Annotated in this window: 50 protein-coding genes, 2 tRNA genes, 1 other RNA gene and 1 pseudogene (1 of these 54 only partly in view); 24 read left to right on the top strand and 30 right to left on the bottom strand. The window is 58.5% G+C overall.

Annotated elements, in window-relative coordinates:
• The 3 genes from ACVWXE_RS01780 to ACVWXE_RS01770 form a co-directional block, all read right to left on the bottom strand.
• Positions 1-136, bottom strand: the start of a protein-coding gene (locus tag ACVWXE_RS01780) for a hypothetical protein (RefSeq protein ID WP_457489434.1). Its footprint begins 452 nt before the window's first position; 136 of the gene's 588 nt are visible here — the first part of the coding sequence; the start codon lies at positions 134-136; its stop codon lies off the left edge, out of view.
• A gap of 93 nt (positions 137-229) precedes the next feature.
• Complete coding sequence (locus ACVWXE_RS01775; protein WP_414350202.1) at positions 230-844, bottom strand: Uma2 family endonuclease; 615 nt, start codon at positions 842-844, stop codon at positions 230-232.
• Positions 845-956: 112 nt separating this feature from the next.
• Positions 957-2,267, bottom strand: a complete 1,311-nt coding sequence (locus ACVWXE_RS01770; protein ID WP_457489433.1) for a serpin family protein — start codon at positions 2,265-2,267, stop codon at positions 957-959.
• A 21-nt stretch (positions 2,268-2,288) separates the two neighbouring features.
• On the opposite strand from ACVWXE_RS01770, the gene ACVWXE_RS01765 reads away from it, so the two are divergent.
• The 9 genes from ACVWXE_RS01765 to ACVWXE_RS01725 all read left to right on the top strand — a co-directional run bounded on the left by ACVWXE_RS01765 (position 2,289) and on the right by ACVWXE_RS01725 (position 11,546).
• Positions 2,289-2,465, top strand: coding sequence for a hypothetical protein (locus ACVWXE_RS01765; protein ID WP_457489432.1), 177 nt, complete (start codon positions 2,289-2,291; stop codon positions 2,463-2,465).
• Positions 2,466-2,492: 27 nt separating this feature from the next.
• Entirely contained in the window at positions 2,493-3,062 is a 570-nt protein-coding gene (locus ACVWXE_RS01760) for a DUF192 domain-containing protein (protein ID WP_457404395.1), read from the top strand.
• Positions 3,063-3,207: 145 nt separating this feature from the next.
• On the top strand, positions 3,208-4,527 hold the full coding sequence (locus ACVWXE_RS01755; protein ID WP_457489453.1) for a bifunctional sterol desaturase/short chain dehydrogenase: 1,320 nt from the start codon (positions 3,208-3,210) through the stop codon (positions 4,525-4,527).
• A 209-nt stretch (positions 4,528-4,736) separates the two neighbouring features.
• A complete protein-coding gene (locus tag ACVWXE_RS01750; RefSeq protein WP_457385229.1) occupies positions 4,737-5,495 on the top strand; it encodes a DUF4397 domain-containing protein in 759 nt (252 codons plus the stop codon).
• Positions 5,496-5,710: 215 nt separating this feature from the next.
• Positions 5,711-6,553, top strand: a complete 843-nt coding sequence (locus tag ACVWXE_RS01745) for an FAD-dependent thymidylate synthase (protein WP_457404393.1) — start codon at positions 5,711-5,713, stop codon at positions 6,551-6,553.
• Positions 6,554-6,630: 77 nt separating this feature from the next.
• The gene (locus ACVWXE_RS01740; RefSeq protein WP_457385233.1) at positions 6,631-7,368 is read left to right on the top strand and encodes a class I SAM-dependent methyltransferase; all 738 of its coding nucleotides are present in this window, start codon (positions 6,631-6,633) and stop codon (positions 7,366-7,368) included.
• A 353-nt stretch (positions 7,369-7,721) separates the two neighbouring features.
• Entirely contained in the window at positions 7,722-9,281 is a 1,560-nt protein-coding gene (locus ACVWXE_RS01735) for a sugar transferase (protein ID WP_457394055.1), read from the top strand.
• Between the two features lie 10 nt (positions 9,282-9,291).
• A complete protein-coding gene (gene purC, locus ACVWXE_RS01730) occupies positions 9,292-10,038 on the top strand; it encodes a phosphoribosylaminoimidazolesuccinocarboxamide synthase (RefSeq protein ID WP_457489431.1) in 747 nt (248 codons plus the stop codon).
• A gap of 17 nt (positions 10,039-10,055) precedes the next feature.
• Positions 10,056-11,546, top strand: coding sequence for a DUF2157 domain-containing protein (locus ACVWXE_RS01725; RefSeq protein WP_457489430.1), 1,491 nt, complete (start codon positions 10,056-10,058; stop codon positions 11,544-11,546).
• A 165-nt stretch (positions 11,547-11,711) separates the two neighbouring features.
• On the opposite strand, the gene hemC is transcribed toward ACVWXE_RS01725, so the two are convergent.
• Positions 11,712-12,698, bottom strand: coding sequence for a hydroxymethylbilane synthase (hemC, locus tag ACVWXE_RS01720; protein ID WP_457489429.1), 987 nt, complete (start codon positions 12,696-12,698; stop codon positions 11,712-11,714).
• A 278-nt stretch (positions 12,699-12,976) separates the two neighbouring features.
• Between hemC and ACVWXE_RS01715 the strand changes: the two genes are divergently transcribed.
• From ACVWXE_RS01715 to serS, 4 genes are all read left to right on the top strand, one after another.
• Entirely contained in the window at positions 12,977-13,438 is a 462-nt protein-coding gene (locus tag ACVWXE_RS01715; RefSeq protein ID WP_011433386.1) for a YlqD family protein, read from the top strand.
• A gap of 187 nt (positions 13,439-13,625) precedes the next feature.
• On the top strand, positions 13,626-15,107 hold the full coding sequence (locus ACVWXE_RS01710; protein WP_457489428.1) for a glycosyltransferase: 1,482 nt from the start codon (positions 13,626-13,628) through the stop codon (positions 15,105-15,107).
• Positions 15,108-15,170: 63 nt separating this feature from the next.
• Positions 15,171-16,163 (top strand): ketol-acid reductoisomerase, encoded by a 993-nt coding sequence (gene ilvC, locus ACVWXE_RS01705; RefSeq protein ID WP_414419087.1) that lies wholly within the window; start codon positions 15,171-15,173, stop codon positions 16,161-16,163.
• Positions 16,164-16,197: 34 nt separating this feature from the next.
• Entirely contained in the window at positions 16,198-17,505 is a 1,308-nt protein-coding gene (serS, locus tag ACVWXE_RS01700; RefSeq protein WP_457489427.1) for a serine--tRNA ligase, read from the top strand.
• Between the two features lie 202 nt (positions 17,506-17,707).
• Here the strand turns inward: serS and ACVWXE_RS01695 are convergent, their stop codons facing one another.
• The 12 genes from ACVWXE_RS01695 to ACVWXE_RS01640 form a co-directional block, all read right to left on the bottom strand.
• A complete protein-coding gene (locus ACVWXE_RS01695) occupies positions 17,708-18,124 on the bottom strand; it encodes a hypothetical protein (protein ID WP_457489426.1) in 417 nt (138 codons plus the stop codon).
• Between the two features lie 62 nt (positions 18,125-18,186).
• Positions 18,187-18,284: signal recognition particle sRNA small type (ffs, locus tag ACVWXE_RS01690), an RNA gene on the bottom strand.
• A 72-nt stretch (positions 18,285-18,356) separates the two neighbouring features.
• Positions 18,357-19,073 carry a carbon dioxide-concentrating mechanism protein CcmK gene (locus tag ACVWXE_RS01685; protein WP_457489425.1) on the bottom strand — a complete coding sequence of 239 codons (717 nt, stop codon included), beginning with the start codon at positions 19,071-19,073 and terminating at the stop codon, positions 18,357-18,359.
• Between the two features lie 32 nt (positions 19,074-19,105).
• Positions 19,106-19,789: a hypothetical protein gene (locus ACVWXE_RS01680; protein ID WP_457489424.1), complete on the bottom strand. Its 684-nt coding sequence runs from the start codon at positions 19,787-19,789 to the stop codon at positions 19,106-19,108.
• A gap of 66 nt (positions 19,790-19,855) precedes the next feature.
• Positions 19,856-21,817, bottom strand: a complete 1,962-nt coding sequence (locus tag ACVWXE_RS01675) for a ribulose bisphosphate carboxylase small subunit (RefSeq protein WP_457489423.1) — start codon at positions 21,815-21,817, stop codon at positions 19,856-19,858.
• A 71-nt stretch (positions 21,818-21,888) separates the two neighbouring features.
• The gene (locus ACVWXE_RS01670) at positions 21,889-22,188 is read right to left on the bottom strand and encodes a EutN/CcmL family microcompartment protein (protein ID WP_011433394.1); all 300 of its coding nucleotides are present in this window, start codon (positions 22,186-22,188) and stop codon (positions 21,889-21,891) included.
• Positions 22,188-22,529, bottom strand: a complete 342-nt coding sequence (locus ACVWXE_RS01665; protein ID WP_011433395.1) for a carbon dioxide-concentrating mechanism protein CcmK — start codon at positions 22,527-22,529, stop codon at positions 22,188-22,190. Before ACVWXE_RS01665 ends, ACVWXE_RS01670 begins: the two co-directional genes overlap by 1 nt.
• 71 nt (positions 22,530-22,600) lie before the next feature.
• Positions 22,601-22,909, bottom strand: coding sequence for a carbon dioxide-concentrating mechanism protein CcmK (locus ACVWXE_RS01660; protein WP_011430450.1), 309 nt, complete (start codon positions 22,907-22,909; stop codon positions 22,601-22,603).
• A gap of 526 nt (positions 22,910-23,435) precedes the next feature.
• Positions 23,436-24,161, bottom strand: coding sequence for an energy-coupling factor ABC transporter ATP-binding protein (locus ACVWXE_RS01655; protein WP_414373739.1), 726 nt, complete (start codon positions 24,159-24,161; stop codon positions 23,436-23,438).
• Positions 24,162-24,168: 7 nt separating this feature from the next.
• A complete protein-coding gene (locus tag ACVWXE_RS01650) occupies positions 24,169-24,996 on the bottom strand; it encodes a cell division protein FtsQ/DivIB (protein WP_457489422.1) in 828 nt (275 codons plus the stop codon).
• Positions 24,997-25,053: 57 nt separating this feature from the next.
• Positions 25,054-25,272 (bottom strand): NAD(P)H-quinone oxidoreductase subunit O, encoded by a 219-nt coding sequence (gene ndhO, locus ACVWXE_RS01645; RefSeq protein WP_414352011.1) that lies wholly within the window; start codon positions 25,270-25,272, stop codon positions 25,054-25,056.
• Positions 25,273-25,403: 131 nt separating this feature from the next.
• Complete coding sequence (locus ACVWXE_RS01640; RefSeq protein ID WP_457489421.1) at positions 25,404-25,808, bottom strand: hypothetical protein; 405 nt, start codon at positions 25,806-25,808, stop codon at positions 25,404-25,406.
• Between the two features lie 1,297 nt (positions 25,809-27,105).
• Here ACVWXE_RS01640 and petE point away from each other — a divergent pair.
• Both petE and ACVWXE_RS01630 read left to right on the top strand, forming a co-directional pair.
• A complete protein-coding gene (gene petE / locus ACVWXE_RS01635) occupies positions 27,106-27,516 on the top strand; it encodes a plastocyanin (RefSeq protein WP_414373743.1) in 411 nt (136 codons plus the stop codon).
• 183 nt (positions 27,517-27,699) lie between these two features.
• Positions 27,700-27,930, top strand: a complete 231-nt coding sequence (locus tag ACVWXE_RS01630; protein WP_011433402.1) for a hypothetical protein — start codon at positions 27,700-27,702, stop codon at positions 27,928-27,930.
• Between the two features lie 36 nt (positions 27,931-27,966).
• Here the strand turns inward: ACVWXE_RS01630 and ACVWXE_RS01625 are convergent, their stop codons facing one another.
• Positions 27,967-28,179, bottom strand: coding sequence for a DUF2997 domain-containing protein (locus ACVWXE_RS01625; RefSeq protein WP_414421570.1), 213 nt, complete (start codon positions 28,177-28,179; stop codon positions 27,967-27,969).
• A gap of 88 nt (positions 28,180-28,267) precedes the next feature.
• On the opposite strand from ACVWXE_RS01625, the gene ACVWXE_RS01620 reads away from it, so the two are divergent.
• Positions 28,268-29,317: a potassium channel family protein gene (locus tag ACVWXE_RS01620; RefSeq protein WP_457489420.1), complete on the top strand. Its 1,050-nt coding sequence runs from the start codon at positions 28,268-28,270 to the stop codon at positions 29,315-29,317.
• Positions 29,318-29,346: 29 nt separating this feature from the next.
• On the opposite strand, the gene ACVWXE_RS01615 is transcribed toward ACVWXE_RS01620, so the two are convergent.
• The 7 genes from ACVWXE_RS01615 to ACVWXE_RS01585 all read right to left on the bottom strand — a co-directional run bounded on the left by ACVWXE_RS01615 (position 29,347) and on the right by ACVWXE_RS01585 (position 37,375).
• Entirely contained in the window at positions 29,347-30,015 is a 669-nt protein-coding gene (locus tag ACVWXE_RS01615; protein WP_414522131.1) for a PHP domain-containing protein, read from the bottom strand.
• 98 nt (positions 30,016-30,113) lie between these two features.
• Positions 30,114-31,277 carry a pyridoxal-phosphate-dependent aminotransferase family protein gene (locus ACVWXE_RS01610; RefSeq protein ID WP_414380850.1) on the bottom strand — a complete coding sequence of 388 codons (1,164 nt, stop codon included), beginning with the start codon at positions 31,275-31,277 and terminating at the stop codon, positions 30,114-30,116.
• 34 nt (positions 31,278-31,311) lie between these two features.
• A tRNA-Cys gene (locus tag ACVWXE_RS01605) sits at positions 31,312-31,383 on the bottom strand.
• An 82-nt stretch (positions 31,384-31,465) separates the two neighbouring features.
• On the bottom strand, positions 31,466-32,647 hold the full coding sequence (locus ACVWXE_RS01600; RefSeq protein ID WP_457444184.1) for a CO2 hydration protein: 1,182 nt from the start codon (positions 32,645-32,647) through the stop codon (positions 31,466-31,468).
• Positions 32,648-32,683: 36 nt separating this feature from the next.
• A complete protein-coding gene (locus ACVWXE_RS01595) occupies positions 32,684-34,192 on the bottom strand; it encodes an NADH-quinone oxidoreductase subunit M (RefSeq protein WP_414407993.1) in 1,509 nt (502 codons plus the stop codon).
• Positions 34,193-34,204: 12 nt separating this feature from the next.
• The gene (locus ACVWXE_RS01590) at positions 34,205-36,052 is read right to left on the bottom strand and encodes an NAD(P)H-quinone oxidoreductase subunit F (RefSeq protein ID WP_457489419.1); all 1,848 of its coding nucleotides are present in this window, start codon (positions 36,050-36,052) and stop codon (positions 34,205-34,207) included.
• 75 nt (positions 36,053-36,127) lie between these two features.
• Entirely contained in the window at positions 36,128-37,375 is a 1,248-nt protein-coding gene (locus ACVWXE_RS01585; RefSeq protein WP_457489452.1) for a lipid-A-disaccharide synthase-related protein, read from the bottom strand.
• 71 nt (positions 37,376-37,446) lie between these two features.
• Between ACVWXE_RS01585 and ACVWXE_RS01580 the strand changes: the two genes are divergently transcribed.
• Both ACVWXE_RS01580 and ACVWXE_RS01575 read left to right on the top strand, forming a co-directional pair.
• Positions 37,447-37,782, top strand: coding sequence for a hypothetical protein (locus ACVWXE_RS01580; protein WP_457385737.1), 336 nt, complete (start codon positions 37,447-37,449; stop codon positions 37,780-37,782).
• 109 nt (positions 37,783-37,891) lie between these two features.
• Positions 37,892-38,938, top strand: a complete 1,047-nt coding sequence (locus ACVWXE_RS01575) for a thiamine phosphate synthase (RefSeq protein ID WP_457489418.1) — start codon at positions 37,892-37,894, stop codon at positions 38,936-38,938.
• A gap of 88 nt (positions 38,939-39,026) precedes the next feature.
• On the opposite strand, the gene ACVWXE_RS01570 is transcribed toward ACVWXE_RS01575, so the two are convergent.
• The gene (locus ACVWXE_RS01570; RefSeq protein WP_457489451.1) at positions 39,027-40,220 is read right to left on the bottom strand and encodes an RNA-guided endonuclease InsQ/TnpB family protein; all 1,194 of its coding nucleotides are present in this window, start codon (positions 40,218-40,220) and stop codon (positions 39,027-39,029) included.
• Between the two features lie 233 nt (positions 40,221-40,453).
• Between ACVWXE_RS01570 and ACVWXE_RS01565 the strand changes: the two genes are divergently transcribed.
• Positions 40,454-41,977 carry an AAA family ATPase gene (locus ACVWXE_RS01565; protein ID WP_457489450.1) on the top strand — a complete coding sequence of 508 codons (1,524 nt, stop codon included), beginning with the start codon at positions 40,454-40,456 and terminating at the stop codon, positions 41,975-41,977.
• Between the two features lie 103 nt (positions 41,978-42,080).
• On the opposite strand, the gene ACVWXE_RS01560 is transcribed toward ACVWXE_RS01565, so the two are convergent.
• The 5 genes and pseudogenes from ACVWXE_RS01560 to ACVWXE_RS01540 all read right to left on the bottom strand — a co-directional run bounded on the left by ACVWXE_RS01560 (position 42,081) and on the right by ACVWXE_RS01540 (position 47,875).
• Positions 42,081-42,740 (bottom strand): J domain-containing protein, encoded by a 660-nt coding sequence (locus tag ACVWXE_RS01560; protein ID WP_457489417.1) that lies wholly within the window; start codon positions 42,738-42,740, stop codon positions 42,081-42,083.
• Positions 42,741-42,779: 39 nt separating this feature from the next.
• Positions 42,780-42,878, bottom strand: a pseudogene (locus ACVWXE_RS01555) (J domain-containing protein); the annotation flags it as partial.
• 282 nt (positions 42,879-43,160) lie between these two features.
• The gene (locus ACVWXE_RS01550; protein WP_457404016.1) at positions 43,161-44,693 is read right to left on the bottom strand and encodes a leucyl aminopeptidase; all 1,533 of its coding nucleotides are present in this window, start codon (positions 44,691-44,693) and stop codon (positions 43,161-43,163) included.
• A gap of 81 nt (positions 44,694-44,774) precedes the next feature.
• On the bottom strand, positions 44,775-46,100 hold the full coding sequence (locus ACVWXE_RS01545; RefSeq protein WP_457489416.1) for an FIST signal transduction protein: 1,326 nt from the start codon (positions 46,098-46,100) through the stop codon (positions 44,775-44,777).
• A gap of 92 nt (positions 46,101-46,192) precedes the next feature.
• Complete coding sequence (locus tag ACVWXE_RS01540) at positions 46,193-47,875, bottom strand: LysM peptidoglycan-binding domain-containing protein (RefSeq protein WP_457489415.1); 1,683 nt, start codon at positions 47,873-47,875, stop codon at positions 46,193-46,195.
• Positions 47,876-48,215: 340 nt separating this feature from the next.
• Between ACVWXE_RS01540 and cysS the strand changes: the two genes are divergently transcribed.
• From cysS to ACVWXE_RS01515, 5 genes are all read left to right on the top strand, one after another.
• On the top strand, positions 48,216-49,799 hold the full coding sequence (gene cysS, locus ACVWXE_RS01535; protein ID WP_457489414.1) for a cysteine--tRNA ligase: 1,584 nt from the start codon (positions 48,216-48,218) through the stop codon (positions 49,797-49,799).
• 152 nt (positions 49,800-49,951) lie between these two features.
• Positions 49,952-52,609, top strand: a complete 2,658-nt coding sequence (locus tag ACVWXE_RS01530) for a TIGR03960 family B12-binding radical SAM protein (RefSeq protein WP_457489413.1) — start codon at positions 49,952-49,954, stop codon at positions 52,607-52,609.
• Between the two features lie 1,075 nt (positions 52,610-53,684).
• The gene (locus ACVWXE_RS01525; RefSeq protein ID WP_457489412.1) at positions 53,685-55,856 is read left to right on the top strand and encodes an Rne/Rng family ribonuclease; all 2,172 of its coding nucleotides are present in this window, start codon (positions 53,685-53,687) and stop codon (positions 55,854-55,856) included.
• Between the two features lie 35 nt (positions 55,857-55,891).
• On the top strand, positions 55,892-56,533 hold the full coding sequence (locus ACVWXE_RS01520; protein WP_457445392.1) for a ribonuclease HII: 642 nt from the start codon (positions 55,892-55,894) through the stop codon (positions 56,531-56,533).
• Between the two features lie 12 nt (positions 56,534-56,545).
• Positions 56,546-56,619, top strand: a tRNA-Arg gene (locus tag ACVWXE_RS01515).
• Positions 56,620-56,715: the final 96 nt, after the last annotated feature.

Genomic DNA, 56,715 nt, shown 5'->3' with positions numbered 1-56,715 from the left:
ACAGTTGGGATCCCAAAATTAGCAGCACCAAGCCCCCTGCCGCCCGCCAAGCCAGTTGCTGGGAAGTGAACCGTTGTAGGACAATGCGCAGCCGTTTGGGATTGCGCTCCAGAACCTGCAGATAAACCAATGCCATGAAATGGGATCCCACTGCTTAGGCTAGCTTAACAGGGGTTGCTCTTCCCTAGGTGCTGAAGGCGTCTTATCCGTACATTGCGTTGGTGAAAAACTACAACTCCGGCTCGGCAAAAAACTCTGATAAATCCAGCGCAAATCCAGGGATCACCTCTCCACCTTCCAGGATGTCGCCGGGTTTCTTCAATGCTTCAGGCTCAGGCCGGCGATAGACCAGAACGTATTTCTCTTCAGGATGAATGATCCAGACCAGCCGGGATCCATTCTCAAAATACTCAACGAGCCTATCATGGATCTCTCCAACGGTGTTGGCATCGGAGAGAACTTCTACAGCCAAGTCTGGGGATCCCTCAATATAACCCCTTGGGATCCCGCCCAGAGATTGCAGCCGTTCTTTGGAAAAAAAAGAACAATCCGGAGAGCGGCGATTACCGGATTTCATTTTGAAGGAAGTATCGGAATCGAAGGTAAATCCAATCCTTTGACTGCGAACGTACGAGCCTAGAATGATATGAATCAAACTTACGTAGTACCCATGCTTTGCGCCTGCCGAGCCCACAGTAACCAGTTCTCCGTTCACAACCTCATAGCGATTGCCATCCTCCGGTAAAGCCATAAACTCTTCGTCAGTCCAAATTTTTCGAGAAGCTGCCGGAGAACTATCAGCAGGTGCCTCGGCCAATTTTTCTCTTTCCAAAACCTCGACCATCATGACCTCTGCAATGAAAAACAGCTAAGGGAGCCGGTCTGGGGTCAACACATCACTGAAGAGCGATCTGCACGCCCGGTAAGAAGTCAGCAAGCTGCCCTGAGGGATCCCCTTATTTAGGATCCACTAGGGATCCCATGAACAACACGGTTTGGGCCGCTGGGTTGCCGCCGGATCCGGAGGCCACAATGGCAAACCAGAAGGGCCGATCTGCCACAAATTGAAAGGGCTCTTGCCGGTCGACAGCAGTCCGGGAGACGATCACCCCAGTAGCGGCTGCCGCCTCGGATCCCTCTTCGTTCACTTCAATTGCTGCTTTGTGCAGGACTCTGCTGATCCGCGCTGGCTCTGGGGTCATCTGGCTGAAATCGGCTCGGTTGGAAAAGGCAACTCCCAGGCCCAACCGCTGCAGAACGGAAGTGAGATCCGTTTCATAAGCCAGTTCAAATCTCGGGATCCGCACCGAACCTGCACGGGGGCGCAGGGATCCCGTCCATTCTTGCCAAGTTTCCGGGCTCAGCTCTGCCCGCAGCGATTCCAGCTTCACTCCCTTCTTGGGCAGCAGGATCAGCATTTCCAGTTCTCCTTCCCCGTAGGGCAGGCTCACCACCTGCAACTGCTCGGTTTCCAGGTAGTCGTAACGACCGGATTGAACCATCATGGGTACTCGGACGCGGCGGCCATCCAACCGAGTAAAGGGCTGAGTTTGGGTGCGCTCCGGATCGAAGGGCTGAGTCCACTCGCCTTTGAAGTAGATGGCATTGAGCAAAACCATCAAATCCTCGCGGCTGAGGCGATCCACAATGCGGTTGATCTTGCCCTGGGTGTGCTCTGCCACCCAGCCGTTGATCTGGTTCACCGTTTGCCGGGATCCCAAATTCACCCGATTCACCACCGCTTGGTAGTAGGTGGCCAAAGCCTGCAAAAACTGGGGCTGTAAGGTGAGGGTTTGATCCACCCAGAGGCCGTTGGCCATTTGCACCTGGACTGGCCCTCCTGCCGGGGATCCCTCCGCCAGCCAGCCCACCATTTGGGCATTGCTCCAGTTCAACTCATTGAGGGAAAGGTCCTGTGCCTCCAGCACCTCGGCCATTGCCGTTTGGGTCTCCCCAGAGGCGCCGTTGTAGAGCATGCTCAGGGCCAGGCGGATGCTCAAGGGGGAGAAAAAGAGGTTCTCTTGGGGCTGCTGACGGAGCAGGTGATCAAACAGTTTCAGCGCAAAGCGGCTTTGGGCTTGTTGGGCCACGGTCTTTTCCCCATACCCTTCCCCATAGGTCACCGTTGGCTCAAAGGGAATCCGCACCGGGGTTTCCTGTGAACGGGATCCCATCCCGTGAGTGGGCCAGAGGCCCAGGCTCAGTAAACCCAGCAGAGCCAGAAGAGGGATCCGGCTCACCAAGGATCGATTGAACAGGTCTTTCATAGGGCTCTCCTGGCAGAGTCTATGGCTATGCTATCGGGTCGGTTGCGGGCTGCTCTTGCCCAGGGCCGCCATTCCGGCTGCGCTCAAGGGGGAAAAGCACAGGCCGCTTCCGGCAAGCAAGAATTGGCAAGGCCCTCCCAGAGGGGAACTTTCTGCATCCGGTTGGCCAAGTCGCGGCAGCAGCGTCTGGCGCGATAGGATGAAGCCTGCACAGGAGAGTGCCACATGGTTCTGTTCACGATACACGTTCCAAAAGGGTGCAGAGTCGCCTTGGGCCTGGCTCTACTGCTCCTGGGATCCGGCTTGGGATGTACTGCTGCCACGGAGAGATCTCCCGCCTCACAAACTCAGGTAACCGAAGCCATCTCTCCATCCCCCCCAGCCATAGGGCAGCCCCAGCAACTGCCGGTTGAAGCCGAAGTCACCCTTGCCGGCCAACGCTTTGAGCTAGAGGTGGCCCGCACCCCTGAGCAACAGCGCTTGGGCCTGATGTTTCGCACCGATTTGCCGCCGGATCGGGGCATGTGGTTTCCCTTTGATCCGCCCCAGCCAGCTTCTTTTTGGATGTTCAACACCCTGATCAACCTGGACATCATTTTCCTTCACCAAGGCAAGGTGGTGTACATTGCCGCCGATGTGCCCGGCTGCCCCGCCCAACCCTGCCCCACCTATGGGCCGCCTCCTTCCCAGTTGGTGGACGGTGTGCTGGAGTTCCGCGGCGGGACGGCTGCTGCTTTGGGTTTGGCCGTTGGAGATCCGGTCGAGATCCGAGAGCTTCAGCCCGTAGCCCCTTGATTTCTACCTCCCTTGGGGACAAAGAAGACGGGCTCGAAGATGATCTTTTGAAGAATTTTTGCGATGATTTTTGAGAGTCGCCAACTGAGTCCATAAAAGAGGCGACCGCGAGCTCAGGATTGGTTTGGCTACTGCGAGCGAGCCTATGGATGTCGGCAGCGCGAGTCATTGGATAGGGGTGGGGGCTGTCGCCCTAGCCTCCATCCTTTGGGCTGAGATCGTGCGGGATGTGCGCCATTGGCTGGCCCACCGGTGGCCCTGGCTGATGCCCAAACACATCCTGCACCACCGCCTGTTCCGCCCCGACCTTAGCGTGGTGGATGCACAGCTGTACCGAGAATCCCAGTGGCACCACGACGTTCCCGAAGCGGCGACGATGATCCTGGCCGGGATCCCTTGGGTGGTGGTATTGGGCCAGGGATCCCTGCTGTACGGCCTGGCGGCAGCGGTGGGGGTGGTCTACTCGGCCAGTTTCTGGGTGGCAGGCATGCTGCGCGGCTACGGGCTGGCCCTGGAGACCGATATCACCCACCGACCGGGGCCTTTCCCCGTTCCTCCCAGCCAATGGCATGTCAACCGCGCCTACCACTGGCGGCACCACTTCGACGATACCAACGCCTATTTTTGCGGCACCCTGACTCTCGTAGATCGGCTCATGGGCACCAGTCTCTCCTTGAAAGGCAAGCGAGTAGCCGTCACCGGCGCCTCCGGCACCCTGGGCCGGGCCTTGCTCAAGCATTTTCACCAGCAGGGGGCCAAAGTCATCGCCCTCAGCTCCCAGTCGGATTCGGTTCACATCGAAGTGGACGGCCAGATCCAGCCGGTGGAGACCGTTCGCTGGCAGGTGGGGCAAGAGGGATCCCTGGCAGAGCTGCTGGAGCGGGTGGATATCTTGGTGCTCAACCACGGCCTGAACGTCCACAGGCAACGGGATCCCGAGTCTGTCCGCCAGTCCTATGCCGTCAACACTTTCTCCAGTTGGCGCCTAATGGAGCTGTTCTTCCAGACGGTGCGCGGCAACCCTGAGATGGCCACCAAAGAGGTGTGGGTGAACACCTCAGAGGCTGAGGCTAGCCCTGCTTTCAGTCCCCTCTACGAGCTCTCCAAGCGGGCCCTAGGCGATCTGGTTACTCTGCGCCGCCTCGATGCTCCCTGCACAGTGCGCAAGCTCATCCTCGGCCCCTTCAAGAGCCAGCTCAATCCCATTGGGGTTATGTCGGGAGATTGGGTGGCCGCTCAGATCTTGGCCCAGGCCAAACGAGACTGCCGCAACATCATCGTCACCATCAACCCCCTGACCTACTTGCTTTTCCCGCTCAAAGAGCTGGCTGTGAGCACTTATTTCCGCTTGTTTAGCCGTCGGTCTCCAAGGACTCCGTCCCGCGAGCGCGAACAGCCAGGGATCCCTGCCCCCAACCCAGATGCTGCAGGTGAGGCGAAGTCCCGCGAGTTCCCTTTGGTTTAGAAGGGATCGGATCCCAACCCGTCCCATAGCTCTATGGCATTGGGCGCAAAAGTGGAGTAAGACAAGAGCAGGTTCCTTGGCGTCAGCAGGGTGGGATCCCTTGCGCCAATACGAACTCTTGGGGAGCGAGAGCGCCCCTTAGCTTGGCGGAACACAGCAGCTCGATCCCCGGTGAGCGTTGGGTGTGAGGAGTAGGAGTGAGCGTGAACATGGTGCGACGGTGGGTGGGCGCAGTGCTCTGCGTGGTGAGTGGGTCGTTGATGCCGGGGCTGTTGTCCGGCTGTGCCATCCCGATGCCTTCGGCATCTGCGGGAGTTTCTGAAGTCCAAGTGCGCTTGGTGCATGTGGCCCCCAATGCCCCTCGGATCGACTTGGAGGTGGGAGGGGTGAGAGCTGCTCGGGGCATAGCCTATGGCTCGGTGAGCGAGTACGTGCGCATACCGGCGGGCGAGTACGACATTGTTTTGTTTTCAACGCCTGAGAACCCTGGCCAGCCTGCGAGTTCTGCGGTTGCGGCCAGAACCGTAGCCAATCTCAGGGGCGGGGGAGTGTTCTCGGTGGTGGCCGCCAATGAGCCGAATCGCATGACAGCCCTGGTCTTAGAGGACAACATCCATCCGCCGTTTGATCAGGCCCTGGTGCGGTTTGTCCACGCTGCCCCTGATGCGCCGGCCCTGCAATGGCAAGGGGAGCAAGGGCGGGTACTGCTGCCCCAGTTGGCGTTTGGACAAGTATCCACCTTTCAAGCTATGCGCCCCGGCTTTACCCAAATTCAAGTGGCCATAGCCCCTTCAGCCTCCGCGCCAAGTGTGCAGTCGGCTCCCAGCCGGAGCATTCCCTTGCAACGGTTTGACCTGCAGCTGGAGGCGGGGAAAGTCTATACCCTCTATGTAGCGGGATTGTTGCGCAGCAATCCGGCCCTAAGCCTGGTGCTGGCAGAGGAAACTCGAGCTCGTAGGCTCCTATAGCCAAGGTGTTTCGGTCTCTCTTCTCCTTACACTGAGTTAAGGAATACCTCAGGGTGGGGGCAGATAGGGAATATGCTCTGTGGTGGAGCAAGCCAATGCCGTTGGCGTTCTCCGCTGCCAATATGATCTTACAAGGATCTCAGAATCCTAACATGTGATCTTACAAGGATCTCAGAATCCTAACATGCGGTGCGAAGCACTAGGGGATGCAGCCTGTGGATGCTTTGTTTCAAGTTGTGGTGCTGAATCAAACCCCAGATCCAGAACGGGTCATCTACCAGGCCATGCATCAGGATTACAGCCCTGATTTTGTCACTCCAGAGAGCCGGATCCCGGAAAAGTATGGAGAGGCCGTGGTGAGGCATTTGCTGGAGGGCAACCGTGGCCACTATGGGCCTCTAGAGCATCCTCAGATCACGTTTGGGGTGGGCTATTTTCCCCACGCCGTCATGCAACAGGCCCGTACTCATCGGGTGGGAATTTCTTTTGATGTTCAATCCTTCCGATATACAGGCCAGCAAATTGCCGATTTGGGCAAAAAGCTCTTGTTCGCGTCAGCGGTGCGGAGCACAACCGAGACTGCTGCTCCTGTTGGCGAGACCGGCTGCGGTTGCGTCAGCAATGCGGAGCACAGTGGCGGGACGGAGTCCTCCTTGTCTTTGCAAGAGCTGGAAACTTTGTTTTACGTTCCTGCCAGCGTCAAGGAGGGCAAGGCCAAAACCCGCCAAGGCTTTAGGCCCATCTCCCCCGAAGCTTTGGATATCATTCTTGCGCAATATCGCAGCCAGGCCATTGCTTATTATCGCCTGGTAGAAGAGTGCGGATTGCCCTATGAAGATGCCCGTAACATCATTGGCTACGGGATCCGACAACACTTCGTGGTCTCTTTCAATTGCCGTAGTCTAATGCATTTTTTGGATTTACGAGCCAAAGAAGATGCTCAACGAGAAATTCAACATCTGTGTGAACTGATTTGGCCCCACTTTGAAGCGTGGTGTCCCCACGTGGCGGCCTGGTATCGTAAGCATCGCTGGGGAAAGGCTCGATTATCCCCCTAAACTTAGTTTAGATAGATATGCTCTGCTAACCCCTTCTGCGGCTAATCCTGTTTTTGATCTTTTGTTGGGTTACGGGTATGGATCCCGAAGCTTATGAGCAAATGGCAGGCTTGGAAGACCGGCATTGGTGGTTTTTGGGTCGCCGTCACATTCTGAGTCGGGTTATTGGATCCCTGCCGCTTCCCCCCTCTGCTTATATTTTGGAAGCTGGCTGTGGTAGCGGCGGCAACCTGGAGATGTTGTCCAGATTTGGCAAAGTTTGGGCTATGGAAAAGAGTGAAATTGCACTGCCGCTGGCCCAAGCTCGCGGTATTGGGATCGTGGCAGAGGGGGAGTTGCCAAACCGGATCCCCTTTGGTTCTCAACGATTTGATTTGATTGCTTTGCTGGATGTGCTGGAGCATCTGGAGAATGACAAAGAAGCTCTCCTAGCCCTCAGTCAAAGGTTAACCCCATCTGGCTACTTAGTTGTAACTGTTCCGGCTTATCCGTGGCTGTGGAGTTTACATGATGAGCTTAATCATCACAAGAGACGATATACCCGCGGGCAACTTTTGTCGTTGCTTAAAAGCTCAGGTCTAGAAGTTTATACCCTTGTTTTCTTCAACAGTTTTCTTTTCCCAATCATTTCAGGGATCCGCATAATGCAGAAAGTGCTTCGCCTGAGGGAAAGCCAAGATCTGAAAATGCCGCCGCTTTGGCTCAATCGACTGCTGACGGGTATTTTTGCTGCAGAAGCCTATCTGATACCTAAGTTTTCTCTGCCCTTTGGTGTATCTCTGCTGGCAGTAGCCGGCCCGGCAACGAAATCGTAGTATCCTGTCATCATTGCTGTTCTCAGACTGCACTTTGATCATTGCTTAAACTCTCATGTTTCGACATCCAATGTCTGCAATTCTGGTAGTTTCTACAACAGCCTTTTCCGACGGTACTTAACCCACTCAACAGGGATTTTTATCTCTTGCGTGATGAGGATCCCAATTACTTAAAGAACTTATTTTGTGTCAGTAGCATGAAGTCCTTTGAAGCTGGGAAGGGCCGTCAATAGAATTATCTGGTGAGGGCTACCCATTCAAGTTTTGGTCAACACTGATCTTGTCCAATAGCCTCAGATGCACAATCTTTTCTGTAAGATTGTCAACAGTCTTGATGCCGAAGGAGATAACCCTTGGCCGAACGCGGCTATAAAACTCGTCTGGATCTGCATCGTTTGTGGGTGCCCTTGGCCTGTTTCGGGGATGGCCTTTGTATTTGGTTGGCCTTTGGGGCGGGCTACTGGCTGCGCAGCTTGCGTCCTCATCAGCTCTTGCCTTGGGATGTCTACGCGGCCTTGGGATTGTTGACCGCCCTCAGTTATTGGGGCATTCAGGCGGGCTTAGGCGGATACGGTGAGTCGAAGCGCTTGTCTCGCTTTGAAGAATGGGCCAGTTTGCTGGTGGGGTTGGGATTGACGTTTGGTTTGGTGCTGGCAGGGGCCTTTTTCGTTCGCTCGGTCTCTTTGTCGCGGCTGGTGGTGGGCTACGCCGGCTTGTTGGCTCTGCTGAGTTTGACTTTGGTACGGGTGGGGTTGCGGCTGGGCATGGGCTGGTTGTGCTCTAGGGGCTACGGTCGGCGGCAGGTCATCTGGGTGGGATCCTGGTCGGTGTTGGCGGAAGTGTTGGAGCGATTGCAGCGATCCCCGCAGTTGGGCTTCCAGGTAGTCGCCTGGGCAGGCGTGGGGCAAGGCTCTTTTGAGGAAGATCCCCCATCTCAAAATGGGGATCCCTGTCAAGATTCATATCCAGTACTAAACACCGCCCGCCCTACCTCTGGCGGGGTTGAGTCTGCCGACAGGACTCTGTCCGGCTCATCCCGAGGAACCCTCTCCTGCTTGTGCAGTCAGCTTGAGCCTTCCTGGTCGGCTCTTGAGCGTCTGGATCTGGTCCATTTGATTGCCTATCTGCAAGCCCACCCAGAAGTGCAGGAGGTGTGGTTTGGGCAACCGGAGCTGGCAACTGCTCCTCTGTTGCTCAGTTTGCAAACATTGTCGGTGCAGGTGCGCTTGGTGCCGGATATCTTAAGTTTTTTAACGGTGAACTTCAGCCTGCAGTCTCTCGACGGGATCCCGCTGCTAACTCTGCGTCAGCCCCCTTTGCGCTACGCCCACAACCGGTTCCTCAAGCGAGCTGTAGACATCCTAGGAGCTTCCCTGGGCCTGATCTTGCTTAGCCCTCTGTTTTTGATTATTGCCCTGCTGGTAGCCTGCAGCAGTCCTGGCCCCATTCTGTATTGGCAAGAGCGGGTGAGCTTGGACGGGCGTCGCTTTTGGATTGCCAAGTTCCGCACCATGCGAGTGGATGCTGAGGCAGCCGGCCAGCCGGGCTGGACGCGCCCCGGGGATCCGCGCCGAACCAAGATAGGAGCCTTTTTGCGCCGCACCAACCTGGACGAGCTGCCCCAACTGTGGAACGTCCTGAAAGGGGAAATGAGCCTAGTGGGCCCCCGCCCAGAGCGGCCCTACTTTGTCGAGCAGTTTAGCCAGGAGATCCCCAAGTATCCGGATCGGCATTTGGTAAAAAGTGGCCTCACCGGCTGGGCCCAGATCCACGGCCTGCGGGGAGATACCAGCATTGCCCGCCGCACCCAGTATGATCTCTACTATGTGCAAAACTGGTCGCTGTGGCTGGATCTGCGCATCCTGGCCATCACCTTCTGGCAAGGGATCCGCGGACGGCTGGCCGGATACTAGGGGTTAGCGTATGCCATTCTCCCCCCAAGAGCTGCTCTACGAGGGCAAGGCCAAGCGCATCTACCGCACTGCCGATCCCAGGGTTTATCTTTGCCAATACAAAGACGACGCCACCGCCTTCAACGCCCAAAAGCGGGGATCCATCGCCGGCAAGGGAGAGGTGAATTGCACCGTCTCCAGCCATGTGTTTGCCTACCTGGCGCAGCAAGGGATCCCCAACCATTTCTTGGCCCAGACCGGCCCCACCGAGATGCAGGTGCGAGCCTTGCACATCCTGCCTTTGGAAGTGGTGGTGCGCAACCGCACCGCCGGCAGCCTCTGCAAGCGCCTGGGCCTGGAGCAGGGGCTTCCTATCCAGCCGCCGCTGGTGGAGTTCTATTACAAAAACGATGCCTTGGGGGATCCCTTGGTGACCCCAGATCACATCCGCCTATTGCAGTTGGCCACGCCGGAGCAGGTGGAGCGCTTGGGATCCCTGGCTTTGGCCATCAACAACCATCTGCAGGCTTTCTGGCGAAGCTGCCGCCTAGAGTTGGTGGACTTTAAGCTGGAGTTTGGCCTGGACGAGAAGGGAGAGATCCTGCTAGCCGACGAGATTAGCCCCGATACCTGCCGTCTTTGGGATCGGGGGGGATCTGAGCCGCGGGTGCTGGATAAAGATCTCTTTCGCTTTGATCTGGGGGATCCGGTGGCTGGCTATCAAGAGGTGTTGCAGCGGGTGCTTCAGGCAGTGGGATCCCAATTCCTTCTCTCCTAGAGGGAGAGGAGCCAGGGGTGAGGGACTATAATCGCCTCAGCGATCCCACTCCTTTAACGCCCGAGCCTCCTTTCGCTTGTCGGGATCCCGCCATGACCTCTCCCCGCCCCCCCTACCCCGGCGAGCGTTTCCGCCGCCAACTGGCCAACCTGCTGGATGCCTGGGTGGAGCAGGGGTTGATTGAACCTGAGCAGCGGGATCGGCTGTGGGAGTACTACCAACTGGATAGCTTGCCCCGAGCGGCCGGCAGCCGTTTTGTCTTGGTGCTGCTACTGTTTGGCGCAGTTCTGGTGGGCCTAGGGGTGATCTCCTTTGTGGCGGCCAACTGGGCTGCCATTCCCCGCTGGGCAAGAGCCTGGGGGTGCTTGGCCCTCATGGTAGGGCTGCAGGTGGCTGGCTTCCAGGTTTGGCAGCAGGGATCCCGACGGCTGGGCAGCGCCCTGCTGATAGCCGGTGAACTGACCCTGGGAGCCTGTATTGGCCTGATGGCGCAGTGGGTTCAGCTTGGCGGATCCGCGGCAGGCCTGTTTTGGGCCTGGGGGATGGGCGGTTTGGCCATGGCCTACGGCTTGCGTCACAGCCCCAGTGGTGTACTGGCCTGCCTTCTGCTGGGCTTGGGGATGGTAGCCGACTTCGTGGATTGGGGGACTGTCAACTTCCTCTATCCTTGGTTGACCCTGGGCCTGCTGGTTCCTCTGGCCTATTGGTGTTGCTCTCGCTGGGTTTTTGCCCTGGCCGTGGTGAACTTTGGCCTGGCGTTGCAAGGGTTAGCCGAGCGTTTGGGCAGCTCTTTCCAAGGTTTAACCCTTTTGCATCTGCTTGGTGTTGCAGTTGTGTGGGGGCTGGCTCTCTGGCACCAACGCCATAAGCCTTGGCTAAGCCGGGTTTTAACTGAAGGAAGGGATCCAGAGCTTCCCGGCGAGCTGGAGCAAGGCTTGGATTTGGCCCCGACAGCCCAGAACTTGGCTCTGCTGGGGCTGGGTGTCCTGCTCTATGTCTGGAGCTTTGTCGGGACGTGGGTCGATCTTTCCGAGGATCCCCTCTGGAACGTTGGGGATCCCTGGGCGAGCTTGTCGGCAGTGGGGTTGCTGCTGCTGACGGGCTGGGGCTGGTGGCAGGGTTGGCAGGAGAAGAGATCCCAGCCCATTGGGGTTTGGCTCGAGGATGCCACCGTTTTGGTCTCTCTGCTTGGCTTGGGGCTTCTGGTGGGGGTGAGCAGCCTCCTCTCTCCCAACTCAACGGATGGGTTGGCCTTTGGCTTCTTTGCCCACTGGATAGTAACTCTGCTGTTGCTGGGGCTGTCAGCAGTGCTCTGCTGGGAAGGGCTACAGCAAGGGCGGCGGGGGCGCTTCTGGCAGGGACTGTTGGGGCTAACCCTGGTGGTGCTGACCCGCTTTTTCGAGTACCCAACCGGCCTGTTGGCCAAGTCGGCGGTGTTGGTGGCCTGTGGGATCGGGGTAATCTGGCTGGGGCTGAAATTTGAGCGGCGGATTTTCTCCCGTCTCTAATTCTTGCCCTTCTAGGAAGCCAAGCCCCGCTACATGATCAAGCAGCTGCGAATGCGAATTTCCCATTTGAGTGCAATTCACGTAGGGGGGACTTCATTGTTCCCCCTTTTCTTCAGCTGACCCTAGCTGAAGTTCTCAAAGCCTACTCAGAAAAAGTAGGAAAGCCTAACGGCGGGCCTGGGCAAAAATGGCCTGCAAAATCTCGTCGGCCCCCTGCCGTTTTAGCTTTTCTGCCAAAGCTACCCCCACCGCTTCCGGGTCGGCTACGGATCCCATTTGGCTGTCGCGGATGAGCCGCCGGCCATCCAGGTCGGCCACCATACCGGTTAGGTGCAGCGCCTCCCCTTGGACTTGGCTGTGAACGCCAATGGGCACTTGACACCCTCCTTCCAAAGCCCGCAGGAAAGCTCGCTCTGCCAAGCAGCGGGCTGTGGCCTCCGCATCGGCCAAGGGTCGGATAAGCTCCAGAATCCGCTCATCTCCCTGCCGGCACTCGATTCCCAGGGATCCCTGCCCAACCGCGTACAGAGACACGCTGGGATCCAACACCTCGTGGATCCGGTCGGCTTTGCCCAGGCGCTTCAACCCGGCCACTGCCAAAATCAGGCCATCGTACTCTCCCCTCTCCAGCTTAGCCAGGCGGGTGTTGAGGTTGCCCCGCACATCCTTAAAGTGCAAGTGGGGAAAGGCATGGCGCAGTTGGGCCAGTCGCCGCAGCGATGAAGTGCCGATCACCGTCCCCTCTGGCAGGGTGGCCAGTCGGTAATCCCGGAACTTTTCCCCCACCACCAAAGCATCCAGGGGATCCTCCCGCCGCGTGATCGCCCCCAACACCAAGCCCTCCGGCAGGCGGGTGGGTAAGTCTTTAAGGCTGTGTACCGCCAAGTCGCTGCTGCCGTTGAGCAGGCTAACTTCCAATTCCTTGGTAAAAAGACCTTTGTCCCCAATTTTGGCCAGTGCCACATCCAGGATGATGTCTCCCTGGGTGGAGAGAGTGTTGAGCTCCAGAGGTAATCCCGGATGGTGTTCTTGCAACTGACCCATCACCCACTGGGTCTGCACCAAAGCCAACTCGCTTTTTCGAGAGGCAATCCGCACCGGCTTGGTGATCCCAGCAGAGGGCTTGGAAGGGGTCGAGGCCCGTTCGCTCATGGCTGCCGCAAAAAAGAACACTGTCTCTCACGCTAGCCGAATCTGTGCCAGGGCAAGGCGGCGGCCTTTAAGATCCTTAACCAAAATTGCAGTTTCCCGAAATCAAGACTTTACCGCAGGGATCCCAGCCGGTAGGATAAGTAGATGGATTCTCCGGCTCGGCGGGGGAGGATCCGGTCTGTCAAGCTCCTCTTCCCCAACCCCAGAGCTTTTGAGGGGAGCTTTCTACAATGGGCACAAGCCCCTGGTTTGGTTGGTCGTCTGCCTGGATGAGTCTTATGGAAGAAAACAACGTCAGCAACGGCACTCAATTACTGCTCAAACGCAACATTCCCGTTAAGGTGGTGGTCACACCCCTTTGGAAAAAGGAAATGCAGGAGCAATTGGAGCGGCAGATCGAAGCCACCGATGCTCAGATGCAACAGCTGGAGTTTCAGGGCAAGCGGGCTATTGCCGAACTGGAGAAACAGAGCCCCAACCCCAACAGCCCCCAAGTGCTCCAACAGGTGGAAGCGGTGAAAAGCCGCGTGAACGAGCAGAAAATCCGCCTCTTGGATCAGAAAAACCAATTGTTGCAGCAGATCAACCAACTGAGCACCCTGGAGCTTAACCAAGAAGTGCTGCAGGGCAATGTGGAGAGCTTCTTCCGAGTCCAAAAAGGAGACAACCTGATCCAGAAAATGCAGGTCGAGATCCTTCTGGAAGATGGGGTGATCAAAGAGATTCGCGGTAACCCCTAGGCCGCTCACCCCCTTGCCGGAGAAGCGGCAGTCGGGATCCCCAATTTTTCTCGCCTGTAGGTTCTCGAGAACTCCGTTTCGCCAACACAATGGGTGACAATAGGTAACAACCTCTTAACAGCCTTTGGGTTAACGCTCGCACAGGCTGGCGAGGTTGGGTAACATTGCCGCCCGGGGGAGGATTCCCATGTCTGAGTTCGTCTGGTCAGAGCCGGAGCCTCTTGAGGATCTTTATCTTCCCGATTGGCTGCTCACCTCGGCCCAACGCCGCCGTCTCAAGGCTCTGCTGGTCCTGGCCATGGTGTGGGGGTTGGTCAGCCTGATGCATGTGGTGCCGACAGCTCGTTGGATCACCGTTGGTTTGGCCACGTTCATGGTGATCCACATTAGCCGCTTATTTCGCCTGCAACCGGCGACCTCCCTGCCCCCTCTGAGACTTCCTCCTGCCGCTGCGACCCGCCGGGATCCCAGGTCAACAGATAACAGCGATGACCCTAACAACAATGACTCTGTCCTGCCGATGCAACGGGATGGGCAGAGCGGGCTTTCTGAGTTGGGCGGGCTGGCCTTGCCCCGTGTGGCTGTGTTGATCCCAGCCAAGAATGAGAGCGCAGTGCTCCCACGGCTGTTGCACAGCTTGACCCAGCTCCGTTACCCCACCAGCCATCTGGAGCTGTGGGCCATCGACGACAACAGCAGCGATGCCACCCCTGAAGTTCTGCGGGAAGCCCAAAAGCGGATCCCCCATCTGCGGGTTTACCGGCGGCAGCCGGGGCGGGGCGGGGGCAAGTCCGGTGCCCTCAACGAGGTACTGCCCCTGACTCAAGGGGAGATCATCCTGGTCTGCGATGCCGATGCTGTGGTGCCCTCGGATTTTCTTGCCCGCACTCTACCCTTGTTTGTTCAAGTGAGCAGCCTGCGCAGCCGTTTTGGCAGACGGATGGTAGGGGCTGTACAGGTGCGCAAGGCCCTGAGCAACCCCAAGGTCAACTTCTGGACTTTGGGGCAGGTGGCGGAAATGGCCTCCGACGCTTATTTTCAGCAGCAGCGCGTGGCCGTGAGGGGCATTGGCGAGCTACGTGGCAATGGCCAACTGGTGCGGCGAGATGTCTTGGAAAAGTGCGGCGGCTGGAATGAGAGCACCCTCACTGACGACCTGGATCTCACCTTCAAGCTGCACCTGGCGGGCGTAGATATCGCCTTTCTGACGGAGCCGGCCATCGTCGAAGAAGGGGTCACCTCTTGGAAAAGTCTCTGGCACCAGCGCTGCCGCTGGGCGGAAGGGGGCTACCAGCGCTATCTCGACTACTGGCCAGGGATCCTCGGTCGCCGCATGGGGATGGCCAAAACAGTAGATCTCTGGGCCTTCTTTATTTCTCAGTACTTGCTGCCGATGGCCTTGGTTCCCGACACCCTCTGGGTGCTGTTGGCGGGCCACTCCTCGGTGCTGCTCCCCTTGAACGCGCTGGTGATGGGCTGCTTGACGGTGGCCTTTTACCGGGGGCTACGCCAGGTGGAGGGCTTGCGCGGACGGCGACTTTGGTGGCACACCGCCCTGGGCTTGGTCTACATGCTCCACTGGCTGCCGGTTATGATCGCCACAACTGCTCGCATGTGTGTACAGCCCAAGCGCCTAAAGTGGGTGAAAACTGTTCATCACGGCGCTTGAGGTCAGCAAGTTGGATCCAATCCTGCTATCCTAGTCAAGCACCTGCTCACGCCCTGCTCGACCATGGCCCGCCTCTACTACGACACCGACGCCAACCTGGAGCCTTTGGCCGATAAAACCGTTGCCATCATCGGCTATGGCAGCCAAGGCCACGCCCACGCCCTCAATTTGCGCGATAGCGGTGTCCAGGTCATCGTTGGCCTTTACCCTGGCAGCCCTTCCTGGCCCAAAGCCGAGCAAGACGGCTTAATGGTCAAAACGGTGGCGGATGCTGCCGCTGCCGCCGATTGGGTAATGGTTTTGCTGCCCGATGAAGTGCAAAAGGCCGTTTTCCAGGGCGAAATCCGTCCCCACCTGCAGCCGGGGAACGTGCTCCTCTTTGCCCACGGCTTCAACATTCACTTCGGGCAGATCCAGCCGCCGGCAGACGTGGATGTCATCATGGTTGCCCCCAAAGGCCCTGGGCACTTGGTGCGGCGCACCTACCAAGCGGGGGAAGGGGTGCCCTGCCTGTTTGCCGTCTATCAAGATGCCTCGGGAATGGCACGGGAGCGGGCCATGGCCTATGCCAAAGCCATCGGTGGCACGCGGGCCGGCATTTTGGAAACCACCTTCCGGGAAGAGACCGAAACCGACCTCTTTGGCGAGCAGGTGGTGCTCTGCGGTGGGCTGACGGCTCTGATCAAAGCGGGGTTTGAAACCTTGGTGGAAGCGGGCTACCAGCCGGAACTGGCCTACTTCGAGTGCCTGCACGAGGTGAAGCTGATCGTGGATCTCATTGTCGAGGGGGGCTTGGAGAAAATGCGCCACAGCATCTCCAACACGGCAGAATACGGCGACTACACCCGTGGCCCCCGCATCATCACGGAGCAAACCCGCGCCGAGATGAAACGCATCCTCGCCGAGATTCAAAGCGGCCAATTTGCCCGTGAATTTGTCTTGGAAAATCAGGCCGGCAAGCCAGGGTTTACTGCGATGCGGCGCCGCGAGGCCGAACACCCCATTGAACAGGTGGGCAGGGAGCTGCGGGCCATGTTTAGCTGGCTAAAGAAATAGGTCGGATATCTGGAGCTGAGGGTAGACCATCTCTGTGCTGGATCTGAAGCTGCTGCGGGATCGCCCTGAACAGGTACGCCAAGCCCTGCAAAACCGCCGGGCCACAGTCGATCTGGACGGGATCCTGCAGTTGGATCGGGAGCGGCGGCAGTTGGAGGCCCGCAAGGGATCCCTGCAGGCCGAAAGCAACAGCCTCGGCAAAAAAGTCGGCGAGATCATCCGCCAGGGGGCGGATCCCCAAGGCCCCGAAGTGGCGGCCCTGCGGCAGCGGGGGGTGGATCTCAAGGCCGAGATTGCCCAACTGGAGCAGCAGGAACGGGAGCTGGAAGAGGAGATTCGTGCTCGGCTGCTTACCCTGCCCAATTTGCCCCTGCCCAGCGTGCCGGTTGGCCGAGATGAGGCCGACAATGTAGAGGTGCGCCGCTGGGGTGAGGAGCTAAAGCCGGCCCATCCTGTCCTTCCCCATGACGAGATTGCCGAAAAACTGGGGTTGCTGGAGATTGGCCGTGCGGTCAAAGTGGCCCAAAGCCGCTTTGTGGCTATGGTAGGGGCGGGCGCGGCCCTGGAACGGGCCTTGATTGCCATGATGCTGGAGCGCCACATTGCAGCCGGCTACACCGAGGTGATCCCGCCCTTTTTGGTCAACAGCGCTGCTTTACAGGGGACGGGGCAATTGCCCAAGTTCGCCGAAGATAGTTTTCGCTGTGCTGATGACGACCTGTGGCTGATCCCGACCGCGGAAGTTCCCCTCACCAACCTGTACCGGGATGAGATGATCCCTGCAGAGTCTCTTCCTCTCTACTTCTGTGCTTACACCCCATGTTTTCGCCGCGAGGCGGGCAGCTATGGCCGCGACACCAAGGGGCTGATCCGGTTGCACCAGTTTCAAAAAGTGGAGCTGGTCAAGGTCACTCGCCCAGATCAATCGGAAGCCGAACACGAGAAGCTGGTGCAGGATGCCGAGGCCATCTTACAGATGCTGGAGCTGCCCTACCGGGTGGTGGAGCTGTGTAGCGGCGATTTGGGCTTTGCGGCAGCCCGCTGCTTTGACTTGGAGGTGTGGTTCCCCTCCCAAAATCAATACCGCGAGATCTCCAGTTGCTCCAACTGCTGGGACTTTCAGGCCCGCCGTGCCAACCTGCGCTACAAAGAAGCCGGCCAGAAAGGCACCCAGTTTGTCCACACCCTGAACGGATCTGGCTTGGCGGTGGGGCGCTCTCTGGCTGCCCTGCTGGAAAATCACCAACAGCCGGATGGCTCGATTCGCATTCCCAAGGCGCTGCGTCCCTTTCTCAGCTCCCGGTTTCTCTCGGAAGACGGGATCCTCATTCCTGCTGCCTGAGCTCAAACTCAACCCAGTTTGATTGAGACTCGATTGAGACGCTCCTGCCCACCCGGCAGACGCCCTTATCTTTTCTGCAGTTTGGAAATGAATCAGCTTGACCTGCTCCTCGCTCTACAAGGATGAGGATCCCTGACGCCTCAGGGAGACGTCTCACATAGTCTCACATACAGGTAGTCTTCAAATCCATTTTCCTATTGGGCTATCCTTTCGCTTGGGATTTGCCCTTGATGCGATCCAACTCAGCTTGCAATTCGGCGATCTTCTGGCGCAAACGGGCCGCTTCTGAAAGTTCGATGGCCGTGCCTGCCTCGCCCTCGGCATTGCTAATGTCGTCGATGGTGATCTTGCGGGGACCGGCAGTTTGTCTGTCTTCTCCCTTGCGGTTGGCGTTGGCGGCGATGGCATCCATGTAAGCCCGCGCCTCTTCAGCGGTCATCGCCCCCCGCTCCACCAGCTCGTCCACCAAAGCTTGCGCCTGCTTGCGCAACTCCATCAGACGGATACTCGCTTTGCTGGCCACCTTGGCAGCATTATCCGCCGCCACAGCCGCCAAACCCATGCCGAAGTAAAAGGCTTTTTGAGCCCAGTTGGCGAGGGGATTGTCTGTTTCGGACATAGTGTAATGCGCTGCTAGGGCAAGGAGGAGAGAACCCAGCAGAGAGAAGTAGGGCTGCAAAGGGCGACCCGGGTTGACGCGCCTGCTCAGAGCATCCCGTGGTGCTGCTATCTTCCGATCCTGACACGGTTTGGGCGTCGGAGCTGCACGGACCCAGGTCTTCCAGTAGCCTAGCATTTTTCCCCTCTGCCCTGCTCGGCTTTCTTGGGCAACAGATGGGTTTCTCAGGGGGCTAGGGAGTTTCAGGCGGCTGCAGATAAACAGGGATCCGCTCTACGGCTGTATCGCTGCGCTGCACCTCCTGTTCCTGAACTTGAGGAAGGGTTACCGGCAGGGTAACCGGTTGAGCAACAAAACAACTGGCCACGGGCAGCGCTTGCTCCAGTTCGTCCAGAGGGCGGGGGATCACTGCCACCGCGTGCAATTCCCCAATGCGCTCTGCTTCGTACATGCCGGCATCGATGGCAATGGCCACGTTGGCTACCGTGCCGCGAATAATGGCCGTACACAAACCATCCCCGATGGTTTCATAGGCCGCCAGTTGGACATCCGCCGTTTTGAGCATGACATCGGCAGCCCCCACCATCGCCGGGAAGCCGCGAGTTTCCAGCAGGCCCACGGCCAAGTTGCTGAGGCGGCTATAGCCGCGGTTTTGCGCCAGTTGAGACAGCTTGCTGCTAATCGGCAGTACCACTTCCAAGTTGGGCAGGGGGCGCGGGATCACCAAACTGGAGATCTCCTCTTGGTCAAACTGGCGGGCCAGCTCAATGCCCTCCTCAATGGCAATGCGCACATCGGCAATTCCCCCCCGCACAATGGCTGTGCAGTAGCCCCCCGAGGTTTTCTCAAAGCCGATCAGCGTCACGCCTGCCGATTTGGTCATGGCGTCAGCAATGCGCACAATGACCGGAAAGCTGCGCGTCTGAATCAGGCCCAGAGAGGTTGACATCGGCATCCTAACCACTCATGCCAGTTTAGCCATTAGAGCCGGCCATCCCCAGAGGAGAGCACCTGTCGATAGGGATAAATCTTGCTCAAGAGGCGATCCAATTCCGAATGGCCAGGGATCCCGTTGAGGTTGCGCGTTTTGGTCCTTGGGGAACCGGACTTTTCTTGGGTTTGCTCGGCAGCTTCCTGCCAACGGCGGGTTTGCTTTTCAACATTGGCCACCGGAGAACTGGGTGGGGGAGACGGCTCAGGCGACATCTCTGGAGCCATTTCCACTGCCGCCGGCGAGGGCTCTGCCGGGATGGGCTTGCTGCCGCCCGCCTCCTGGAGATCGAAACCATAGGTGGGATCCCCGAGCAGCGAGCCGGGGGGAATGACTGCTTGGCTGAGCACCGAACAATTCAGCACTGTGGTTTCTGAGCCGATGCAGGCGTTTTTGCCGATGGTGCCCTGCCCGATCACCAGCACCCCCATTCCCAAGGTTGCTCCCGCCTCCACGATGAGGGATCCCCCACAGGCGTGCAGAACGGATCCCATGCCGATACACGCGCCGCGCCCGATGTGAATTCGACAGCCGGGGTTGGCCCGCAGCAGCACCCCTGCCCCAATCCCCGCCCCGGCTTCCACCTGTACCTCACCACTGACAAAATAGCGAGTTTCGTCGTTCTGGCCAGGCAAGGCGCGGAGCGTCATGGAGTTGGGCAAAGTAGAGGCCAACAAAGTGCTCCTCATCGCTGGGGGGTTGGGCTTGAACCAACAGAGGTCAAAAAAAGCTGGGATCCCTCAAGGGGTTTGGATGATCTGCTCCAGCACTCGCCGTTTGGCTTTTGGGTCAATACCCAGCAGGCGGACGTATTCGCCGCGATGTTCCTCCAGACAGGCTTCCAGAGCTGCCACCACTTGCGGCACTTGGGTGGCCTCGATGGGGCTACAGCTTTGCCAAGAAGAGGTGCGAAAACGGCGCTTGTCCGCATGTTCGGTGCCGATGCGGTAGCCTTGGCTGAGCAACTGCTGCACCTGAGCCACCACCTCGGCATTGAGGCGGGTGCCAGAAGGGGATCCCTTGGGGGCAGAAGCAGGAGCCGCGGCAGCAGCAGCAGATTTTACGCTAGGGGTTTGGATGATGCGCTCATAGACCCGCCGTTTGCCTTTGGGATCGATCCCCAGCAGGCGCACATATTCTCCCTGGTGCTCCGCCAGGGCAGCCGTCAGCTTAGCCAACACCTCTGGCCCGCGGGTGGCGCGAATGGCCGGCCCACTCTGCCAGGAAGAGGTTTTGAAGCGGCGCTCGTCGGCATATTCGTAGCCAATGCGGTAGCCTTGGGCCAGCAGCCGATGCACCTCCTCCTGCACCTCCAGATCCAGGCCGGCACTGCCCCCTGCCGCAGGAGCCGTATCTGCCACCACGCCGGTTCCCGCAGGACTGCTGCTCACCTGGCCTTGCGGGGTTTGAATGACCTTCTCCAGCACCCGCCGTTTGCCTTTGGGATCGATCCCCAGCAGGCGCACATATTCTCCCTGGTGCTCTGCTAGGGCAGCCTGAACAGCGGCCAGGATCTCCTGCGGCTGACCGCTCAAATTGCCTAAGGTCTGCCAAGAAGAGGTGCGGTAGCGGCGGGCATCGGCCACCTCCAGGCCAACGCGATACCCCTGCGCCAACAAAGTCCGGATCTCCTCCTCCAGCCCTGAGCCAGAGCGAGAGCCGACCGCCCCAGAACCCGGAGCAGCGGCTGCCGAGACGCGGCTGGGCATCCCAGAGACCAGCGCCGGCCCATCGGGGGTTTGGATGATCTGCTCCAGCACCCGCCGTTTAGCCTTGGGATCGATCCCCAGCAGGCGCACATATTCCCCTTGGTGTTCTGCCAGGATGGCCCCCAATGACTGCACCACCTCCGCCTCGTGGGTGCTGGTGATTGGGCTTTCGCTTTGCCAGGAAGAGGTTTTGAAGCGGCGAGCATCGGCATATTCCAGCCCCACGCGATAGCCTTGGGCCAGCAGGGCGCGAATTTGCTCCACCACCTCCGGCTTGAGAGGGGATCCGCCGCCGTTCCGGCCATTGCCGCGATGGGAAGAATGAGTCATGGGTGCCGTCTCCGTAGCCGTTGAGTTAGAGGTGCGCTGCAGTTCGTTGCGGATGGGAGCGATACAGACGAGGTTTTCGCTGCACTGGTAGCCCTCTCGCAGGGCTTGGTTGATGCCGATCACGTGTTGGGCAAACTTGGCATCGCTATCCTGGACGTCGGGCAGCCGGTCGGCCTCGGCCTGGGTGGTGATGATGGATCCAGAAGGCACATACTTGCCTGGGGGGATCTCCACATCCTGGATCAGGCAATGCAACATGATGATGCAGCCATCCCCAACCCGAGCGTTGAACACCGTCGAGCGGAAGCCAATAAAGCAGTCGTTGCCCACGTAGGCCGGCCCGTGGATCAGAGCCATGTGGGCAATGGAAGTGTTTCTGCCGATCCAAACGGAGTAGGGTTGGCCGTCTTCTCCTATCACCCGCCCCTGTTCCAGGCCGTGGATGACCACCCCATCCTGAATGTTGGATCTGGCGCCAATGTGGAAGGGGGATCCCTCGTCAGCGCGAATGGAAGTTCCCGGGGCGATCAGCACCTCCGCTTCCACCCGCACATCCCCAATGAGGTTGGAGAAAGAATGCACGTAGGCTGTGGGATCGATCTTGGGCTCCGCCAGTCGGCGAGACCAGGGCGTTGGCGGTGCAGCATAGGTGTGAGCAGGCATAACCGTGAGCCTCTAGAACGCAGTAGGGCGGACAAGGGCAGCAAGAGAGATGAGAAGGGAAGGGATCCCAGCTAGCGTTGATCGCGCTTGTTGTAGAGAGAGCGACCGCCAACGCTGACCGTATCGATAATCGCCATCACCACCGCATCCAGCGGGCGAGTCTGGTTTCCTTGCGGCTGGCGAGCGGCACTGCCTTGGCTAACCAGCACCCACTCGTCAATGCCGGCCCCCACCGGATCGGCAGCCACAGCGTAATCGGGTTGCGGCTGGCCCTCGAGATCGACGTACTGCACCAACAAAAACTTCACGCCCGTCAAGCTGGGATCCTTTTGAGTGCTGGTGACGGTGCCCCGCACAATGGCAATACGCATCAGGGACGGGTGAAGGGACGGATGGCATTTACCCCTTCGCGGAACTGAGCCACATCCTCGGTGTAGCGAATGGGCAACACGTACTCCAGGTTCTCGTGGGGACGGGCGATAATGTGCCAAGACAACAACTGGCCGCCGTTCACCCGCTTCACCGAGTCAATGCCGGCAGCCACCGAGGCTTGCACCTCCGAGACATCCCCCCGCACGATCACGGTGACCCGACCGCTGCTGATTTTCTCGTAACCCACCAGGGTAACGCGGGCTGCCTTGACCATGGCGTCGGCAGCTTCTACCACTGCCGGGAAGCCCAGGGTTTCGATCATTCCAACTGCAATAGCCATAGGTACTCCTTACGCTGAAAGTGAAAGTGGGGTGCGAACTTTCTGGGGTGCGAACTTTACTGAAGTGGGGACTAGGTGCGGAACTGCTCTACCGCCTCGGTATAGCGGATGGGCAACACAAACTCCAGGTTCTCGTGGGGACGGGCAATGATGTGGTGGGAGAGAATCTCACCCCCGCTCACCCGCTTGGCAGACTCCAAACCGGCAGCCACCGAGGCTTGCACCTCCGAGACATCCCCCCGCACGATCACGGTGACCCGACCGCTGCCGATTTTCTCGTAACCCACCAGGGTAACGCGGGCTGCTTTGACCATGGCGTCGGCAGCTTCTACCACTGCCGGGAACCCGCGGGTTTCGATCATTCCAACTGCAATAGGCATATCAACTCTCCACTTTTGAACACACTCAGTTCCTGAACGCTGTCGAACCCAGCAACAAGGCAAATTGATCTCGCTTATTGGGTTCGCTCATGCAATCTCCTTTCGATTTCATCAGAGAGATCCTCTGCCCAAATCTCGATTGACAGCTTTTCCCGGCGACACCTACCCCAGCCACCAGAGACCCCCCTCTGAGGGGAGAAGGCTCTGAGCCACAGACCTCCGACTGAAGTCAGAACAGGTTGTAGGAGCCATCAGGGTTAACCGCAACTGTCACTCAGGCGGGCAAAGCTGCCAGCTCTGAGCTAAGTCCACATCTTTCTTGTACAAAATCGATCATACAAAATTGACTAGGACAGCTCAGAGAAGGGATCCCCGACTTAACAAAATGATATCCCCACTCAATCCTGGACGAAAATCAATATTTTTAATTAGCACGATAGCTTTTTATTAAGAGAGGCAAAATTGTTATCAATTCAAAAATAATTCTTGACATCTTTTCAACTTTCACCGCTCATCGACTCCTGGATCATCGGCGCAGTGAGGGGGGCACTTCCAGGCCGTGGGCTTCCATGAGGTCGGCTTGGCCCATCAGGTGGGCTGGGGATCCCTGGGCCCAGATCCGACCTTGATCCAACAGGATGACCTGATCGCACACCTCCAGGATCAGCTCCAGATCGTGGGAAGCCAGCAGAAAAGTGTGGGCGGCCTGTTGCAAAAAAACTATCAACCGGCGCCGGGCTCGCAAATCGAGGTTGGCCGTCGGCTCATCGTAGAGCACCAACTGGGGCTGCATCGCCAGGATCCCGGCAATGGCGACCATGCGCTTTTCCCCACCGGAGAGGTGATGGGGGGGACGATCGGCCAAATGGAGGGTGCCGGTCATCTGCAGGGCGGCCTGAACGGCAGCCGCAATCTCCGCCTCAGGACGGGCCAAATTGCGCAGTCCGAAGGCCACATCTTCGGCCACCGATGGGGCAAACAGTTGGTCGTTGGGATCCTGAAACACCAACCCCACCTCAGGGCGAAACTGGCCGGGCCGCAGCGGCTGGCCAAACAAACTCACCTGGCCAGAGCAGGGGGGCAACAGGCCGCAGAGGGTGAGGAACAGGGTAGTTTTACCCGCGCCATTGGGGCCGATCACCCCCAGATGTTGCCCAACCTCGACCCGTAGATCCAGCCCTTGCAGCACCGGCGGATGACCGGGATAAGCTGTCCACAATTGGTTCACCTCCACCGCCGGCACCGGGTTCATAGCAAAGCTAGGGCATTCGCAGGTCTTTCCAGCGCTCCTGGGTGGCCGTGGGGGTAAGTTGCAAGGTGGGCACACTGGGGCTGGTCAGGTCAATGTGGACGATGTCGTCGGGCGTACACTCGCAGTAGCGGCGCAGATCCCGCATTTGGTTGAGGGTCTGAATTTGCAAGGGCAAGCGGTCGGAAATCGGCCCCAGGTAGACGTTGCCCAGCTCAGTATGCAGGGTAATTCCCGCTCCAGATTGCCAATCCACTGCCCTGATCTGAATTTCAGACTGCTGTAAAGCCCTGAGCAACAGCGCCCATTGCTCTGGGGTGTGGTTCTCCCAGCCCAGCAGCTCCAGCTCAGGCCAAGACTTGGGGGAACGGTAGGGATCGGGAGACAGCCAGTTGCCCTGGACATCCACCCAGCCCAGTTGGTTGCCCCATCGCGCGCGCGCCACAGGTTGCCGTTCCCGCACCTGGACGATGACACCCACCGGCAGCAGCCGCCGCTGCACCTGGACGCTTTCGATGGGAGAGGGGCGGGTCGGGGATCCCAGCAAAGCCCTTTCCAAAACAGCCGGTTGCACCTGCCAAATGTTGAGGGGATACTGCAGGGGCAATTGTGCCCGTATCCAGGCGGGATCGACCCAGTGGGCACCCTTTACCTGAATCTGTTCTGGCTGACGAATTTGCCAGTGGGGCTGCCGTAGGCCCAGCACCAGCAGCGTCAGGAGGGCTATCGAACTGGTCAAGCGCCAGGATCCCTGCCAAAACCGGCTGCGCCGTTGCCGACGCAAAAGCCGCCTGCGCTGCAAAAGTTGTTCACGGGTGGGAGCAGCCAGAAGCGCCATGGCTCCCCCTTCACCCCATCACAGGGTGTGGAGATGGGAAGCATTCCCTGCTTCTATTCAACCCGCAATCTCCTGAACTTGATCTGCGCGCAGCCAAACCGTAGGGGTGGGAACAGCCCCAAACTTAATCTGCAGGTAGTCACCTTTGATATCCACGACTTCTCCGGGGGTCTCGAAAACGTAGTTGGGAATAAAAGGATCGCTTGCCTGCGCTTCTAAACTACCCTCCAGTTTCTCGCGGATGGCCCGCACCAGGGTGCCTCGCTTGATTGCCATTGCTCCTCCTCAAGTTCAGTCGCGGATTAGTCGGCTCGATAGCAGTTGTATCACGCCTGCCGCTGCCGTGAAGAAGAAAGCTGGGATCCAGCCTCTGGCTCGGCTCTGACGGGGATCAACCTGAATTTGGCCTATTTGCGTCTCAGGCTGCGGGCCATATTGCGGAAGGTATCCATGTCCGATCCCCCCTGACGGCGTGGGCTTACTCCGCTGCTGCTTGAAGCGGAGGATCCCTGCTCAGCAGCAGTTTCAGGAGTTTTGGCTTGCTCTGTGGACAACTTAACTTTGCTGAGGGAAGAGACCTGCTCCACCACCTCCACCTTCTCCTTGCTGCCGAAATCCTGGAAGGTGTGCTTCACGATCCTGGGGGTGCGCATATACTCGATGTTGCCAAGGGTTTTGGCTTCATCTGGGTCGAGAAAAAAAGTATTGTCGTTTTTCGCTTTCTTTGGGGTTGGCTTAGCAACAGTTTCCGGTGAGGACGTGGCCGCAGCTTTGCCGCGCGAGCCGAACAAGCGCTTGAAGATGCCTACCATGGTCGTTTTGCCTGCAATGGGAAGGAAGTTGAGCCGGATCCCTAGGCACTGATATTGGCCACCCGCCCTTGGCAAGGTGAGGGCCAGGCCCGGTCATGAAATAATGTTAAGCCAACTTAGAGCATCCTGCCCTCCGGGGCAGAAGGGTTTCTGGATCCCGCACCTCAGAGGGAGAGAGTTTCAACCTCTGGCAAAGGGTTTGGCCGATGGCAATGTAACTCATCCCCAAAGCATCTCAGGATCAGGAAGTTCAGGGATCCCTGTAGCCGACTGCCATACAACGTAGCCGACTGCCATACAACCTTCTGGCCGAGAAATTGGCTTACGCTCGCTCCTCTCTTCTAGAGAGCCAGAGGAGTTTCCTCATACGCTAGATGCGTTGTCTTAGCTAGCAGTGGCTATATGGCTATACAGTGAAGTAAGAAGTCCAAAAACTCACTCCAGGCTCAGATAAGTAAAAACTGCAGTATGAAGCTGTGCCTCCAGATCGGCCTGGTAAGAAAACCTTACTGCTGCACTTTTGAGGTGTAGTGTACTTCAACCCTGAGAGGAGCGCCCAGGTTCAAGGCAGTGCCAATACACCGGGCCAAGATTTGAATGTTAAGCCGCTGATCCGTCGATTCTAAACTTGTTGCAAGCCGACTCTTGCTTGGACCAACTACGGGTGAACGCTGTACGCTCATCTTAACAGACTCCCTATTTTGGTGAGGGCTGAACAACCAACTGACTTTCAGGTGATGTTATTGAGGAATCTCAAAGGAATACCGACCAGCAGCATCCAAGAACCTGCTCTTTGAGATTAGGATGATTTGCCCTTCTTGTGCATCGACAACCCTACGGATTTGTTAGGCAAGACACTCTTGGACTTTAAGGGATCCCACGGAAAAAGAATCTCTACTTTGCGAAACTTTGCGAAGCACTTTTGGGTAGAGATGAGGACGACCCGGAAAACTGGCTCTCGGTTCCCTGCGCACGCTCACCAACCGCCAAAACATCCTGCCCCAACTGGCCGGGGATCCAGCCGCATCGGATTGCCTGGCAACAGGGTTGCCGTAGGTTTCTGGAAGAGCTGTGCTGTTTGGCGGGTTCGGTCTGCCGCGGCTCCCTGTAAAGGATGGATGTTGCCGCCCCGCAGTTGGGCATTGCTCTATTCTGGGATGAGCCCTCTTATAATGAGCATTGGGAATTCAACTGTCCCTGCTGCCCATCCGCCTGGCTGGGTGCTCTTCGTAACCTGGAAAGGGGCAACCGAGCCGCAAAGTCTGGGATAACTGCTGTTACGTTTTGAGAGGAATCCATGTCTCTAGTTTTCAACCTGGTGAAGCGTTTGCAGCTCATCCTGCTCAGCCTTGTGGTTGGGGGGGTAGCTGTGGCGCTCTTGTCCAACCCTGCTGCTGCCGAGACCTACATTGTCAAAATGGGATCCGACAAAGCCCAGTTGGTCTACGATCCGCCTTCTCTCACCATCAACCAAGGGGATACCGTTCAGTGGGTGAACAACAAGGTCTACCCCCACAATGTTGTCTTCGACAAGGTGCCCGGTGGAGATGCGGCTTTGGCGGCCAAACTCTCCCACAAGGCACTGCTCACTGCTCCTAAGCAGGTGGTGGAGTCGGCTTTTGTTGATGTTCCTCCAGGTGAGTACACCTACTACTGCACGCCCCACCGTGGGGCCGGAATGGTCGGCAAGATCATCGTGAACGGCTAAATCCACACCCCAAGTGCTGAACTTCTAGGGATCCCACTTTTGGTTTTGCCTTGCTGGACAGGGATCCCTGCCTTTAGCATAAAAGTTAGCCCTCTCAGGAGTGGGAGGGCTTTTTGGCGAATGAATACGCATTCGACCGGCTTGCCCTGTACTGCGCAAGTGTAGTTCTCAAACGGGTTCTCTATGACCACCAGCGTTAAAGGTTACCTGCTCTTGGCCGTTTCCTGCCTCAGCGCCATTGCTGCTGTTGGCTCAATTTTCGAGTTGGCTTCTGGCGAGCCGGATTTTGGCGTCGGCCCCACCAGCATCATCTTGGTTGTCGCTGCTCCATTGGCTGTTTGGCTGTTTCAGGCTGCGGTTGGAGCGGCACGAGCCGGCAATACTGCCGGGAAGGGAAGCAAAAAGAAAAAATGAGGAGACGGTGAGAACCCTGAGCAAATGGATATGGGGTCAGCAGGTTTGCTTCAAAGAGACTTCTGACTCCCTCTCGATTTCAGTCAGTTGGTGAAACTCCGGCAAGAGCTCCCGTTTCTGCACGGCTCCGAGCGCCGATTCCAAGCCGGCGGTAGCTAGGGTACAACTGGAGCCAGAACCATTCAGTACGGTCTCGGTAACCTGTCCGTTTTTGTCGATCCGATATTCCACTTTGATGTATTCAGGCATCGGCACTCCACTTGTTACCGAACAACAACGGGTTCTTCCCCATTCTAGTTCTTGCTTCCTTTTCCTGGGCTAGATCTGGCTGGGCTCTATGGCTTCTGCTCGTCCCCTCTTCCAGGCTGCCAAAAGGGATCCCGGGATCCGGCGAGACCTCGGCTTGGGCGTGGGGGCATTGGTGTGTGTGGTGCTGATCGGCACCCTCTGGTACCACGGGGTGGAGCAGTGGCCTTGGGTGGAAGCTTTTTACATGACCGTTATCACCCTGACCACTGTTGGCTTTATGGAGGTGGGGCCGCTGGGGGATCGGGGGCGTTTGTTTACGGTGGCCTTGATCCTGATGGGGGTCTTGAGCATTGGGTTCATGGTGAATCGCTTTACAGAGGCCCTCATCCAGGGACATTTTCAGGAAGGGATCCGGCAGCGGAAATGGAAGAAACAGATGGAAGCGCTGAACAACCACTACATCATTTGCGGTTTCGGGCGCATTGGGCGGCAGGTGGCCCAAGAGTTTCGAGCAGAAGGGGTGCCATTTTTGGTGATCGATCAGTCTGCTGAGGCGATTCAGGTGGCTCAAGAGCTGGGATATGTGGCTCTCCAGGGGGATAGTACTCTGGATGCCACTTTGCTGGAAGCGCGGGTGCAACAGGCGGAGGGACTGATTGCCGCCCTATCTTCCGATGCCGAGAACCTCTACGTGGTCTTGTCGGCCCGCACCCTGAACCCCCGCATTCGCACCATTGCCCGCGCCAATACGGAGGAGGCTTTGCAAAAACTGCAGCGGGCGGGCGTTGCCCATGCCATTTCTCCCTACATCACGGGCGGAAAACGCATGGCGGCGGCTGCCTTACGCCCCCGGGTTGTGGACTTTGTGGATGGCATCCTTGTCGGTCGGGATCGCACTTTTTACCTAGAGGAGTACGAGCTGGCAGCCCAAGAATGTCCTTATGTCGGGCAAACCCTACGGAAAGCCGATTTGCGCAACCGATCCGGAGCTTTAGTGGTGGCGATTCGACGGGCGGATGGCCAGTTGATTGGTGGCCCCAGCGGAGAAACCCTGTTGCAGCCGGGGGATCTGCTGTTGTGCATGGGCACTGCAGAGCAGTTGCGTCGGCTTGGACAGTTGCTCTATCCACGCCCGTAGCAGCCCGTTCTCCACCTGGGTAGCCTGGCTCAAATCCGCCTCAGGATACTGGGGCCGTGAGAGTCGGTGCCGCAGGTTTTCAAAAGTCCGTAGGCCTCGGCCAACTCTTCCGCTTTCTCCGTCACTTCTGGGCTAGGGATCCAAATCTCCGGGTTTTTGTAGGCGTAGTAGACCTCAAGGCCATCTATTCCCAACTCCGCTGCTGCTGGGACGATTTCCTCTGCAGGCAGGCAATAGCGAAAGGGATGGGCCAACACCGCCAAGCCTCCTGCCGCTTGAATGGCCTGGATCGCGTCGGCGGCGGGCAAGCCGGGAACCTGCTCCCCTTGGGTAAAGGGATCCAGGACACCATCGGTGGGATCGAAGCCGTAGCCGAGAATATGCACTTCACAGCCCAACAGGTTGGCTGTGATCTCGATCCCCGGCCACAGGATGGGGTCGTCGGGACGATCCAGGTGGGCGCGGGCTCGCTCGTAGCCCTTCAAGGTGTGGTGATCGGTGATGGCCAGTCCCTTCAGACCGTGCCGGCGTGCTTGCTCCGCCAGATCCACGGGATCCATCTGCCCATCCGAACAACGAGTGTGTAGGTGAAAGTTGTACTGCAAGGGACAAGAACGAGGGCCAACCCCCTGTAGCACCTGCCGCAACTCCCCAGCAGAAGGCACCACGCAGGGATCCCGTTCCAAGCTGACAACCATAGCCACCCTTGGGTTCTGAAGTTTTATTAAGCATGTCCCCCCATTGTAGCCAGGGGCAAGGGTCAGTGCTATGGGTCAAAGGCCGCTGAGCTGAGGGTTCAGAAGCCGTGGGCCAATACTTCCTCAGCAGCACGAGTTCCCGCCCCTGGGGTGAAGTCGCTGTAGCCCACGGTGTGTAAAGCTGACTCCAGAGCAGCCAAGGTCATCAGCACATCGCGGTCACTCACAAAGCCCAAATGGCCAATGCGGAAGATTTTGCCCTTGAGGTGGTCTTGTCCAGCGGCAAGGGCGATGTCGAAGTGTTTCTTCAAGGTGCTGCGGATGGTGTCAGCGTTGATCCCTTCGGGAGCGAGTACAGCTGTTACCGAAGGACTGGCCGCTGACTCTGGATCAACCAAGAGCTTTAGCCCCAGAGCCTTGACGCCAGCACGGGTGGCCTGGGCCAGCTTGGCATGACGCCGGTAGATGGCTTCCAACCCTTCTGCGCGCATCATGCGCAGGGTAACCTGCAGGGCGTAAAACAGGTTCACCGCCGGTGTAAAGGGAGTGGTGCCTTGGCGCAGGGCCTTTTGCGCCAGCTTAAAGCTCCAGTAGTACTTGGGAAACCTAGAGCGCTCCGTAGCGGCCATGGCCCGCGGGCTGACGGCCACAAATCCCAGCCCTGGTGGGATCATATAGCCCTTCTGGGATCCCGAGGCCACCACATCCAAGCCCCATTCGTCCATTAACACCGGCATTGCCCCCACGCTGGTGACCCCATCCACCAGGACGAGGGCTTCCCCGTGCTCGCGGGCAGCAGCAGCAATGGCTTGGACATCGTTGGCTACGCCGCTAGAAGTCTCCGAGTGGGTGAGGATGACGGCTTTGATGGTTTTTTCCCGGTCGGCAGCCAGCTTTTCTTGGAAGATCTCGACGGGGTAAGGGATCCCCCAGGGGGTTTCCACCCGCTCACACTGAAGGCCAAACTGCTCGGACATTTCCGCCCAGCGCTCCCCAAACTTGCCGTTCACCCCCACCAAAACCCGATCCCCAGGGCTGAGGGTGTTGAGGATCCCGGCTTCCATGGCACCAGTGCCACTGGCGGAAAAGACAAACACATCGGAGGTGGTTTGGTGCAGCCAGCGCAACCCATCGGTGACCTCTTCCAAAATGGCGGTGAACTCTTTGCTGCGGTGCTCGATGGGCCCCCGTGCCATCGCCAGCAGAGCACTCTCGGGAACGGGAGTGGGGCCGGGGATCATCAATATCAGCTTGTCTTTCATGCTTGCCCTGCTTGGGATGCAAGTAAGGTTTAAAAGGTGGCGGCCAGATTCGAACTGGCGCATAGAGGTTTTGCAGACCTCTGCCTTACCACTTGGCTACGCCACCCCATTGCTCAACTGGGCGCAGATATTGTATCCGAAAAGGGGATCCCCCTTCCAGTAACTAAAAGTAGCAGTTCCCAGCTCAGCTAGGCCTCAACCCTTTCTTCCTGCACCTTTAACAGACGGGATCCCAGCAGGCGCTGCAGCCAAGGAGCCAGAAACTTGCGGTTGGCCATTTGCTGCTGGGGATCCTGAGTTTCCAGAGGGAAGGGGGCAAGAGCCCGCAGGGCGGCAGTGATAACACAGAACATGGCCTTTTGGAAGCTAAGGCAGATTTTCACCCGCAGGTCATCATCCCCGCGAGGCTGGCGGCGGTAGTGCTCTCGCAAGTAGGGGGGCAGGTGGCGCATCATATCCTGCATCAACAGGGTAGGCGGGATCCCAGCGCTGCCTACCGGAAGCGGATCGGCGTAGAGGGCGCCGTAGGCAAAGTCAGCCTGCTCAGCCGGGATCTGGTGGGCCTGGGCGTTGTAGGAAACCGTGCCCATAAAGGGAAAGGAGCGGAAAAACACCGCTTCCACATAGGGGATAGCCGTATCTGATAGGAAAGTCAGACCCGCCGAGAGAGGGATGATCTCGTAGCGGCGGCCCCAGATGCAGGGAGCGTAGGTGATAGGCTTGTCGGCAGCTGCCACCAACCCCTGCTGGATGTGAGCCACCACGTCGGGAATGGTGAGGTGGGGTTCTGTCTCAGAGCGCTTGGCCAGCGCCAGGAAAATATCGCTCATCACCCGCCAAAACTGGCCCAAGCCGCTGTACATAGCCAGCATGCGCACCTGTTCTAGAGCAAAGTCGGGAAACAAGATCCCCAAGCCCTGCAAGAAGGGATTGAAGCGGATTTTGGCCCGGATGGCTCTCTTAGCCCGCTCGACAAATTCAGGGGTATCCAGGTAGCGGTCTAGCCCCCCTCCCCCATGCCAGAGCATGGCCTTCATGCAGTATTCGGCAAACTCGTAGTTGATGCGGTCATGCCACAGGTAGCGCAGCCATTTGCCCAGGGTAATCTCGCCGTTGAAATACTTGAACGCCGGAAAAAGCTCCAAAAATTGGTGGTCGGCAATAAAGATCAAATTGCGCGAATAGGCATCCAGCACCTCGCCGTAGCTATGCAGGATGCCAATGACCTCTAGGCGATTGGCAGGGGCATCCGGCACAAGGGCTCCCCCTGCCTCTAGGCGCTGGACAATAGGAGCCAGTTGCAGTTGCTCCAGAGGAGATAAGCCGGCCAGAAAGAAGCAGGAAGGAGCAGGAGCAAGAGTGGCAGTCATGGGAGCAAAAGAAACTCCGTCGATCTCATCAAATCATCAAAAGGAAGACAACCCAAACTGAAAGGCAGTGACCAGTCCTGCAACACCAGCTAGGTTAGCCTTGGCCAAGGCCAAGGTGGTGGACTCCACCCAGCGGGTTGCCCAGCTAGGCTGCAGGCCCAGTAACACCACCAGCGTTGCCAAAACAACAGCAGGCAGGCGCTCTTCAGTGGCGTGGCGTTGCATGGCTATGGCCACTTGCGAGAGGCGCCCAAAAAAGACACGGTTCACCATCAGCAGAAAATAGGCCGCCGTCAATCCCGTCCCCACCATGCACAGGAGCGTTTGCAGGGGAAAGACGGCAAAGCTGCCCCGAAAGAGGGTGAACTCAGCTATAAAGCCCACCATGCCCGGTGTGCCGCCACTGGCCATCACCCCTAGCACCATCAAGCTGCCAATAAGCGGTAAGCCTCGCTCCGGGTTGAGCAATCCCCGCAGCAGCTTGAGATCCCGTGTGCCGGTGTTGGCATAGACGGCTCCCACCAGAAGAAACAGCAGCGAGGAGATGAGGCCATGGCTGACCATCTGAAAGATGGATCCCACCAGGGAGAGGGGAGTGGCTGCTGCTACAGCCAAGAGGATGTAGCCCATGTGGGCAATGGAGCTGTAGGCCACCAGCTTTTTCATATCCTGCTGCACCAAGGCGTTCAGGGATCCATAGAGCACGTTAACCACCGCCCAACCGGCCAGCCAAGGCCCGGCTTGATCCCAGGCATCCGGCAAGAGCTGCAGGCCAAAGCGCACCAGGCCGTAGGTGCCCAACTTCAAAAGCAAACCCGCCAGCAACACGGAAATGGGGGTGGAAGCCTCCACATGGGCATCCGGCAACCAGGTGTGGAAGGGCACCAAGGGGATCTTGATGGCCAGGCCCAGCAGAATGGGAATGAGCAAAAGGATCTGCGACAGCCGAGGTAAAGGGTGGGCCTGCAGGACGGTGTAGGTAAAGCTGTGGGCATCGCTCAGCCAACTGAGGCCGAAAAAGCCAATCAAGAGGAGGATCCCCGACAGAGCGGTGTAAACCAAAAACTTGGTGGCGGCATAGGTGCGGCGCGGCCCTCCCCAGATGGCGATGAGCAAATACAGGGGGATCAGCTCCACTTCATAGAACAGGAAAAACAGCAGCAAATTCTGAGCCAAAAAAGCTCCGGCCACCGCTGCCGCCAGCATAAGCACCAAGCTGTAGTAGAGGCGGGGCCGCTCCACCTGGCCGCTGGCCCAAATGGCCATCAGCACCAGCAGCCCGGTCATCACCACCAAAGGCAGAGAGATCCCATCCACTCCCACCTCATAAACCAAGCCCAACTGGGGGATCCAGGCCATCCTTTCCGCCAATTGCAGGGATCCAAGGTGGGGGTCAAAGATCAGCAACAGCCCCGCGCTCAGGCCAAACAAAACCCACCCAAACCCCAAGGCCAAAGCCCGGTGCAAGCCCTTCCCCGCCTGCTCGGGAATCAACCCAATCAAGATGCTCCCCAACAACGGGATCCCAATCAAAAGGCTCAACATGGCTCTCTCCCATCAATAGGCCAACCCCAAATGGGGCGAACGCAGTAGCCAAGCTGTAACCAACACCATCCCGATGACAATCACCAGCACATAGAGTTGCATCCGCCCCGACAGGGTGTACTTGAGGGCTTCGCCGCTGAAGAAAAAGGCCAGGCTCACCCCGTTCACCAAGCCGTCCACTCCGTTGCGATCCAGCCACTCCAATCCGCGGGAGAGGGCGCTGACCGGTTGCACCACCAGGGCTTGGTAGAGGTGCCCCGTGTAAAAGTCGTGGGCCAGCAGATCCTGCAACTCCGGCCAGGGCAGATATACCCTCCGTTGGTCCCCCCAGTACAGCCAGCCGCCAATGGCTGCCCCCACCAGCCCAGCAGCCGTCAGCAGAGCCGCCATCCACCTCAGCTGCGGGTTCCAGTCGGGATAGAGCCCCCAGCGCCCCAACAGCCAGGGCATGAGCAAGGTTTGCACCGTCAGGATGCCCATGGGCAGAGCCATCAGCCAGCCCACCTCAGGGGCCCGGCGGGTTTTGGGTTGAGGGGATCCCAAAAAGACCAGGCCAAACACCCGCGCCAGGTTGAGAGCCGTCAGCCCATTCACCAGCAGCAGCACCCCCACCAGAGCCGGCTGCACCCCGCTGTAGACCAGCGCCAGGCGGGTCAGCGTCCAAAAGCACCCTAGGGGCAGCAGAGCCACCATCCCCAGGGATCCCACCGCAAAGGCGGCAACTGTGGCCGGCATACGGCTGCGCAACCCTCCCAATTCCGTCAGGTTTTGGGTAGAGGTGGTGTAGATGAGGGATCCCACCCCCATAAACAGCAGCGCCTTAGCCAAGCCGTGCATGAGCAGCAGCTCCAGGGCCAAATCCGGCTGCTGCATCCCCACTGCCATAAACACCAACCCCAAGTAGGCGCTGGTGGAATAGGAAAAGGTGCGCTTGAGGTCAATTTGCGCCAAGGCCACCAGGGATCCGCCCAAGGCTGTGATCGTGCCGATGGCCACCAAGACCCCATCTGTAACTGGCGACAGGGCCAGTAGCGGTTGCAGCTTAATCAGCACAAAAGCCCCGCAGGCCACCACTGCCGAATTGCGCAAAATCGAAGCCGGGTTGGGCGCTTCCATCGCCTCATCCAGCCACAGGTGCAGCGGAAACTGGGCGCATTTCCCCAAAGGCCCTGCAATCAAAGCCAACCCCATCAAAGCCGCCCAAGCCGGATCCAAGCTGGCCGTAGCCGCCCAGTCCCGCAGGCCGGAAAAGGTCAAGGCCCCAGAAAAGTTGGAAATTGCCACCACCCCCATCAGCAGCAACAGATCCCCTACCCGCTTGGTTAAAAACGCATCCCGCGCCGCCGTCACCACCAGAGGCTGGGCGTACCAAAAGCCCACCAGCAAATAGGTGGAAAGGGTGAGCATCTCCAGCAGGGCATAGCTGAAAAACAGCGAGTCGCTGAGGGCGATCCCTGTCATTCCCCCCTCGAAAAAGCCCATTAGAGCGGCAAAGCGACCCAGGCCCCAGTCCTTATCCAAATACCCCAGCGCATAGATCTGGGCCAGCAGGCTCAAACCGCTGATCCAGACGACGGCCCCCATTGTCAGAGGCGAGATCTCCAAAGACAGAGTCAAATCCAGATCGGCCACCCGAAACCAGAGGTAGTTCAAGATCTGGGGATCCCGACCCCAAACCTGCCGCAACAGCCAAAGGCCATGGGCAAAGGCGGCAAAAGTCAGAAGGATGTTGAGGTAAGCTGCCGGACGCGGGCCACTGCCCTTGACCCACCCCGTTGCCCAGGGAATGGCCAAAGCTGTTCCCGCCCACCCATAGCAAGGGATCCACCAACTGCTCTCCAACCCCAAAAGGTTTGACATCATTAAATGCTAAATAAAACGGAAAACTGGATCCAACGGAAATCAGTCAGGCTTTTGAATCGCTCGTTCTCTATTTCACGATATACCTGGCTCGAACGGTTCCAAAACCGGGCCGGATGGCTTGAGCCAATCTCGAAGTTGAGCGGCAATGCGCCGGGCGGCCCCTGGGGATCCCATGCGGCGGCGTCCATGGGCCCGCAACTCAGCCGCGTAGTTGGGATCGGCGGCCAGGCGTTCCAGAATCCGGCCAACCACGGCGGGAGCCTGCTCCACTGAGGTCAGGTGGACGGCGGATCCCAAAAGACGGGTCTGCGCTTCAGCAAAGCGCGGGGTAAACTGGGGCCCTTCTCCCGGCAGGGTCACCACCGGTTTTCCCAAGCCCACACATTGCTCGGTGGCCGTTCCCGCCATGGCCAGCACCACCGTTGCTCGTTGGGCACAGGCCCCGAAGTCCCCCCAAACCAGAAGTACATCGCTGCGCTGAGATGGGATCCGAGCCTGAAGCGGGTCTCGCTCCAGGTTGGGGCTGAGGGCAGCATAGACTTGCAGCTCCGTTGGGAGCCGCTCCACCACCTGCATCATCAGAGCCCAGTTGCGATAGGCTTCCGGCGGACGGGATCCGGGCAAGAGCAGCAAGGCCGGCCGGTGGGGATCCAAAGGCAATGCCCCGCGTGGCTCCAGGCCATCCATCATCGGGTTACCCAGGTAGAAGGCCCTCAGGCCCCGTTTTTGCAAAGCTGTAGCCGTCAGCTCATCCCGCAAAAAAGAACCCAGGCAGCGTCGGTGGGCCATCAGCCAGCGCTCCCAGGGCAGGTAATCGGAAACCGGCTGCCCAAAAGGGATCCAGGGGCGTCGGTAGGGCCCCCGTTCATCTCGCCAGTAATAGTCCGACTTGGCCGTGCCCACAAAGGCGTAGGGGATCCCACTCCACCACGCCATCAGCAAGGGCACAATATCCCCCACCGCCAGCACCAGGTTCCTCTGGGCTGCTGCCCGCCGAACCAACGCCAATTGCCGCCCCGTCAGCCCCAGCAAACCGGCCCGCAAATCCCGCCACAACTGCCGCCAATCCTGATAAATAAACCCCCCCGACGGCATCACCTGGGCAATGGGCAGCAGGGGGATCCCTTGGCGTTGGTAGGCTGTCCCTTCTCCCACAATCGGCAAGGCTTGCACCGGGATCCCCAGTTGGACTAGGGCAACAGCAAGGCGACTGCCCACCTCATCTTCCCCGTGTCCATTGCTCAGACACAGCACCTGCGGTGGATTCGTTGGATTCCATTGGGTTTCCACAGCTTGCCGTAGGCGCAATCTGGGCTGAATCAAGAGGGATCCCCCAGCTCACCAGAAATCTCCTCATAGAATAGAGCCAATCCAAGAGGGGAACCCGGGAGATGATCCGAAATGAGCGACAACGAGCCGAGCTTATTGCAGCGGTAGAAGCCCTTCAGCTGGAAGGCCCCTACTTTATAGAAGAGCGCCTCACCCGCCATCGCGGCCCTTTCTTGCGGGCAGTGAAAGATGTGCCTGTAGGGGGAACTTGGTGGGAGATCCGCTACTTTCCCGCCTGCGAGCGCTATGCTTGGGCCTACTTGCCGGAAGGGGCCGGCCCACGGGCCTTCGCCTGGGGACACACGCCGCAGCAAGCCTTTCTTAACGCCTTATGGCATCACCCTCTTTCTCCTCAGGGCCAAGGACAGCCTCAGGGAAACCATTCCGATTTACAGTGAATTGACTACTCTCCACCCTACTGACTTGCTTCCGGCTAAGGGTAGGACGGGGCTTTAGGCGCATTTTTTTGGTAAAAATTAAGCAACTCTCTTCCCACGTATAGGGAACATGAAACCCCAGGCCGTCGCCCGTATTCTGGATGCCAACCTCGATCGAGCTCGTGAAGGACTACGGGTATTGGAAGAATGGTTTCGTTTCGGCCTGGAAGAGGGAGAGCTCTCTGCCGAATGCAAGGCCATGCGCCAAGCCCTAGCCCGCTGGCACAGCGATCCCCTGCGTTTGGCCCGCGATACCCCCGCCGATCCAGGCACCCAGATCTCCCACCCCCAAGAGGAGCAACGGCGGGATCTCCGCCACCTCTTGCAAGCCAATTGCAGCCGTGTGCAAGAAGCCCTGCGGGTGTTAGAAGAATACGGCAAGTTGGCCGAATCCCACCACTGGGTGGCCCCTGGCCTGGCCAAGCTGGCCAAAGACATGCGCTATCGGCTCTACGTCTTGGAAAGTGAACTGCTGGGCGGATCCCTGCGGCAGCGTCTCCTGGCAGCCCATCTTTATTTGGTGACCAGCCCTGTGCCCCACTGGCTAGAGGTGGTGGAAAAATCCCTGCGGGGCGGGGTGACCCTGGTGCAATATCGCCGCAAAAACCTCCCCGACGGCGAGATGCTGCGGGATCTCAAACAGCTGCGGCAGCTGTGCGACCGCTACCAGGCGCTGATGATCGTCAACGACCGGGTGGACTTGGCTCTGGTCAGCCAGGCAGATGGGGTACACCTGGGCCAGACGGATCTGCCGGTCGCCCAAGCTCGGCACCTCCTGGGATCCCAGCGGCTCATTGGCCTGTCCACCACCAACGCCGAAGAGCTGGCCCAAGCCCTGAACAGCGGCGTGGACTACATTGGCGTCGGCCCCGTTTACCCCACCCCCACCAAAGCGGAGAAACCCCCTGCCGGCCTGGAGTACGTGAGCCTGGCTGCCGAGAAAGCCCACCTGCCCTGGTTTGCCATCGGCGGCATCGATCCCCACAACCTGCCCGAGGTGCGTCGAGCTGGGGCCACCCGTGTAGCTGTGGTGCGGGCTTTGATGGAAGCTGCCGATCCCACCCAGACAGCCCGCACCATGCTGGCCGAACTGCAAGGGATCCCTGCCCTATCCTAAAGATCAACCGTGAAGCTCAACCGTGAGCATTTTGCTGCTTATTGGCTGTTCCAATCCAAATGGTTTGTAAACTACCCGACTCCGACCGCTAAGCGGTACGGAGCGGGCTTTCAGTAGCCCTGGGCCTGCTCTGCTCTACCAGAGAACAAAACAGGCCCGAACCTCTAGGCTGGTTTACAGCAGCCCCCAAGAGCGCAATCACATTCGCACCATTCAAATCCGCATCCCCTTCCCATCCACAGTGCCCACACTTGAACGACTTGCCACTGCGGTAGGACTTACCCTGCTCAGGGTGGATGTGTAAGCACCGGTGGCAGGTCTGCGACGTGTAAGCAGGCGGAACAAGAATCAAAGCAACCCCTGCACGCAGAGCCTTGTACTCCAAAAATTGACGGAGTTGATAAAACGCCCAACTATTTGCCCGCCTACGCTCTGTCTTGCTGCGTGGCTGTTGATTGACCCTTTCCCGAATCCCTGTCAAGTCTTCCAGGGCGATAGCGCTGTTGGTAGCCTTTGCCCTAGAGACAATAGCTTTGGAGATGCGATGATTGACCCACGTTTGAAAGCGTCTCTCCTTGCCAGACAGCCGTTGCAGCAGTTGACGGCATCTGCGCCGCGAACTGCGTGTGCCCTTACTGGCTTTGCGTTGGAGTGCCGCCCTCAGTCGGGAGTAGTGGTCGCGGACTCTGTTCAGCTGCTGTCCATTCCAGTTGTCCCCCTCTGACGTATGGGCAATATCCGTCCTTCCCAAGTCCACCCCGATCACCTTGTCGGTATCTTGTTGCTTGGGTGGCTTTTCCTCTACGCAAATCTGGATGTAGTAGGAGCCATCTTTCCGCTTGACCAGGGTGGCAGATTTTGGGTTGGAACCAGCCAGCATCCCACGCTGGTAGTTGCCAATGGCCAGTTCAAAGCGTTCTCTCCCTTCCACCGTGGTCAGCGACACCGTCCAGTCTTTCTCGCGAAATGAGAAGATACGTGCATCGTAGGTAACGAACCTACGCTTGAACTCTTTAACCGGACGGTTGCGCTGTCTCGCCACTTTGCGGGCGCCGGCCACCCGTCTGCAGACCTGTTGGGCCAAGTTGCTAGACAAGCCGAATCGGGCGCGAATCTCGTAGTAGCAAAGGGATTGCAGTTTGACCGCATTGACGATCTTCTCCGGCGTGTTCTGGTTGACCCAGTTCAGTGCCTGCACAAAGGCATCTATCGTCGCGTCCAATTTAGCGGCTTGCGACTGGGACACCTTGAGCTTGCAGGATATGGTCAGGACTTGGCTCATAAGTTCATTGTACTTCATCAAAGCGCATTCCTCCCGACACTGACCCTACGGGTACAGTGCGGGGCTCCTGCGCTAGTAAGCTGAACAAGTGAGAGGAAGATGAAGTAAGGATGTTCTAAACTCCAGAGGCGATGACAGAAGCCGCAAGAAAAACAAATCCAGACAGCAGGGATCCTGCCCTGGTCGAGATCCCGGCGGAGCTGCAAGCAGGGCTGGTGACAGAGCTGGATTTGATGATCCGGGCCCGCTACCCCCTGGTTTACTTGGTCTCTCCAGAAGAAGAGCCTGCCGATGCCGTGCTAACCCAAGTAGCCAGACGGACAGACCCACCGCGGCAATTGTTGTTCTGGGACTTGGTGCGGGGCTGGCAAGATACAGGCGAGGATCGGGGCTCCATCATGGCAGCTCTGGGGCGGGTGTGGCGCTCTGCCCCCAACGAGGACACCCTGTTTGTGCTGCGGGATCTGCACTTTGTGTTGCGCAACGCCACCAGCGACAAAAACGCTCCCATCATCCGGGAGCTGAAAAACCTCAGCCGCGAGCTCAAGCGCACCCGCAAGATGCTGATCCTGCTCAGCCACACCCTGGAAGTGCCCAGCGACCTGGCAGAGGAGGTCACCGTCGTCGATATTCCCCTGCCCAATAGCGAAGAGATCAGCCGCCTCATCCAGCTCTATGTGGCCCCAGATAAACTCAAGCTTACCCCTCTAGCCCGCGAGCAACTGGTCAAAGCCTGTCAAGGGCTGAGCCGAGAACGTATTCGCCGCGTTTTGGCCCGCGCTTTGGCCGCCAAGCAGGAGGTCAATGAAGCCGATATCGACCTGGTGCTGGAGGAGAAAAAGCAGGCCATCCGCCAAACCGGCATCCTGGAGTTTTTCACCGCCCGCGAGACCCTCAAAAGCGTGGGGGGCCTAGATAATCTCAAGGCCTGGGTGCGGGTGCGCCAGGAAGCCTTTACCGAAGAGGCGCGGCGCTATGGCCTGCCCAACCCCAAAGGCGTGCTGCTGGTCGGGATCCAGGGCACCGGCAAATCCCTCTCCGCCAAGACCATCGCCAATGAGTGGCGGCTGCCCCTGCTGAGATTGGATGCCGGGCGGCTGTTTGCCGGCATCGTCGGCGAGTCGGAAAGCCGGGTGCGGCAGATGATCCAACTGGCGGAGGCGATGGCCCCCTGCGTGCTTTGGATCGACGAAATCGACAAAGCCTTTGGCAACATCACCAGCAGCGCCGATGGAGATTCCGGTACCAGCCGCCGGGTGTTTGGCAGCCTGATTACCTGGATGCAGGAGAAAACCAGCCCTGTTTTCATTGTGGCCACCGCCAACAACGTGCCTCTGCTGCCGCCGGAGCTTTTGCGCAAGGGCCGCTTTGACGAGATTTTCTTCTTGAACCTGCCCACCCAGGCTGAGCGCAAAGAGATCTTCCGGGTGCATTTGCAGCGGTTGCGCCCCAGCCGCCTGCGAGAATTTGACCTGGAAGCTTTGGCAGCCGCAGCTCAGGACTTCAGCGGGGCCGAGATCGAGCAAGCTATCGTAGATGCCATGTACAACGCCTTTGGGGGCAGTGGCAGCAGCACTCGGCGGGACTTTACCCAAGAGGATATCCTGCAGGCCATCCGCGAAACCGTGCCTTTGGCCTCGATTGCCCGCGACCAAATCGAGAGTCTTAAGTGCTGGGCTGCTCAAGCGGGCGCGAGAACGGCCTCTCAAGATGCCCAGGTGCTGCAGGAGATGAAGCAGTGTTTTGCCTCTTCTTGAGATTCAGAATGGGTGAAATCCACCTCCCAGCCCAAATAAGGCGGCTAGTATGCCAATACCCACAGCAACTCCAGCCGCTATCTTCAAGTTTTCTTCTAGGCTTTTAGCATCTGCCTTTTCCTTCATTGCAGTTAGCAAAAATAGCTGATCCTCCCCACTCAGCCCACTTAGGGGATATAGATTCGATAGGGACAGCTTTAAAATGATCGATCCTACTTCTACAGTGAAGCTCAAGCTGGGAAAGCTTCGAGTTCCTATCTTTCTCTATCTGGGCTATTACTGATTTTGCCTCTTCCTGTAGCTTCTTAGCACTCTCAACTTGCGACTTGCTATATCCTTTATCAAAAATGGCCATAAAAAGACTAATAACTGAGATTAGAAAGAGCACAAGCCCGATTGAGCTACTTAAGGCACCAATGAACAAGCTCAGGACTAAAAGCGAGAGGGCACCTAGTATAGTGTCACTTTTGGTGGCAAAGGTATGATCAATTTTAGCTTCCTCTTGTTTTATTCCGATAGAGATCAAGTTTCTCCTTAACTCAGACTTAACTTGCTCTACTCTTTGGTTATAGTTGGCCTCGATGTTTTTCTTACGACGTTCTATCTCTTCTGCAGCTTCCTTTATCTTGTCGAAGTCAAAGGGCCAAGGTTTGCCATCTTGTGTGCTGTAACCGCGTTCTGCTTTTAAGTCTTGGTCATACCCGCTCCCTTTTGTGGGCGAAGTCTGGGAAAGCCTTTGGGAGTCATAGGCTTTTCGCTTCACAGGATCACTCAGGACCGAGTATGCTTCCTGAATAGACTTAAACTTTTCCTCAATGTACTGCCGCCCCTTAACAGGTGTATCTGGGTGAAGTTTATCGGGATGGTATTCTTTGGCAAGCCGCCTGTAGCTCTCTTTAATTTCTTCTACCTGTAGCTCTCTTTAATTTCTTCTAGATTTGCATTGGGCTGTAATTCCAGCTCGCGGTAAAGGTCTTTCATGGGAGGATCCGGCGCAGGGGGCCTTGTGCCAGCTACTTTGATGCAGGGATCCTATTCCCTGAGGGGAAGCCTTGCAAAGTGCTACTCAATACCTAGACTCTTTTTTAAGCCTATTTTAGGGATCGGACAGCTCCAGCCAAGCAGCCCTTGGCTCCTCCCTCAGTAGATGCTTTTTCAAGGCCCAACGTCCAGAAAGGCGGGGTTATGAGCAAGCTGCTGCGGCTTGCCGCGCCAAGACCCACTCCACCAGGGTGCGCACCCCATAACCGGTGGCCCCTTTGTTGTTGTAGCCTGCATCCTTCTCTGTCCAAACGGGGCCTGCTATATCCAGGTGGGCCCAAGGGGTTTTCTCCACAAACTGCTTCAGGAACAGGGCAGCGGTGATGGATCCCCCTGAGCGGGGACCAGTGTTTTTCATGTCGGCCACAATGGAGCTGAGACCCTCGAAGTAGCCTTCCTCCAGCGGCAGGCGCCAGATTTTTTCGCCGGAAAGATTGGCAGCCTGCTGTAGCTCCTGGGCCAGCGTCTCATCTGGGGTGAACAAGCCGGCAATTTCTTCCCCCAGAGCAATCACACAAGCACCGGTCAGGGTAGCCAGATCGAGGATGGCATCAACGCCCAGCTTTTCCGCAAACACCAGGGCATCTGCCAAGGTGAGGCGGCCTTCTGCATCGGTGTTGTTGACCTCAATGGTCTTCTGGTTAGAAGCGGTGAGGATATCCCCTGGGTGGATGGCATGGCCGCTGATCATGTTTTCCGTGGCAGCGACGATGAAGTGCAGCTCCACTTGCGGCTTGAGGGCGGCTAGGGCCCGTGCAGCTCCCAAAACTGCCGCTGCTCCCCCCATGTCGGTTTTCATCATGGCGATGCTGCGGGAGTCGGTTTTGATGTTCAGCCCACCGGAATCGAAGGTCAGCCCCTTGCCCACCAGGGCCAATTTGGTAACAGGATCCCCTTGTGGCGGCTTGTAGGTGAGGTGAATGAACTGGGGCGGCAGGTCAGAGGCTTTGGCCACACCCAAAAAAGCCCCCATCCCCAGAGCCTCGCATTCTTCCTGTCCCAAAATCTCCACCTCTAGACCATATTCCTGGGCCAGTTGGCGGGCGGTATCGGCCAGGGCAAGAGGAGTAACAATGTTGGCGGGGGCAGCCACCAATTCCCGAGCCAAGATGGTTCCTGCCGCCATCTCAATGGCCCGCTGCAACGCGACTTCGTAATCGGGGCGAGCCTGGGCCAACCCCGGCACCAAGAGAGTTACTTCCTGCACAGAAAAGCTGTTTTCCTCTTCCCCTTTGGCTGAAGATTTAAACCGATTGTCCCGGTGCGCCACCAGTAGGCAGGCTTCGGCCACCGCCTGAACCCCACGCACCCGATCCAACCCCGTCTCCGGCAAAGACAGCATCACCTGCTTGGCTTTTAAGCTGTGAGCCTGGCGCAGGCCGTTGGCTGTGGCCCGTCGTAGGGCTTCTAGCGTTAGGGCCGCGGGATCCCCTAGCCCCACCAACACCAGTTTGCGGATCTCTCCTGTCAGGCGCAGGGCAACACTGCTATTCGGCTTCCCCTGAAACCCCTGCTCCTGAACGGTTTCCGCCACCAGCCCCGACCACACCTTTTCATCCCAAGAGGCGATCTCAGGGGGCAGAGGAAAGCGGCCATTCCCGCCGGAAGCGGCAAAGCAATAGACCAGGGCACATTCCCCTTGAGTGAGTGGCGGCTCGCTAAGATGAAGCTGCATGAGAAACCCTTGACCAAGCTGTTGACAGCAGATCCTCAGTTTATCTAATTTTGCCGGCTCTTAGGGCAAGGGATCCCCCCTCTAGTGGGCGGGCCGGAAGATCCCGAAGCAGGAAGTGTAGCCGTGTAAAAAGGTGGATCCCCCAACGGGGCCGATCTCACCATTGCAAAAGAACCCCCCCAAGGGCAGCTCTCCAAGCAATTCCCGAAACCGTTGCGAGTCAAAATCGGGAGTGCCGTACAGGCCCTTGCCTCGCCCCAAACAGGAGAACATCAACGCCCCACAAGGCTCCGGCCTCGGTTGAGAGGGGCTTTGCCTCAAGTTGCGCTCGGCACAATAGCGGCTGAGGGCCCAACGCAGATCTTCTGCCGAAGTCTGGGCATCCCGCAGATGAAATTGCACCGTCTGGCCAGGGCGCACCTGATCCCCGATGGCCAGCGCCCCCACGCGCGGATCAACGCCCAAGATTACGCGAATGAGGAAATCTCCCGGCGTCGGCTCCGACTTGAACTCATCCATCAGCAGGCCGATGAAGAGAGAGTGGCGGGCCAATCGCTGATCCACGGGACTGAGCCGCTCTGCCAAGTCCTGCAAAACCGCTAGAGGAGGGCGACCCTCCAAGCCAAGAATCACATTCCCCTCTGCTTCCGTCACCCGCAAGGGATCCCCAATGGGGCGACACCCCTGGGCCACCACTGCATCCAGCACCACATTGCCGTAGAGCGCCAACCCCACCGTCCCTTCTCGGTACAGCTCCCGCCGAGGTGTGGAGGTACGCGCATCCAGCAAAAACAGAGCATTGCCCCGAGAGCCGCGGCCCCCACTGGCCAATCCCCCCACTTTGACGGATCCCGGATAGGCGAAATCCAACCCCTGCAGCAACTCTGAGATGCCAGAGGAAAATCCATCGGCCAAGAGCAGAAAATGAGGCTTGCTCTGCGGCGAAACCCCAACACAATCGACCCAGGCAGAAGGAGCCGCATCCAAGTCTGGCAATTGGTTCCCCCGCAGATGAAAAGGATGCAGCACCACCTCCGGCATGACCGCCAAAGACAAGGAGAGAGCCGGGCCATCCTCAATTTCATGCCCGCCACCCACAATGCCACCCCCGGAGCAGCCGATCAAAACGTCCACCTCCAGCAGCCCCGACAGCAATGGCAACACCCGGATGTATTCGCTGGCAAAGGCCGCCGACACAAACAAAACCCCCAGGTTGGGCCGCAGAGGCTGAGAGGGAACATACCCTGTCAGCAGCCCCGGCAAGCTGCCGGATCCCACCGTCTGCACCTGCCGACTCAAGGCACTTTTCAGCTGGGCCGCCTGAAGCTTGGCCTTGGCTTCCTCCACCACCTGCCGCAGAGCCGCTTCTAGGGAAGGGAGCTGGGAGAGCGCGTTCACCCACTGCATCGGCGTGTTCCTACGGTCTGGAGTTTGCTGTTTTTAGGCTAGCAATTTATGGCCAGGCTGGCTGTTCTGTGTAGTCTCGCTTTGGGACAGGATCAGGGCAGATAGGGCCGGGGATCCACAGGCGCGCCCCCGCCGGGGCGGACTTCAAAGTGCAGATGCGGCCCTGTGCTCCAGCCAGTGCTGCCGCGGCTCATGATTGTCTGCCCCTGCTGCACGTACTGGCCTGTGGAAACGTAAATCTGATGGCCGTGGGCATAGCGAGTAACAATTCCGTTGGGATGGCGAATGTCCACTCGATTGCCGTAGCCATCCCCAGCATTCCCCGCGAAGATCACCACTCCCTCCTGAACGGCTACAATGGGGGATCCCACGGGGCCAGGAATATCTACCCCTGCATGAAGGCGACCGCGACGGTAGCCAAAGCCAGAGGTGATTTGCCCGGAGACCGGCCAGACAAACCCACTGCTGCGAACCTGGGGAGGGGCTGGAGGGGGCGCTGGCGGAGCCTGTCGGGCGGGAGCTGGGGTGGGCTGCGTACCCGGCGCCGGAATCGTAAGGCGTTGGCCAATGCGCAGCCAGTGGGGATTGCGCAAGTTGTTGGCTTGAATAATGGATCGCTGAGTTACCCCATAGCGGGCGGCGATCCGTTCGATGGTGTCACCGGCTCCAACTGTGTGGGTCAGGGATCCACCGGCCAAGAGGGCCTGCCGTTCTTGTTCCATTTGCTGGGCCCGGCGTTGCTGCTCCGCCTGTAATCGAGCTTGGGCTTCGGCTTGGCGTTGGGCTTCCTCCTCTTGCCGGCGGCGCTCTTCCTCTTCGCGAGCTTTCTGGGCAGCGATCATCTCCTTCTGACGCTGGATCAACTCGCCCACATCGCCGGGGATGAGCAGGCGTTGGCCAATGCGCAGATATTCCGGGCGATCCAGAGGAGTCGCTTCGATAATCCGCTGCTGGGGAACTCGGTAGCGGTTGGCAATGTCCTCCAGTGTGTCTCCCTGCTTGACGGTGTAGATCAATCCCGGCTGGCTGGGGATGAGGAGAACTTGCCCCGGCTTCAGCTCAGTACTGGCCTGAATACCATTGGAGACGGTGATGGCAGCCGCGTCGAGCTGATACATCTGGGTCAGTTGCCAGAGGGTTTCCCCCGGCTGAATTTCATGCTCCAGAATGCCTCTGGGCCCTTCTCCTGTCGGGATTCGCCCTTCTGCGAAGGCTTGGCGCAGCTGCTCCTTTTTCCGCTCGTAGTTTTGCTGCAGAGCGCCAGATAGCGTATGCACAGAGGGTGGGATCGGCTCTACCGCCGGAGACAGGGGGCGATTCAACTGTCGCTGCTGTAGGGTAGCGACTCCGGCCAAGCCCAGCATCAGCAAAAGACCAGTGGCCCAAGCCGGATATCCCCGACGCGCAGGAGCAGAATCCCCCGGCTCTGGATGGGCTGTCTCAGGCTCGGTTGGGCACCTGGGGGTGGCCGGCAGCTGCTCTTCCCCAGCTTCTGCGCAGGGATCCGCCTCCAGCTTCAGAAGCCATACCAGGCCCGTTAAGCTGAGAGAGAGGGCCAAACCAATCCATCTTGGCTTCGACCGCCCAGAGAGAGGGGCTGGAGCCCACTCCAGAAGATAGGCTTCCTCGGCAGATGAATCCGCAGAAGTCCAGGACTGTTCTGAAGGGATCCCTGCCGAGCCCTTTGGGGGTGGGGGGGAAAGGGTGCTCACGGCAGCACCGCGGAAATCCAGCTCCCCGTTTTGGGGATTGGGGAAAGTGGGTTTTAAAGGCATCCTCACACCAACAGGCTGACACTAGAGTGCAAGAGAAGAAGATGTCAAAATGAGGGGCATAAGCCCCTTGGCACCGAGCACCCCAGGGGTGACTCAAGCCGGGGTGGAGCTCGCTAATGAACAGGCTGGCTCGCACTCAGGTTAGAGTACCGTAGTTAACAAATCTAGACAAGTCTTGTCAGGTAATTTCAGCCACAATGCTTGCCTCACAATGGTTCCAGCCCTTGGCTCGTTGAGATTTTGTCGAGCCTCATCCGATTCAAGACAAAGTGCGCCATCGTCTTTTTTTGGAAGACAAAGCCTGTTTTGCTGTAGCTGAAACTACAAACTAGGGATACCCATGGATTTGGTTGTCTATAACACATTGACTCGCCGCAAGGAAGTGTTTCAGCCGCTGGCAGCAGGTGGATCTCAATCCGTTTCCGTCGGCAATTCCCAGGGATCTGCAGCTCCGGTTGCGGGGGAGAAGCCCCTGGTGCGGATGTATGTCTGTGGTGTAACGGTTTACGACCTCTGCCACCTCGGCCATGCGCGTACCTACGTGGTTTGGGACATGGTGCGTCGCTACTTGGAGTGGCGCGGCTACCGAGTGAAGTATGTGCAGAATTTTACCGATGTGGACGACAAGATCCTCAAGCGGGCGTTGGAACGTGGCGAATCCATGCAAGCGGTGGCGGAGCGCTTCATCGCCGAATATTTCCAGGACATGGATCGCCTGAACATCAAGCGGGCCGATCTCTACCCGAGGGCAACGCAATCGCTGCAAGCCATGTTCCAGTTGATCCAATCTTTGGAGCTCAAAGGCTTTGCCTACCGGGTACGGGATCCGATTCGACACCAGACCGACCCGTCTTCCCTCCTGCAAGCGGGACACCAGCCAGAGACCCCCGCCTCTGTTCAGTACTCTGTTTACTACTCTGTCCGCAAATTCCCGGATTACGGCCAGCTATCCGGTCGAAAACTGGAGGAGATGGAGGCGGGAGCCAGTGGCCGGGTAGGAGAAGAAGGAGCCGACAAACAGGATCCCTTCGACTTTGCCCTTTGGAAAGCGGCCCCCCCTTCTGAGCCGGGGTTTGCCTCCCCTTGGGGTTGGGGGCGACCGGGCTGGCACATCGAATGTTCCGCCATGGTGCGAGAGACCCTAGGAGATCACATCGACATTCACGCCGGCGGGGCAGATTTGATTTTCCCCCACCACGAAAATGAGCTGGCCCAATCGGAGCCGATCACCGGCAAGCCGATGGCCAAGTACTGGATGCACAACGGTTTTCTCAACATCAACGGCGAGAAAATGTCCAAATCTTTGGGCAACTTCACCACCCTGCGACAGGCCCTCGCCGTCTATCACCCCATGGCCTTGCGGCTGTTTCTGTTGCAGACCCACTACCGTAGCCCCATAGATCTCACCGAGGCAGCCATGCAGGCGGCTAGCCGTGGCTGGGAAACCCTCCAGAAAGGGATCCACTGTGCCCAGCACTTCTGCAAAGAAGAAAAGGGATCCCCTGATGCTGAGGCCATGCAAGCCTTTCAAGCTGCTATGGACGATGATTTTGGCACCCCTGAAGCGCTGGCTATCGCCTTTGAATTGGCCAAAGAACTCACCCGCGAACACAACCTGTTCACCCATCAAGGCCAAACCCATCTGGAGCCCCAGGCCCTCAAACAAAAAAGCGCTGCCTTGCTGGAGATTTTGGCTACTTTGGGATTCTGTTGGCCCTCATTCTCTGAATTCGAGGGATCCAAAGAAGCAGCTACAAATGGGGAACTTAACTTTAAAAAAATCGAGGAGCTGATCGCGCAGCGCTCGGCAGCCCGCAAGGCGAAAAACTTTTCAGAGGCAGATCGCATTCGGGATCAGTTGAAAGCCTTCGGCATCACCCTCATCGATCAAAAAGATGGCACCACCCGTTGGCTGCGAGAATAGGGGTTGAGGAGCATTCCTCGGGCTCATTCAAAATGGATATGGCTGTAACCTAGGGGCTCAGAGGGGCAAAGTGCTTCTCCCTTCGTTTGGGTTGCTGGAAAAGTTCGGCTAGAGTCAGATCAGTGACTGTGTCAACGTCTCGGCGGATCCCCATGCTCTCTCTGGCTGCAACTGAACCGCATCTGAGTCCCATCGATCTGGATCGCCTGCTTACCCCTGAGATTCAGCGGCCAGCCCGCTACTTGGGCAAAGAGTTTGGCGCCGTCCACCGTCCTTGGGATTCGGCACGGGTGCGTTGGGTGCTGAGCTATCCAGAGCTGTACGAGGTGGGAGCTTCCAACCTAGGCCACCTCATCCTTTACAACATCCTCAACGCTCAGCCGGATCAACTGTGTGACCGCACCTACTTGCCAGGCCCGGATCTGGCTGCCCGCCTGCGGCAGTTGGGGATCCCCCTCTTTGCCGTGGAATCCCGCCGCCCTCTGCGCGCCTTTCACATCATTGGCTTCAGCCTGGCTTACGAGCTGGGGGGCACCAACATCCTGGAGATGCTGGACCTAGCCGGGATCCCGCTCAGGTGGTCGGAACGGCAACCCTTCACCCCGGAAGAGTGCCCTCTGATCTTTGCCGGCGGGCCAACCGCCACCTCCAACCCAGAGCCTTTTGCCGACTTTTTCGATTTCTTCGTCTTCGGAGATGGGGAAGAGGTGCTGCCGGAAATTGGCCAAGTGCTGGCCGGATCCCTGTCCAAGCCCCGCCGAGAGGTCTTGCTGGAGCTGGCCCAGGTGCCGGGGGTGTACGTGCCCCAGTTTTACGAAGGGATCCCGCCTCGACCCATTGTGCCTGGGGTGCCGGAGCGCGTCCGCCGTCGGGTGGCCCTGCCTCAACCCCAATACTCCGTCGGCCTGGTGCCTTTGGTGGAAACCGTCCACGACCGCCTGGTGATGGAAGTGCGGCGGGGCTGCACACGGGGCTGCCGATTTTGCCAGCCGGGAATGCTTACCCGCCCAGCGCGGGATGTGGATCCGGAAGCAGTGGTGGAGGCTGTGGTGCAGGGCTTGCGCAAGACCGGCTACAACGAATTTTCCCTCTCCTCCCTTAGCTGCTCCGACTACCTTTCCCTGCCGGCGGTGGGAGCGGAGCTGCACAACCGTCTCCTCAGAGAACACATTGCCCTTTCCCTGCCCAGCCAGCGGGTGGATCGCTTTGATGAGCAAATTGCCGCCATCATGAGAGGCTCCCGCCGCTCCGGCCTCACCTTTGCCCCCGAAGCTGGCACCCAAAGGCTGCGGGACATCATCAACAAGGGCCTCACCGATGCCGACTTGATTCGCGGCATTCGCACCGCCGTCCAAGAGGGCTGGGACAAAATTAAGCTCTACTTCATGATTGGCCTGCCCGGCGAGACCGACGCCGATGTCCTGGGGATCGCCCGCACCGTCGAGATGCTGCAGCGAGAATGTGCAGCCCTGGGTCGCAAGCGGGTGGAGTTTACCCTCACCCTCTCCAACTTCACCCCCAAGCCCCACACCCCCTTCCAGTGGCACCGGGTAGACTATGCCGACGTGCAGCGCAAGCAAACCCTGCTGCAGAAGGAGCTGCGGCGGCTACGGGGAGTCAAGGCCCACTTCACCGATATCCGCTTCAGCATCCTGGAAGACTTCATCGGCAAAGGGGATCGTTCCCTAGGCCGCATGATCGAGCGGGCCTGGCGGGCTGGGGCCGGCATGGACGCCTGGTGGGAAAACATCGACGCCGCCTACGCTGCCTGGGTGAGGGCCTACTGCGGCGAAGAGGTGGATCCTGCCGCCGATCCGGTCGCCCTCTGCGCCCATCTCCCCATCCGGGAATTGGGCCTGGAGGATCCCTTGCCCTGGGATCACATCGATACCGGCATCGACAAAAAATGGCTGCAAAAAGACTACCGCCGCGCCCTGGAAGCCCTCACCGTGGAAGACTGCTCCTTCGAGGGCTGCTCCGCCTGCGGCATCTGTGGCCCCGGCTTCGGCCACAACATCGTCATTCCCCCTCCGCCCGTCCCGCCCCTGCAGAGCAAACCCACCCCCACCCCGGATCCCCTGGAGCCGGAGCCACCTGCCCAGCGTTTCCGCATCACCTACGGCAAAACCGGGGATCTGCGCTGGCTGGGCCACCTGGATCTCATGCGCCTGTGGGAACGGGCCTGTCGGCGAGCGGGGTTACCTCTGGCCTTCAGCGGCGGCTACCACCCCATGCCCCGCCTGGCCAACGCCAACGCTCTGCCCATTGGCCAGGAAGGCTATGGCGAAATCCTGGATCTGGAGCTGCTGGATCGGCCTGAAGGTCCTCTGACGCCTGAGAAACTGCGCGCCCTTCTGAGCGAACAGCTGCCCCCGGAGATCCCCATCCAAGCCGTCCAAGAAATTAGCCTTCGGGATCCCTCTGCCACCGCAGCCGTTTACGCCGCCGAATATCAGCTTACGGTGAGCTGCGAGTTGCCCAAAGCCGTTCACGGCAGCGGGACGGAGTCCTCTTGGCCCGCCTGGGTCACCCAGATTCTGGATGCGCAGGAAATCTGGATTGAAAAAACCTCCAAGTCTGGCAAGTCCTCTCCCTTCAATGCCCGCGCCCTGCTTTACTACCTAGAGTTTCAGGGCCTGACCCCCGAGGGCAGCGCTTGCCTCCTTTACCGGGGCAGTTGCCGCAACGACGGTGCCTACCTGCGGCCCACCCATCTGGTTCAAATGGCCGAGTCATTGGGGTTGCCCCACTGGACACTACAGACGGCAAAGCGGCTGCGCCTGTTGTGGGAGCATGACTCTAGTCAATAATAAGCTCAACTATACTGAAAATAATGTATAATATGTTCAGTACGGATTACTACCAGTTGATCTTTCTGTTTACTTTCGAGTCTGCCAACATGGTAGCCAAAGCAAAGCAGAAAATTGGTAGTAAGACGACACGGAAACTGCGCTTTGGGTATTCTACTCAAAGCTTTGCGGGATACCGCCATTCTGTTTGGACTCCGTCCCGCTAACGCGAATGGAAACAAACAGAATGCTATCGCTGCATAGTTGAACAGTGATGTTCAGCAGTGTTCAGCGTAAATGTATCAGAACCCCCTAGCCGATCCAGATTGAGCACTTCCTCTGGGAGCAACCCAAGGGCTAAGGGTCTGTCTGGGCTGAGGGATCCCACAAGCGCTATAATGTTGCTATTGCTGGCTCCTGCCGCTGTGGGGCTCGCCAAGCATCAACTTGACCAAGGGCGGGGTGAGCAGCAGGCAAAAGCTGGGCCGGATTCTGGAATGGAGACACTCTTAACTCAGTACCCAGGGCAGGTAACAGGCGTGATGGGGTCGAGTCGATAGGTGCAACAGAAAAGTGTGCCTCTTCGACCTAGCCCAGATCTAACCAGAAAATTTTACCCTGAGAAGGTGCTTCTTTCCGCGCGCAAACCCTGTCTTGTTGTGGACTATCGCTACGCGACGCTTTCGCGAACAGGCTGGGCCGCACAACTGGGGTTCTGCAATGGGCCAGCGTTGGATCTCCCGAGGCGGAGCCGTCTTGCTCCCTGAGCCTATCGATTGAGCCCATCCATGAATCTCCATGCAAACCTCACCGAATCCATTCATCCCATCCGATGAGTTTTCCTTCCAATCAGCAGAAGCCCCCCGCTGTACCCACCAGAGCCAGCATTGGGTAGTTCACATGCACTTAAACTCACCTCACCCATTGGAGAGGAAACAAAGCCAAGCGTCAAAGCAGAGCTGAGGGTAATGGACAGCCCCATGATGAGTCAATCCTGGTCAAAGAAACTTAAGCGGATCCCGGCAAAAGGACAACACCTCGCCAGAATGAGGGTTCAACCCGTAACCGCGTGCCCTTGGGGCGGGGAGGGAAGTTAATGCCCAGGCAGATTGTCATTGCCGAGCAACATCGAGTGGCAGCCGTCTTCGCCGAAGATCAAGTGCAGGAGCTGATCGTCGCCAGCGGCGCTCACCAAGTGGGAGACGTTTACGTCGGAATCATCGAGAACGTTCTGCCCAGCATCGATGCCGCTTTCGTCAACATCGGCCCTGCAGAGCGCAATGGGTTTATCCACGTCAGCGACCTGGGCCCGCTGCGCCTCAAGCGAAGTCATGCCTCGATTTCTGAGCTGGTCTTGCCGCAGCAAAAGGTGCTGGTACAGGTGATGAAAGAGCCTACCGGCAACAAAGGGCCAAGGCTTACCGGAGATTTGGCCTTTCCAGGGCGGTATTTGGTGTTGCGACCCTACGGAAAAGGCGTTCATCTGTCCCGCCGCATCGAGGATCGAGAAGAACGCAACCGTTTGAAGTCGCTGGCCATTTTGATTAAACCCCCGCAGATGGGCCTGTTGGTGCGCACCGAAGCGGAAGGTGTGTCCGAAGAAGCGATGATCGACGACCTGGAGCAATTGAAGAAACTCTGGGAAGATATTCAACAGCAGTATCAGGCGGCACGGGGGCCGGGGCTACTCAACCGGGATGACGACTTTATTCAGCGGGTGCTGCGGGATGTTTACTCCGACGATGTGAACCGTATTGTGACCGACTCTGCGGCAGGAGCGAAGCGAGTCCGTAGCTATCTGCAGGGCTGGAACAAGGGCCAAATGCCCCCTGGTGTCGTTGTCGATGCCCACCGCGAGCCCACCCCCATTCTGGAGTATTTTCGGGTCAACGCGGTTATTCGGCAGGCGCTGCGGCCACGGGTGGATCTGCCCTCTGGTGGCTACATCATCATTGAGCCCACCGAGGCCCTGACGGTAATTGATGTTAACTCGGGCTCCTTCACCCAATCGGCCACTTCTCGGGAGACAGTGCTGTGGACAAACTGTGAGGCGGCTACCGAGATTGCCCGCCAATTGAGGCTGCGCAACATTGCCGGTGTGATTGTGGTGGACTTCATCGATATGGATTCCCGCCGCGACCAGTTGCTGGTTTTGGAGCATTTTAACAAGGCCCTCTCCAGCGACAAAGCTCGCCCACAGGTGGTCCAACTGTCGGAATTGGGGCTGGTGGAGCTCACCCGCAAACGGCAGGGGCAAAGCCTTTATGAGATCTTCGGCCATTCTTGCCCTACCTGTGAGGGGCTGGGGATCCTGGCCCGCTTGCCGGGGGCCGAGCCAGGGCATCTGTTAACAATAGAAAGCGGCCTGACGGTAACGCTACCCACCGAGGCGGAAGGAGGGGATGAGGAAGAGGCCGGCCCGATCCTGCCCCGCGATGGCAACCCCCAACGGGCACGCCTGCGAGTGGGGAGCGATGGGCTGTCTCGAGGCGATAGCCGTGCGCTGCTGCGGCGGTCGCGCTCTGCCCCCGGACAACGACGCCCCAGCCCGGATCCCTTTACGACTTCAGACGATCTGGAGGAAGAGCCACGGGTTGAAATGGGACGCAAGCGTCCCCGTGAAGACTGGGGGGATCCCCGCACCGGCCAGCGCCTCGTTGCCCGGAGCCTGGATACTCCTGTAGAAGAGGAAGCCCCAGAGCCGATGCAACTGCCAGGGGGCGGAGCAGACCTAAAGCGTCAAGAACCCCGCCGTTCTGGCCCTGGGGAAGAGGCAGAATCCGCCTCACGCAAAGATCACACTTCCCCAGCCCGCACCGTTCGCGCCAGCGGGACGGAGTCCTCAGAAGGCCGTCCGGCTCCGGTACGGCAAACCGTCACCGTGGAGATGACCCCGTTACAACAACGGGTCTACTCGGAGTTGGGGCTGTCGCCGCTGTTGCTGCTTGACCAGCCGCCGCCTTGGGGCCGAGACACGGCGGTTAGGGTGGTTCTGCCGGGAACTCTAGAGGCGGAAAGTCCGCCCAGGATGGAGACTGAGGCAACTTCTCAGACAGAGGAGTTTGCACCCGAACCGGAGGCTCTGCAGGAGAAGGAGCTGCTGGACAACCTCTCTCCACCCGAACTTTCTGAACCCGAAATCCCTTCTTCTGAATCGTTCGTGCCAGCAGTGCAGAGCAGCTTGGCCGAGCCAGCCGCGGAACTGGGGATCAGCCCTGCCCAGCAATCTCCAGCAGCCTCCAGGCGACGGCGCTCCCGCAGCAGTTAGGCGCTGCTCTCAAGCCCAGGGGCAGGCATGGGAGTATGGTGGAGCGGGCAAGGCCGAGTTTGATCTGGGAGGGATCCCTTTGGCAGCAAGGGATCCTGCGGGTGGCGGGGGTGGATGAGGTGGGGCGGGGGGCCCTGGCCGGGCCGATAGTGGCAGCGGCGGTGATTTTGCCGGCCCAGATGGATCCCAAAGAACTGGAGGGAGTGAGGGATTCCAAACAACTGCGTCCGCAGCAACGCGCTCAATGGGCGGAACGGATTCGGCAGGTGGCTTTGGCTGTGGGCGTTGGCAGTGCCTCTGCTGCTGAGATCGACCGGCTCAACATTCGCCAGGCCACGGTGCTAGCCATGCAGCGGGCTTTGGCCAAGTTGGATCCAATCGAACACATTTTGCTGGATGGATTGCCGCTGGCCGAGCTGGGATCCCGGCAAACGGCCCTGGTCAAGGGGGATCACATCAGCCTCTCCATTGCCGCTGCTTCAGTTGTGGCCAAAGTCTGGCGAGATGCCTTGATGCAGAGCTGGGATCGGCAGTACCCCGGCTACGGCTGGCGCACCAACGCTGGCTATGGCACGCGGGAGCACCGACTGGCGTTGCAGAACTTGGGGCCCACCCCGCAGCACCGCCGCAGCTTTGCCCCCTTGGCAGAACTGAAAGTCAGCAGATATGATGGTTAATGCAGTTGCATTGCCCACGTAGCTCAGTGGACTAGAGCACTGGGTTCCGGTCCCAGGTGTCGGAGGTTCGAATCCTTTCGTGGGCGTCTTCAGCTAGAAATCGCAGGAGCCCCGCACTGTACCCGTAGGGTCAGTGTCGGGAGGAATGCGGAAGTTATGATAGAACCATGACCCAAGTCCTG

The sequence above is a fragment of the Thermostichus sp. MS-CIW-41 genome (genome assembly GCF_054058915.1).
This window is presented reverse-complemented; position numbering and strand designations above follow the sequence as displayed.

What these genes read in the sequence shown, in the direction of transcription:
- ACVWXE_RS01775 (WP_414350202.1), bottom strand. Translation starts at nt 844, where the DNA reads ATGGTCGAGGTTTTGGAAAGAGAAAAATTGGCCGAGGCACCTGCTGAT.
- ACVWXE_RS01770 (WP_457489433.1), bottom strand. Translation starts at nt 2,267, where the DNA reads ATGAAAGACCTGTTCAATCGATCCTTGGTGAGCCGGATCCCTCTTCTG.
- ACVWXE_RS01765 (WP_457489432.1), top strand. Translation starts at nt 2,289, where the DNA reads ATGGCTATGCTATCGGGTCGGTTGCGGGCTGCTCTTGCCCAGGGCCGC.
- ACVWXE_RS01760 (WP_457404395.1), top strand. Translation starts at nt 2,493, where the DNA reads ATGGTTCTGTTCACGATACACGTTCCAAAAGGGTGCAGAGTCGCCTTG.
- ACVWXE_RS01755 (WP_457489453.1), top strand. Translation starts at nt 3,208, where the DNA reads ATGGATGTCGGCAGCGCGAGTCATTGGATAGGGGTGGGGGCTGTCGCC.
- ACVWXE_RS01750 (WP_457385229.1), top strand. Translation starts at nt 4,737, where the DNA reads ATGGTGCGACGGTGGGTGGGCGCAGTGCTCTGCGTGGTGAGTGGGTCG.
- ACVWXE_RS01740 (WP_457385233.1), top strand. Translation starts at nt 6,631, where the DNA reads ATGGATCCCGAAGCTTATGAGCAAATGGCAGGCTTGGAAGACCGGCAT.
- purC (WP_457489431.1), top strand. Translation starts at nt 9,292, where the DNA reads ATGCCATTCTCCCCCCAAGAGCTGCTCTACGAGGGCAAGGCCAAGCGC.
- hemC (WP_457489429.1), bottom strand. Translation starts at nt 12,698, where the DNA reads ATGAGCGAACGGGCCTCGACCCCTTCCAAGCCCTCTGCTGGGATCACC.
- ACVWXE_RS01715 (WP_011433386.1), top strand. Translation starts at nt 12,977, where the DNA reads ATGGAAGAAAACAACGTCAGCAACGGCACTCAATTACTGCTCAAACGC.
- ACVWXE_RS01710 (WP_457489428.1), top strand. Translation starts at nt 13,626, where the DNA reads ATGTCTGAGTTCGTCTGGTCAGAGCCGGAGCCTCTTGAGGATCTTTAT.
- ilvC (WP_414419087.1), top strand. Translation starts at nt 15,171, where the DNA reads ATGGCCCGCCTCTACTACGACACCGACGCCAACCTGGAGCCTTTGGCC.
- ACVWXE_RS01695 (WP_457489426.1), bottom strand. Translation starts at nt 18,124, where the DNA reads ATGTCCGAAACAGACAATCCCCTCGCCAACTGGGCTCAAAAAGCCTTT.
- ACVWXE_RS01685 (WP_457489425.1), bottom strand. Translation starts at nt 19,073, where the DNA reads ATGTCAACCTCTCTGGGCCTGATTCAGACGCGCAGCTTTCCGGTCATT.
- ACVWXE_RS01675 (WP_457489423.1), bottom strand. Translation starts at nt 21,817, where the DNA reads ATGCCTGCTCACACCTATGCTGCACCGCCAACGCCCTGGTCTCGCCGA.
- ACVWXE_RS01670 (WP_011433394.1), bottom strand. Translation starts at nt 22,188, where the DNA reads ATGCGTATTGCCATTGTGCGGGGCACCGTCACCAGCACTCAAAAGGAT.
- ACVWXE_RS01665 (WP_011433395.1), bottom strand. Translation starts at nt 22,529, where the DNA reads ATGGCTATTGCAGTTGGAATGATCGAAACCCTGGGCTTCCCGGCAGTG.
- ACVWXE_RS01660 (WP_011430450.1), bottom strand. Translation starts at nt 22,909, where the DNA reads ATGCCTATTGCAGTTGGAATGATCGAAACCCGCGGGTTCCCGGCAGTG.
- ACVWXE_RS01655 (WP_414373739.1), bottom strand. Translation starts at nt 24,161, where the DNA reads ATGAACCCGGTGCCGGCGGTGGAGGTGAACCAATTGTGGACAGCTTAT.
- ACVWXE_RS01650 (WP_457489422.1), bottom strand. Translation starts at nt 24,996, where the DNA reads ATGGCGCTTCTGGCTGCTCCCACCCGTGAACAACTTTTGCAGCGCAGG.
- ndhO (WP_414352011.1), bottom strand. Translation starts at nt 25,272, where the DNA reads ATGGCAATCAAGCGAGGCACCCTGGTGCGGGCCATCCGCGAGAAACTG.
- ACVWXE_RS01640 (WP_457489421.1), bottom strand. Translation starts at nt 25,808, where the DNA reads ATGGTAGGCATCTTCAAGCGCTTGTTCGGCTCGCGCGGCAAAGCTGCG.
- petE (WP_414373743.1), top strand. Translation starts at nt 27,106, where the DNA reads ATGTCTCTAGTTTTCAACCTGGTGAAGCGTTTGCAGCTCATCCTGCTC.
- ACVWXE_RS01630 (WP_011433402.1), top strand. Translation starts at nt 27,700, where the DNA reads ATGACCACCAGCGTTAAAGGTTACCTGCTCTTGGCCGTTTCCTGCCTC.
- ACVWXE_RS01625 (WP_414421570.1), bottom strand. Translation starts at nt 28,179, where the DNA reads ATGCCTGAATACATCAAAGTGGAATATCGGATCGACAAAAACGGACAG.
- ACVWXE_RS01620 (WP_457489420.1), top strand. Translation starts at nt 28,268, where the DNA reads ATGGCTTCTGCTCGTCCCCTCTTCCAGGCTGCCAAAAGGGATCCCGGG.
- ACVWXE_RS01615 (WP_414522131.1), bottom strand. Translation starts at nt 30,015, where the DNA reads ATGGTTGTCAGCTTGGAACGGGATCCCTGCGTGGTGCCTTCTGCTGGG.
- ACVWXE_RS01610 (WP_414380850.1), bottom strand. Translation starts at nt 31,277, where the DNA reads ATGAAAGACAAGCTGATATTGATGATCCCCGGCCCCACTCCCGTTCCC.
- ACVWXE_RS01600 (WP_457444184.1), bottom strand. Translation starts at nt 32,647, where the DNA reads ATGACTGCCACTCTTGCTCCTGCTCCTTCCTGCTTCTTTCTGGCCGGC.
- ACVWXE_RS01595 (WP_414407993.1), bottom strand. Translation starts at nt 34,192, where the DNA reads ATGTTGAGCCTTTTGATTGGGATCCCGTTGTTGGGGAGCATCTTGATT.
- ACVWXE_RS01590 (WP_457489419.1), bottom strand. Translation starts at nt 36,052, where the DNA reads ATGTCAAACCTTTTGGGGTTGGAGAGCAGTTGGTGGATCCCTTGCTAT.
- ACVWXE_RS01580 (WP_457385737.1), top strand. Translation starts at nt 37,447, where the DNA reads ATGATCCGAAATGAGCGACAACGAGCCGAGCTTATTGCAGCGGTAGAA.
- ACVWXE_RS01575 (WP_457489418.1), top strand. Translation starts at nt 37,892, where the DNA reads ATGAAACCCCAGGCCGTCGCCCGTATTCTGGATGCCAACCTCGATCGA.
- ACVWXE_RS01570 (WP_457489451.1), bottom strand. Translation starts at nt 40,220, where the DNA reads ATGAGCCAAGTCCTGACCATATCCTGCAAGCTCAAGGTGTCCCAGTCG.
- ACVWXE_RS01565 (WP_457489450.1), top strand. Translation starts at nt 40,454, where the DNA reads ATGATCCGGGCCCGCTACCCCCTGGTTTACTTGGTCTCTCCAGAAGAA.
- ACVWXE_RS01550 (WP_457404016.1), bottom strand. Translation starts at nt 44,693, where the DNA reads ATGCAGCTTCATCTTAGCGAGCCGCCACTCACTCAAGGGGAATGTGCC.
- ACVWXE_RS01545 (WP_457489416.1), bottom strand. Translation starts at nt 46,100, where the DNA reads ATGCAGTGGGTGAACGCGCTCTCCCAGCTCCCTTCCCTAGAAGCGGCT.
- ACVWXE_RS01540 (WP_457489415.1), bottom strand. Translation starts at nt 47,875, where the DNA reads ATGCCTTTAAAACCCACTTTCCCCAATCCCCAAAACGGGGAGCTGGAT.
- cysS (WP_457489414.1), top strand. Translation starts at nt 48,216, where the DNA reads ATGGATTTGGTTGTCTATAACACATTGACTCGCCGCAAGGAAGTGTTT.
- ACVWXE_RS01530 (WP_457489413.1), top strand. Translation starts at nt 49,952, where the DNA reads ATGCTCTCTCTGGCTGCAACTGAACCGCATCTGAGTCCCATCGATCTG.
- ACVWXE_RS01525 (WP_457489412.1), top strand. Translation starts at nt 53,685, where the DNA reads ATGCCCAGGCAGATTGTCATTGCCGAGCAACATCGAGTGGCAGCCGTC.
- ACVWXE_RS01520 (WP_457445392.1), top strand. Translation starts at nt 55,892, where the DNA reads ATGGTGGAGCGGGCAAGGCCGAGTTTGATCTGGGAGGGATCCCTTTGG.